This is a genomic window from Mariniflexile maritimum (genome assembly GCF_009746565.1).
GTDB lineage: Bacteria > Bacteroidota > Bacteroidia > Flavobacteriales > Flavobacteriaceae > Mariniflexile > Mariniflexile maritimum.
Window position 1 is genome coordinate 1 of sequence record NZ_WRPN01000010.1, and the last position, 57671, is coordinate 57671.

Annotated in this window: 63 protein-coding genes and 1 tRNA gene (1 of these 64 running past the window's edge); 27 read left to right on the forward strand and 37 right to left on the reverse strand. The window is 37.2% G+C overall.

Going from position 1 to position 57671, the window contains the following annotated elements:
- On the forward strand, positions 1-427 hold a 427-nt coding region (locus tag GQO80_RS12495), incomplete at its 5' end, for a transposase (protein WP_157208704.1).
- Positions 428-607: 180 nt separating this feature from the next.
- Here GQO80_RS12495 and GQO80_RS12500 read toward each other — a convergent pair.
- The 4 genes from GQO80_RS12500 to GQO80_RS12515 all read right to left on the reverse strand — a co-directional run bounded on the left by GQO80_RS12500 (position 608) and on the right by GQO80_RS12515 (position 2281).
- The gene (locus GQO80_RS12500; RefSeq protein WP_157208705.1) at positions 608-910 is read right to left on the reverse strand and encodes a type II toxin-antitoxin system RelE/ParE family toxin; all 303 of its coding nucleotides are present in this window, start codon (positions 908-910) and stop codon (positions 608-610) included.
- Position 911: 1 nt separating this feature from the next.
- Entirely contained in the window at positions 912-1133 is a 222-nt protein-coding gene (locus GQO80_RS12505; protein WP_157208706.1) for a hypothetical protein, read from the reverse strand.
- A 146-nt stretch (positions 1134-1279) separates the two neighbouring features.
- On the reverse strand, positions 1280-1750 hold the full coding sequence (locus tag GQO80_RS12510; RefSeq protein WP_157208707.1) for a DUF6495 family protein: 471 nt from the start codon (positions 1748-1750) through the stop codon (positions 1280-1282).
- Between the two features lie 57 nt (positions 1751-1807).
- Complete coding sequence (locus tag GQO80_RS12515) at positions 1808-2281, reverse strand: heme-binding domain-containing protein (RefSeq protein ID WP_157208708.1); 474 nt, start codon at positions 2279-2281, stop codon at positions 1808-1810.
- A 38-nt stretch (positions 2282-2319) separates the two neighbouring features.
- On the opposite strand from GQO80_RS12515, the gene GQO80_RS12520 reads away from it, so the two are divergent.
- The 3 genes from GQO80_RS12520 (at position 2320) to GQO80_RS12530 (ending at position 4532) form a co-directional block, all read left to right on the forward strand.
- Complete coding sequence (locus GQO80_RS12520) at positions 2320-2913, forward strand: adenylosuccinate lyase (protein WP_157208709.1); 594 nt, start codon at positions 2320-2322, stop codon at positions 2911-2913.
- 72 nt (positions 2914-2985) lie between these two features.
- Entirely contained in the window at positions 2986-4329 is a 1344-nt protein-coding gene (gene purB / locus GQO80_RS12525; RefSeq protein WP_157208710.1) for an adenylosuccinate lyase, read from the forward strand.
- A 5-nt stretch (positions 4330-4334) separates the two neighbouring features.
- Positions 4335-4532 carry a hypothetical protein gene (locus tag GQO80_RS12530; protein ID WP_157208711.1) on the forward strand — a complete coding sequence of 66 codons (198 nt, stop codon included), beginning with the start codon at positions 4335-4337 and terminating at the stop codon, positions 4530-4532.
- Positions 4533-4650: 118 nt separating this feature from the next.
- Here GQO80_RS12530 and GQO80_RS12535 read toward each other — a convergent pair whose 3' ends face one another.
- The 4 genes from GQO80_RS12535 to GQO80_RS12550 form a co-directional block, all read right to left on the reverse strand.
- Positions 4651-5193: a DUF4252 domain-containing protein gene (locus GQO80_RS12535; protein ID WP_157208712.1), complete on the reverse strand. Its 543-nt coding sequence runs from the start codon at positions 5191-5193 to the stop codon at positions 4651-4653.
- 91 nt (positions 5194-5284) lie between these two features.
- Positions 5285-5845 (reverse strand): DUF4252 domain-containing protein, encoded by a 561-nt coding sequence (locus GQO80_RS12540; protein WP_157208713.1) that lies wholly within the window; start codon positions 5843-5845, stop codon positions 5285-5287.
- Between the two features lie 42 nt (positions 5846-5887).
- Positions 5888-6379, reverse strand: coding sequence for a hypothetical protein (locus GQO80_RS12545; RefSeq protein WP_157208714.1), 492 nt, complete (start codon positions 6377-6379; stop codon positions 5888-5890).
- The gene (locus GQO80_RS12550) at positions 6366-6875 is read right to left on the reverse strand and encodes an RNA polymerase sigma factor (protein ID WP_157208715.1); all 510 of its coding nucleotides are present in this window, start codon (positions 6873-6875) and stop codon (positions 6366-6368) included. The genes GQO80_RS12545 and GQO80_RS12550 overlap by 14 nt, the downstream gene beginning before the upstream one ends.
- A gap of 121 nt (positions 6876-6996) precedes the next feature.
- Between GQO80_RS12550 and GQO80_RS12555 the strand changes: the two genes are divergently transcribed.
- Both GQO80_RS12555 and GQO80_RS12560 read left to right on the forward strand, forming a co-directional pair.
- On the forward strand, positions 6997-8463 hold the full coding sequence (locus GQO80_RS12555) for a S41 family peptidase (RefSeq protein WP_157208716.1): 1467 nt from the start codon (positions 6997-6999) through the stop codon (positions 8461-8463).
- A gap of 84 nt (positions 8464-8547) precedes the next feature.
- On the forward strand, positions 8548-9303 hold the full coding sequence (locus GQO80_RS12560; RefSeq protein WP_157208717.1) for an NERD domain-containing protein: 756 nt from the start codon (positions 8548-8550) through the stop codon (positions 9301-9303).
- A gap of 186 nt (positions 9304-9489) precedes the next feature.
- Here the strand turns inward: GQO80_RS12560 and GQO80_RS12565 are convergent.
- Together GQO80_RS12565 and bshB1 are read right to left on the reverse strand one after the other, a co-directional pair.
- Positions 9490-9565, reverse strand: a tRNA-His gene (locus tag GQO80_RS12565).
- A gap of 223 nt (positions 9566-9788) precedes the next feature.
- Positions 9789-10511, reverse strand: a complete 723-nt coding sequence (gene bshB1, locus GQO80_RS12570) for a bacillithiol biosynthesis deacetylase BshB1 (RefSeq protein ID WP_157208718.1) — start codon at positions 10509-10511, stop codon at positions 9789-9791.
- A gap of 411 nt (positions 10512-10922) precedes the next feature.
- On the opposite strand from bshB1, the gene GQO80_RS12575 reads away from it, so the two are divergent.
- Entirely contained in the window at positions 10923-11609 is a 687-nt protein-coding gene (locus GQO80_RS12575; RefSeq protein WP_157208719.1) for a DUF2490 domain-containing protein, read from the forward strand.
- On the opposite strand, the gene GQO80_RS12580 is transcribed toward GQO80_RS12575, so the two are convergent.
- Entirely contained in the window at positions 11599-12189 is a 591-nt protein-coding gene (locus tag GQO80_RS12580; protein WP_157208720.1) for a TMEM175 family protein, read from the reverse strand. The two genes, GQO80_RS12575 and GQO80_RS12580, sit on opposite strands and share 11 nt — an antisense overlap.
- Positions 12190-12265: 76 nt before the next feature.
- Here GQO80_RS12580 and GQO80_RS12585 point away from each other — a divergent pair, with 76 nt between their 5' ends.
- Positions 12266-12922, forward strand: a complete 657-nt coding sequence (locus tag GQO80_RS12585; protein WP_157208721.1) for an HAD family hydrolase — start codon at positions 12266-12268, stop codon at positions 12920-12922.
- On the opposite strand, the gene GQO80_RS12590 is transcribed toward GQO80_RS12585, so the two are convergent.
- Both GQO80_RS12590 and GQO80_RS12595 read right to left on the reverse strand, forming a co-directional pair.
- Positions 12919-13665 carry a LytR/AlgR family response regulator transcription factor gene (locus GQO80_RS12590; RefSeq protein WP_157208722.1) on the reverse strand — a complete coding sequence of 249 codons (747 nt, stop codon included), beginning with the start codon at positions 13663-13665 and terminating at the stop codon, positions 12919-12921. The genes GQO80_RS12585 and GQO80_RS12590 overlap by 4 nt on opposite strands.
- 1 nt (position 13666) lies before the next feature.
- Positions 13667-15448, reverse strand: a complete 1782-nt coding sequence (locus tag GQO80_RS12595; protein WP_157208723.1) for a tetratricopeptide repeat-containing sensor histidine kinase — start codon at positions 15446-15448, stop codon at positions 13667-13669.
- Positions 15449-15609: 161 nt separating this feature from the next.
- Here GQO80_RS12595 and GQO80_RS12600 point away from each other — a divergent pair, with 161 nt between their 5' ends.
- The 4 genes from GQO80_RS12600 (at position 15610) to GQO80_RS12615 (ending at position 19192) form a co-directional block, all read left to right on the forward strand.
- On the forward strand, positions 15610-16710 hold the full coding sequence (locus GQO80_RS12600) for a hypothetical protein (protein WP_157208724.1): 1101 nt from the start codon (positions 15610-15612) through the stop codon (positions 16708-16710).
- 5 nt (positions 16711-16715) lie between these two features.
- A complete protein-coding gene (locus tag GQO80_RS12605) occupies positions 16716-17705 on the forward strand; it encodes a T9SS type A sorting domain-containing protein (protein WP_157208725.1) in 990 nt (329 codons plus the stop codon).
- A 115-nt stretch (positions 17706-17820) separates the two neighbouring features.
- Positions 17821-18756 carry a CsgG/HfaB family protein gene (locus GQO80_RS12610; RefSeq protein ID WP_157208726.1) on the forward strand — a complete coding sequence of 312 codons (936 nt, stop codon included), beginning with the start codon at positions 17821-17823 and terminating at the stop codon, positions 18754-18756.
- Between the two features lie 37 nt (positions 18757-18793).
- Complete coding sequence (locus GQO80_RS12615; RefSeq protein ID WP_157208727.1) at positions 18794-19192, forward strand: hypothetical protein; 399 nt, start codon at positions 18794-18796, stop codon at positions 19190-19192.
- A gap of 3 nt (positions 19193-19195) precedes the next feature.
- Here GQO80_RS12615 and GQO80_RS12620 read toward each other — a convergent pair whose 3' ends face one another.
- The 4 genes from GQO80_RS12620 to GQO80_RS12630 form a co-directional block, all read right to left on the reverse strand.
- A complete protein-coding gene (locus GQO80_RS12620) occupies positions 19196-19603 on the reverse strand; it encodes a DM13 domain-containing protein (protein ID WP_157208728.1) in 408 nt (135 codons plus the stop codon).
- A gap of 74 nt (positions 19604-19677) precedes the next feature.
- A complete protein-coding gene (locus tag GQO80_RS15785; RefSeq protein WP_198037782.1) occupies positions 19678-19836 on the reverse strand; it encodes a hypothetical protein in 159 nt (52 codons plus the stop codon).
- Between the two features lie 6 nt (positions 19837-19842).
- Positions 19843-23025, reverse strand: a complete 3183-nt coding sequence (gene ccsA / locus GQO80_RS12625; protein ID WP_157208729.1) for a cytochrome c biogenesis protein CcsA — start codon at positions 23023-23025, stop codon at positions 19843-19845.
- Between the two features lie 155 nt (positions 23026-23180).
- Entirely contained in the window at positions 23181-23567 is a 387-nt protein-coding gene (locus GQO80_RS12630; RefSeq protein WP_157208730.1) for a group III truncated hemoglobin, read from the reverse strand.
- A 138-nt stretch (positions 23568-23705) separates the two neighbouring features.
- Between GQO80_RS12630 and GQO80_RS12635 the strand changes: the two genes are divergently transcribed.
- The 3 genes from GQO80_RS12635 to GQO80_RS12645 all read left to right on the forward strand — a co-directional run bounded on the left by GQO80_RS12635 (position 23706) and on the right by GQO80_RS12645 (position 26036).
- Positions 23706-24473 (forward strand): Rossmann-like and DUF2520 domain-containing protein, encoded by a 768-nt coding sequence (locus GQO80_RS12635; RefSeq protein ID WP_157208731.1) that lies wholly within the window; start codon positions 23706-23708, stop codon positions 24471-24473.
- The gene (locus GQO80_RS12640) at positions 24454-24963 is read left to right on the forward strand and encodes a KdsC family phosphatase (RefSeq protein ID WP_157208732.1); all 510 of its coding nucleotides are present in this window, start codon (positions 24454-24456) and stop codon (positions 24961-24963) included. Before GQO80_RS12635 ends, GQO80_RS12640 begins: the two co-directional genes overlap by 20 nt.
- A gap of 158 nt (positions 24964-25121) precedes the next feature.
- Positions 25122-26036: a geranylgeranylglycerol-phosphate geranylgeranyltransferase gene (locus GQO80_RS12645; RefSeq protein ID WP_157208733.1), complete on the forward strand. Its 915-nt coding sequence runs from the start codon at positions 25122-25124 to the stop codon at positions 26034-26036.
- A 144-nt stretch (positions 26037-26180) separates the two neighbouring features.
- Here the strand turns inward: GQO80_RS12645 and GQO80_RS12650 are convergent, their stop codons facing one another.
- Positions 26181-28073 (reverse strand): M61 family metallopeptidase, encoded by a 1893-nt coding sequence (locus GQO80_RS12650; RefSeq protein WP_157208734.1) that lies wholly within the window; start codon positions 28071-28073, stop codon positions 26181-26183.
- A gap of 85 nt (positions 28074-28158) precedes the next feature.
- On the opposite strand from GQO80_RS12650, the gene GQO80_RS12655 reads away from it, so the two are divergent.
- The 5 genes from GQO80_RS12655 to GQO80_RS12675 are packed head-to-tail and all read left to right on the forward strand — an operon-like array spanning position 28159 to position 33386.
- Complete coding sequence (locus GQO80_RS12655) at positions 28159-29181, forward strand: glycosyltransferase family 2 protein (RefSeq protein WP_317163238.1); 1023 nt, start codon at positions 28159-28161, stop codon at positions 29179-29181.
- A gap of 29 nt (positions 29182-29210) precedes the next feature.
- The gene (locus GQO80_RS12660) at positions 29211-31136 is read left to right on the forward strand and encodes a BatA domain-containing protein (RefSeq protein WP_157208735.1); all 1926 of its coding nucleotides are present in this window, start codon (positions 29211-29213) and stop codon (positions 31134-31136) included.
- Complete coding sequence (locus GQO80_RS12665) at positions 31133-32389, forward strand: dihydroorotase (RefSeq protein ID WP_157208736.1); 1257 nt, start codon at positions 31133-31135, stop codon at positions 32387-32389. The genes GQO80_RS12660 and GQO80_RS12665 overlap by 4 nt, the downstream gene beginning before the upstream one ends.
- Before the next feature lie 2 nt (positions 32390-32391).
- Positions 32392-32724 carry a hypothetical protein gene (locus GQO80_RS12670; RefSeq protein WP_157208737.1) on the forward strand — a complete coding sequence of 111 codons (333 nt, stop codon included), beginning with the start codon at positions 32392-32394 and terminating at the stop codon, positions 32722-32724.
- Between the two features lie 2 nt (positions 32725-32726).
- Entirely contained in the window at positions 32727-33386 is a 660-nt protein-coding gene (locus GQO80_RS12675; RefSeq protein WP_157208738.1) for an alpha/beta hydrolase, read from the forward strand.
- Positions 33387-33437: 51 nt separating this feature from the next.
- On the opposite strand, the gene GQO80_RS12680 is transcribed toward GQO80_RS12675, so the two are convergent.
- The 14 genes from GQO80_RS12680 to GQO80_RS12745 form a co-directional block, all read right to left on the reverse strand.
- Positions 33438-34139 carry a response regulator transcription factor gene (locus GQO80_RS12680; protein WP_157208739.1) on the reverse strand — a complete coding sequence of 234 codons (702 nt, stop codon included), beginning with the start codon at positions 34137-34139 and terminating at the stop codon, positions 33438-33440.
- A 4-nt stretch (positions 34140-34143) separates the two neighbouring features.
- A complete protein-coding gene (locus GQO80_RS12685) occupies positions 34144-35712 on the reverse strand; it encodes a sensor histidine kinase (protein ID WP_232333181.1) in 1569 nt (522 codons plus the stop codon).
- A gap of 77 nt (positions 35713-35789) precedes the next feature.
- The gene (gene coaE / locus GQO80_RS12690) at positions 35790-36377 is read right to left on the reverse strand and encodes a dephospho-CoA kinase (protein ID WP_157208740.1); all 588 of its coding nucleotides are present in this window, start codon (positions 36375-36377) and stop codon (positions 35790-35792) included.
- On the reverse strand, positions 36374-37333 hold the full coding sequence (locus GQO80_RS12695; RefSeq protein ID WP_157208741.1) for a CdaR family protein: 960 nt from the start codon (positions 37331-37333) through the stop codon (positions 36374-36376). Before GQO80_RS12695 ends, coaE begins: the two co-directional genes overlap by 4 nt.
- The gene (locus tag GQO80_RS12700; RefSeq protein WP_157208742.1) at positions 37333-38334 is read right to left on the reverse strand and encodes a glycosyltransferase; all 1002 of its coding nucleotides are present in this window, start codon (positions 38332-38334) and stop codon (positions 37333-37335) included. The genes GQO80_RS12695 and GQO80_RS12700 overlap by 1 nt, the downstream gene beginning before the upstream one ends.
- A 105-nt stretch (positions 38335-38439) precedes the next feature.
- Positions 38440-39258, reverse strand: coding sequence for an enoyl-ACP reductase FabI (locus GQO80_RS12705; RefSeq protein WP_157208743.1), 819 nt, complete (start codon positions 39256-39258; stop codon positions 38440-38442).
- A 150-nt stretch (positions 39259-39408) separates the two neighbouring features.
- Positions 39409-41061: a DNA repair protein RecN gene (gene recN, locus GQO80_RS12710; protein WP_157208744.1), complete on the reverse strand. Its 1653-nt coding sequence runs from the start codon at positions 41059-41061 to the stop codon at positions 39409-39411.
- A 183-nt stretch (positions 41062-41244) separates the two neighbouring features.
- Positions 41245-41658, reverse strand: coding sequence for a hypothetical protein (locus GQO80_RS12715; protein ID WP_157208745.1), 414 nt, complete (start codon positions 41656-41658; stop codon positions 41245-41247).
- Positions 41659-41735: 77 nt separating this feature from the next.
- A complete protein-coding gene (gene porD / locus GQO80_RS12720; RefSeq protein WP_157208746.1) occupies positions 41736-42623 on the reverse strand; it encodes a type IX secretion system protein PorD in 888 nt (295 codons plus the stop codon).
- A complete protein-coding gene (gene coaBC / locus GQO80_RS12725) occupies positions 42616-43827 on the reverse strand; it encodes a bifunctional phosphopantothenoylcysteine decarboxylase/phosphopantothenate--cysteine ligase CoaBC (RefSeq protein WP_157208747.1) in 1212 nt (403 codons plus the stop codon). Before coaBC ends, porD begins: the two co-directional genes overlap by 8 nt.
- Before the next feature lie 12 nt (positions 43828-43839).
- Entirely contained in the window at positions 43840-44166 is a 327-nt protein-coding gene (locus GQO80_RS12730) for a DNA-directed RNA polymerase subunit omega (protein ID WP_117179176.1), read from the reverse strand.
- A 12-nt stretch (positions 44167-44178) separates the two neighbouring features.
- On the reverse strand, positions 44179-45006 hold the full coding sequence (locus tag GQO80_RS12735) for an outer membrane protein assembly factor BamD (protein WP_157208748.1): 828 nt from the start codon (positions 45004-45006) through the stop codon (positions 44179-44181).
- A 117-nt stretch (positions 45007-45123) separates the two neighbouring features.
- The gene (gene dapA, locus GQO80_RS12740; RefSeq protein ID WP_157208749.1) at positions 45124-46002 is read right to left on the reverse strand and encodes a 4-hydroxy-tetrahydrodipicolinate synthase; all 879 of its coding nucleotides are present in this window, start codon (positions 46000-46002) and stop codon (positions 45124-45126) included.
- Complete coding sequence (locus GQO80_RS12745) at positions 45995-46522, reverse strand: DUF6913 domain-containing protein (protein ID WP_157208750.1); 528 nt, start codon at positions 46520-46522, stop codon at positions 45995-45997. Before GQO80_RS12745 ends, dapA begins: the two co-directional genes overlap by 8 nt.
- Before the next feature lie 58 nt (positions 46523-46580).
- Here GQO80_RS12745 and GQO80_RS12750 point away from each other — a divergent pair, with 58 nt between their 5' ends.
- Both GQO80_RS12750 and GQO80_RS12755 read left to right on the forward strand, forming a co-directional pair.
- Positions 46581-47339, forward strand: coding sequence for a 5'-nucleotidase C-terminal domain-containing protein (locus tag GQO80_RS12750; protein ID WP_157208751.1), 759 nt, complete (start codon positions 46581-46583; stop codon positions 47337-47339).
- A 115-nt stretch (positions 47340-47454) separates the two neighbouring features.
- The gene (locus tag GQO80_RS12755) at positions 47455-48372 is read left to right on the forward strand and encodes a bifunctional metallophosphatase/5'-nucleotidase (protein ID WP_157208752.1); all 918 of its coding nucleotides are present in this window, start codon (positions 47455-47457) and stop codon (positions 48370-48372) included.
- On the opposite strand, the gene GQO80_RS12760 is transcribed toward GQO80_RS12755, so the two are convergent.
- The 4 genes from GQO80_RS12760 to prmC all read right to left on the reverse strand — a co-directional run bounded on the left by GQO80_RS12760 (position 48369) and on the right by prmC (position 53043).
- Positions 48369-49124, reverse strand: coding sequence for a hypothetical protein (locus tag GQO80_RS12760; RefSeq protein WP_157208753.1), 756 nt, complete (start codon positions 49122-49124; stop codon positions 48369-48371). The two genes, GQO80_RS12755 and GQO80_RS12760, sit on opposite strands and share 4 nt — an antisense overlap.
- 165 nt (positions 49125-49289) lie before the next feature.
- Complete coding sequence (locus GQO80_RS12765; RefSeq protein ID WP_157208754.1) at positions 49290-50003, reverse strand: hypothetical protein; 714 nt, start codon at positions 50001-50003, stop codon at positions 49290-49292.
- A gap of 88 nt (positions 50004-50091) precedes the next feature.
- Positions 50092-52086, reverse strand: coding sequence for an NAD-dependent DNA ligase LigA (gene ligA / locus GQO80_RS12770; protein ID WP_157208755.1), 1995 nt, complete (start codon positions 52084-52086; stop codon positions 50092-50094).
- Between the two features lie 69 nt (positions 52087-52155).
- Complete coding sequence (gene prmC / locus GQO80_RS12775; protein ID WP_157208756.1) at positions 52156-53043, reverse strand: peptide chain release factor N(5)-glutamine methyltransferase; 888 nt, start codon at positions 53041-53043, stop codon at positions 52156-52158.
- A gap of 170 nt (positions 53044-53213) precedes the next feature.
- Between prmC and GQO80_RS12780 the strand changes: the two genes are divergently transcribed.
- Genes GQO80_RS12780 through GQO80_RS12795 form a run of 4 tightly spaced genes read left to right on the forward strand, consistent with a single transcriptional unit; the run spans position 53214 to position 55961 of the window.
- Positions 53214-53666, forward strand: coding sequence for a hypothetical protein (locus GQO80_RS12780; protein ID WP_157208757.1), 453 nt, complete (start codon positions 53214-53216; stop codon positions 53664-53666).
- Between the two features lie 7 nt (positions 53667-53673).
- Positions 53674-54747 (forward strand): bifunctional diaminohydroxyphosphoribosylaminopyrimidine deaminase/5-amino-6-(5-phosphoribosylamino)uracil reductase RibD, encoded by a 1074-nt coding sequence (gene ribD / locus GQO80_RS12785; protein ID WP_157208758.1) that lies wholly within the window; start codon positions 53674-53676, stop codon positions 54745-54747.
- Entirely contained in the window at positions 54740-55351 is a 612-nt protein-coding gene (locus GQO80_RS12790) for an HAD family hydrolase (protein ID WP_157208759.1), read from the forward strand. The genes ribD and GQO80_RS12790 overlap by 8 nt, the downstream gene beginning before the upstream one ends.
- Before the next feature lies 1 nt (position 55352).
- Positions 55353-55961 (forward strand): IMPACT family protein, encoded by a 609-nt coding sequence (locus GQO80_RS12795; protein WP_232333182.1) that lies wholly within the window; start codon positions 55353-55355, stop codon positions 55959-55961.
- A 1-nt stretch (position 55962) separates the two neighbouring features.
- On the opposite strand, the gene GQO80_RS12800 is transcribed toward GQO80_RS12795, so the two are convergent.
- Positions 55963-56361 (reverse strand): acyl-CoA thioesterase, encoded by a 399-nt coding sequence (locus tag GQO80_RS12800; protein ID WP_157208761.1) that lies wholly within the window; start codon positions 56359-56361, stop codon positions 55963-55965.
- Between the two features lie 186 nt (positions 56362-56547).
- Here GQO80_RS12800 and dnaA point away from each other — a divergent pair, with 186 nt between their 5' ends.
- Positions 56548-57671: the 5' portion of a chromosomal replication initiator protein DnaA gene (gene dnaA, locus GQO80_RS12805; RefSeq protein ID WP_157208762.1), read on the forward strand. 304 nt of this gene lie beyond the right edge of the window; 1124 of the gene's 1428 nt are visible here — the first part of the coding sequence; the start codon lies at positions 56548-56550; its stop codon lies off the right edge, out of view.

Below are 57671 nucleotides of genomic sequence, written 5' to 3' on the forward strand. Positions count from 1 at the left end.
TTTAGAAAGTATTCCTGGTGTATCATTTATTTCTGCAGCAACGGTTGTTGGTGAAACTTTAGGCTTTGAGTCTATATCAGGTGCAAAACAACTTACGAGTTATGCTGGCTATGATGTGGTTTTAAGAGAGTCTGGTAATTTTAAAGGTAAGACCAAAATAAGCAAAAAAGGAAATAGCCATATTAGAGCTGTTCTTCATATGCCTTCAATGACATGCGTTCGTTGCAATCCCACCTTAAAACAGTTTTATGAAAGGCTAAAACCCCAGAAAGCAAAACCTCTTGTGGCTTTAGTAGCTGTTCAAAGAAAATTATTGATTTTAATGTTTACACTCTGGAAAAATGAAACATATTATGACGCTGATTTTGAAAAGAAAAAACAGCAAGAACCAAAAGCTCTTGCTGCGCAGGATAGCATTATGATTTAGCATAAGTGCTTCCTATAATTTTTAGTTAATTTATTAGGTTTTTAACACAGTACCTATGAGTAGTTGCGTGGGTTAGACCTTAACTTTACAAGTACACACCAAAATGAAAATCCGCAAGGATTTTCAGAAGTAGGCGAGAACAAGCAATAATTACTCATAGCCATTGTTGGGCTTTCGTTTTTAAATTTCTTTATCTAATTTATTCGGATTCTGTTTTGTGTCAAATAACGTAACAATATTTATCTGTTTAGAATTATAGCGATAATATAAAGTCGTTTGTTTAGTGATTACACATTTTCTTAAACTTTTTCCTTTTTTAGATTCAGGAAATATTTCAGGCTGGTTTTTAATTATTTCAATCGATGAATCTAATTTTTCAACAAAATCTTTTTTAACCTTAACTGACCATTCTTTGATTAAGTACTCGAAAAGTTTTTCTAATTTCTTTTCGGCTGTTTTTGAAATAACAACTTTTCTGCTCAATTTATCTGTGTTTTTGCATAAAAGATTCGTAATCTGTTATTTCTCCATTTTCTATTTCATGCGAAGCTTTCTCAATTTCTTTGCGTTGTTCAATAGATAAGTCGTCCCAAAAGTCAGCTGTTTTTGCTTTTTTGAAGATTTTTTTAATTGAATCAATAATTTTCGGATTTTCAGTATCCAAAAGCATTTTAACCAATTCTATTTTTTCCGCCTGAATATTCATTACATTTTTTATTTATTATCAAAAATAATGATTTCAACCCTAAATTTTAATGTAAACTTGGATTTTTTTAAATGAAGCCCAACAAGTCGCTAAACCATGTTTTGGACTCCTAATTAAAAGATTGCTTCACTACGTTCGCAATTGCGTTAATTAATCAACCCATCAAAATACCTAAACAAATCGCCTTTGGTAATAAGGGCACCTTGTTCAATCATTTTAAATTTATCAAGGTTCTTTTCTTCGGTATAATTTTTATCGGCTTGTAAAAATTCAACACGCTCATCCATTAGGTTTTCGCGCAACCACTTATAGCCTTCGGGGGTAGTAATATCAACGGCGCTGTTTTTAACATTAATAACTATGGCCTTCATTTTATTTTTTCCTAAACGGAACAAATAAATGTGCTGCGCCGAAAAATGTTCTAAATATTCGGCCTTGTTCAACACGCCCTCCCAAATTAAATCGCTAAAAACGTCCAGTTCCATTTCAGCAAGTTCGGGCTTGTTTGCTTTTAGGTTGGCCCATTCATTGGCCGTAATGGATTGGGTTGCCAAAAAATTGATAAATTCTTGGTGCAATTCTTCAAATTGTTCTTTTGTTAATCGTGCGTATTTCATGCTACATTATAAACTGAGCACCAAAAAACGGGCAAGCTCTTTAAACAAGGTGCAAAATTACTCAGGTTTTGGTTCTAAACCATATTTTATGCGCACCATTTTCGCCCAATCTACCACCGCTTTTATTTGGGCATCGGTTAAGTTGGCCTCAGCATGGGTTAAAGTATAGGATTTTAAAGGCATATCCTTATTTTCAACCATTTCAATAAGTTCTTCAAATTTATGGTCTTTTCGTTTTACCGTATTGCCTTCCCAATTAGACATGTTGAAATGCTTTTTACCGTCCTTTACATGGGCCGCCAACCAATAATTCACAGGGGTTATGGTATTGTACCAAGGGTATCGGGTAACATCGCTATGGCAGTCGTAGCACGTTTCCTTTAAAATTGCCCTAACATTTTCTGGCGGATTGGTCTCTGCCAAAAAAGGCTCAATGGAAGCCAAACTGCCCTGGTTTTTTTCAGGCCCAAAAAATTGGGCAACTATAAATACAACTAATAAGATTAGGAATGATTTTTTTACTATTTTCATGGTTAAAAATTTAGATGATTAAAAATAGTAAATTATAGATGACTTTTGAAGAATTCCATAAAGAATTAACCAACGTGGATGCATCGCGTGAAAAACGCTTGGCATGCGCCCATTTGGTCTTAAACGATATACACTTATTTCCCGAACTTTTAAGCATGGTATTTAAGGTAAATGATAAACTTTCGTATCGTGCCGCGTGGGTTTTTGAGTTTGTTTGTGAAGCGAATGTGTATGCGCTTATACCATATTTGGATGCGTTTTGTGCCAACCTTAAAACCATTCGTTTTGATTCTGCCGTGAGACCCATGGCAAAAGTGTGTGTGTTTATTGCAAAGGAATACTATTCAAAACAGCCCAACACCTTAAAGAAAACCTTAAAACCAAAACATAAGGAATTGATTGTTGAAGCCTGTTTTGATTGGTTGATACAAGACGAAAAAACATCGTCAAAAGCTTACGCCATGGAAGTACTATACCTTTTTGGCAAGGATTATCCATGGGTGTACCCCGAACTTGTAAAAATTTTAGAACAGGATTTCCAAGCCGAAAGCCCGGGTTACAAGGCGCGCGCAAAACGCATCCTTCAAGGCATAAAGAAAAAACAAAAACCCTTAAATTCCTTGTTGGGATAAAATCGTAAATCAAAACTTCGCAATTCGTCAATCAAAAACGTATCTTTGCAGCTTCAAAAAAAACAAACAACCATGCCATTATCACCACTTAACGCCATTTCACCTATTGATGGACGCTACAGAAGTAAAGTAAGCGAATTAGCACCCTTTTTTTCCGAAGAAGCCTTAATAAAATACCGTGTTCTTGTTGAAATAGAATATTTTATGGCGCTTTGCAACATCCCGTTGCCACAACTTGAAGGTATTGACAGAAGTGTTTTTAACGATTTAAAAGCGATTTACACACATTTTTCTTCGGAAGATGCCTTGGCCATAAAAAAGATTGAAAACGTTACCAACCACGATGTTAAAGCGGTTGAATATTTTATAAAAGAAAAATTTGATGCTTTAGGTTTATCGCAATATAAAGAATTTATCCACTTCGGGTTAACCTCGCAAGATATTAACAACACGGCCATTCCGTTAAGTATCAAAGACGCTATTGAAGCCGTTTATATACCGGAATTTACCTTGCTTTTAAACAAGCTAAAAGATCTATCGAACGCGTGGGCCAACATTCCAATGCTTGCCAGAACACATGGGCAACCCGCATCGCCTACCCGACTTGGTAAAGAAATAAGCGTGTTCGTAGCCCGATTGGAAGCCCAATTTGAGGTATTGAAAACCATACCGAACGCTGCTAAATTTGGCGGCGCAACCGGCAATTTTAACGCGCACCATGTGGCGTATCCCAACATCGATTGGAAAATTTTCGGCAGTAACTTTGTAAAGCAAAAACTGGGTTTGCACCATTCATTCCCTACAACCCAAATTGAACATTACGACCACATGGCGGGTTTGTTTGATGCCTTAAAACGCATAAACACCATCCTTATTGATTTGGACAGGGATATTTGGACCTATGTTTCGATGGACTATTTCAAACAAAAAATAAAAGCGGGCGAAGTGGGCAGTTCGGCCATGCCACACAAAGTAAACCCCATCGATTTTGAAAATAGCGAGGGCAATTTAGGTATTGCCAATGCCATTTTTGAGCATCTTTCGGCAAAACTCCCGGTATCCCGAATGCAACGCGATTTAACCGACAGCACCGTTTTAAGAAATGTGGGCGTTCCATTTGGGCATACCCTTATTGGCTTTAAAGCCACCGTAAAAGGCTTGGATAAATTAGTGCTGAACGAAAGTAAATTCACTGAAGATCTGGAAAACAATTGGGCCGTGGTTGCCGAAGCCATTCAAACCATTTTACGTCGCGAAGGCTACCCAAACCCGTATGAAGCGTTAAAAGGACTCACCAGAACCAATACCAAGATAAACAGCACATCAATCGCTAACTTTATTGATACTTTAGAGGTTTCAAATACAATAAAAGAAGAATTAAAACGTATTACACCTAGTAACTATACTGGAATTTAGACTTTATGATTAACGATAAACTATCGCTCATTCTTTGTGGCGTTTTGGCAGGCAGTATTTTTGTGTTCGGCATTTTGGATGTCTTGGACAATTATATTGTTAAAACCTTTTTGACCATCATTTTTTTAGTGATTGTATCTAACTTTTTTGTAGTGTATTCCAAAAAACCTAAAGAAGAAAAAGAACAAAAAGATTTGAGTTGAAAGAGGTTTGCCCTTAAACGCATTGCTAAGTGTAACAACTTATAGATAGCCTCGTACCTGCAACGGCTTATAAAAATCCTATTAAACAGCCTGTTTTTAAGTATCGTGTTACCGAAAACTATTTAAAAAACCCCATCATTTCTTGAAGCTTGCCTTGGTCCATTTGGGCATATTGCAGGGCACTTACCAAGTTTGCCATTTTATCGGGGCTCATATTATCGCCCAAAATGCGCACTATGCCAAAACCCAAGGTTTTTGAGCTTCCTAAAACCACCAGTTCATCGGCCTTGACATCGTTTCCTATATATTTTACAACAATTCTATTGCCTTTATCGCTAAATTCCATAAGCTCGTTGTACTTTTTATCACTTAAAATGGTTTTTACTTTTGTCAATTCCGTATTATAGGCTTCGGCGTTATTTGCATCTACCTTGAACCCTAAAAAATTCAACCGGTTAACCGATTTGTAAGCATCTCGTTGTTCGCTGGTAAGTTTCGATTCATCCAGTTTCAACATCGCTATTGGAAGATCCTGCGATATGAAGTTTTTAGCTTCCTGATTATCAACAAAATAGCCCTGTAAAGTTGATTTGTTTTCGCAGCTTGTACTAAAGAATGCAGTAATTATTAAAACTGGGAGGTATTTTAGGAATGAATTCATGGTATTGGTTTTGGAAATGTTTAAAATGAAAGGGCATTGTAAGCTATTGTTTAAAATGGCTTTCAATGCCCATTGGTTTTTGATTGATGATTTACTTTTTCTTTTTCTCTAGATTTTTACCGCCGGGGATGTTCATTTTTTCGGTTAATTTTGAAATTTCATTTAAGTTAATATCACCCGTAAGCGATACCACCACGGTTTCAATACGGCGTTGTTCCCCATTAATTTCAACGCTTTCCTTCATAACTTTATTGATGCCGTTTACAAAAATTAAAAGCTCTTTTACGTGGTTGCTGTCTTTACCTTCCTTAACATAAAATTTCACTTCCGAGCCTTCATCTTTCACTTCCATCAATTCTTCCAAAGCACTTGAGCGCGATTTCACCCATTTTGTTATATCTGCTGAAATGTTTTTGTTATCGGTTACCAAGGTTTTAAAACTGGTAATGCTTTTTACCATATCCATATAGGCTTTTGCTTCTGGATCGTCCACATTAATGCCCATATTGGCTATCATTTGGAACATTTTGGGTTTAATGGACACGTAGGTTACTTCGGAATTGTCGTTATATTTTTCAAAAATATCCTGTGCCATTCCGGTTATGGGTAATAATAGAATTGCCAATGCGATTAGTCTTAGTTTCTTTTTCATGTTGCTTGTTTTTAAGGAGTTAATTGTTGTTTGTATTTGTTTTTATTGATGGTTTTTAAAGATGATGCCGGTGGTATTCTCAATTTCGTTAAGATAGCCAAGGGTTGCGGTGCCTTTGTTGACTTCGTTCAGGTAACCAACCGTTGAAACGCCTTTGTTGAAGTGGTTTGATATCATGTTTAACGATTTTGTAACTTCATTTAGGGCATCTTCAGGATTGTCATAGGTACCATAGGCATATTCGTTATAGGATGCCACAACCGGTGTTTTCATATAATACCCTAGGGTTAAAACAACCACCGCTGCTACGGCCAGCCATTTGTAATTAAATGCCGTTTTGGTTTTAATGGGAAGCTGTTTTGTAAAATGCTCCTGTTGGTTGGCCAAAAAGTAGGCAAACATGGGCTTGTACATTTCCAAATGGGGCGCCACGGTTTCCTGTGAAAAATACTTTTTCAGCTGCTGTTCTTCCTTTAGGCTTGTTTCGCCGTTTTCGTACCTTTTAAGCAAGGCTTCTATGTTATTTGATACCATAATTGTTTGTAATGGTTAATTTTTCCCTTATTGTTTTTCGGGCCCTAGACAAGGCAACGCGCACAGCGGTATTGTTCATTTCCAGCATGTTTGCAATTTCATCTAAATCATATTCTTCAATATCGCGCAATTGCACGACCATTTTTTGCTGTTCGGGTAAACTTTCAATAATTTTTGCTACCCATTGTAGGCTATCGTGTGCTTCAACCTGTTTTTGTAACGAGGTGCTAGCATCCTCATAATTAGTGTGCACTATTTTTAAATTTTGTGCTTGTTTCGATTTTAGCTTATCAAAACAATAATTCTTTGTCATGGTCATGGAAAATGCTTCCACATTTTTGTATTCCTCAATTTTTGCCTGGTTGCTCCACAACTTCATCAAAACCTCTTGTGTGGCATCTTCAGCTTCCTCGGTAGATACAAGCAATCGTTTTGCTAAACGAAACACTTTATCCTTAAACGGCATCACAATATTTAAAAACTCGGTTTGAGTCATTATTGGTTTGGTTATTTGATATTACGACGAACGATGCTTTAATTTGTTACAATTTATTTTTAATTAAATAATAATGTAATAAATTTAGAGTTTTATTGACTACCTACAACAAAGATACACCATGAAAAACCTAAAGGCCCTACTCCTACTATGTTCCATTTCGCTTATAACTACCAGTTGTTTTAAGGATGAGGACGACGACCAAATAGCATCCAGTGAAATCAATGATTTTGTTTGGAAAGGCATGAACTCGTGGTACAATTGGCAAGAAAATGTGCCCAATCTGGCCGATACCAAGGATGACAACCAAGGAACTTATTATTCATTTTTATCGCAAACGGGCAATCCCGAAACTTTTTTTAATGCATTAAGATACCAATATGGAACCACCGATAGGTTTTCGTGGTTTATTACCGACTATATTGAGCAATTGCAGGGATTTCAAGGTATTTCAAAATCGATAGGGCTGAAATTGCAGGCGGTTCAAATAAATGCTGGTGGCGACATCATTTTGTATGTACGCTATGTTGCCGATAACTCGCCCGCTGCCAATGCCAATGTGAAACGCGGCGACATTATCAATGCCGTAAATGGCAAGGTATTAAAAACCTCAAATTTTCAAACCATTGCCGGCGATTTGGACCAAGAAAGCGTAAAACTATCCTTTGTTACCGAAAATGCAGGTGTTTTAACCCCTAAAGAAGACAAAACCCTAACGGCCGCCGTTTTATTTGAAAACCCTGTTTATTTGAAAAAAGTATTTAACGATATTGCCGGTAGAAAAGTGGGCTACTTAGTATATAATGGCTTTAGAAGTTCGTATAACGATGAACTAAATGATGCTTTTGCCTATTTTAAAAGCGAGAACATAAATGAACTTATTCTTGACCTAAGATTGAATGGCGGGGGTTCGGTAGGCACATCGGCCTATTTAGCAAGCATGATCTATGCCGATGCCGGAACTGGCATATTTGCCAACCTTACATTTAACTCAAAACACCGTGAAGAGGATGGTGCCTATAAATTTGAAAACACCCTAAACATTTTTAATGAAAATGACGTGAAAACAGGGCAAGAGCCCATTAATAGACTAAACAGCATCAATAGGCTATATGTTTTAACGTCCAGCAGTACCGCCTCGGCAAGTGAAATGATTATTAACGGCCTAAAAGCCTACATGCCAGTTAGGGTTGTTGGCACCACTACCTATGGCAAAAATGTGGGCTCCATAACGCTATTTGATTCGCCCAAAACCGATTATACCGATAGAACCTCGGCAAACCCCAGTCATTTATTTGCTATGCAACCTATTGTTTTTCAGATATTCAACAAAAATGGTGAAAGCGATTACACCCAAGGGTTCACTCCAAATATATTAGTAAAGGAATACGATTATTGGAATGTCATTTTACCCTTTGGGGATGAAAATGAAGTGGTTTTAAAAGCTGCACTTGACGATATAAAAGGACTTACCCCAAAAGCATCGGGCACCAAAAAAACAAGCAATTACAAACGTTTGGAATTGCCAACTTCTAAAAATAAGTTTGAGCATGAGATGTATTTGGATGGTAGTTTTTTTGAAAGATAAACGCAAAAAAAATTGCCTGTTATTAAAATATTGGCATGGTGTTTTTTAGCAGCAAATTAAAATCCAAGAACATTCTTTTAAAAAATGGAATTCTTAATTATTATTTTAATTTTAGTTGCTTATGGAATTACATATTATTTCAAAAAAAGAATTGTTCCAAAAATCAAAGGTTCGATTGGAGAGTACAAAGTAGCTACTAAACTAAAGCGTCTCGACAAAAAAGAATATTTAATATTAAATGATTTATTATTAAAAAATGGCAACTTTACTACTCAAATTGACCATGTAGTTATATGCAGAGGTGGAATTATTGTTATCGAAACAAAAAACTATAAAGGTTGGATTCATGGACATGAAAACTCTGAATATTGGACTCAATCTATATATAAACATAAGAGTAAATTAAGGAATCCGATTAAACAAAATTGGATTCATGTCTTTGCAATAAAAAAAATACTTTCAGAATATAATTACATCAAATATTTTCCAATTGTTGTTTTTGCAGGAGATGGCAAACTAAAAAATGTGACTACGTCTCTACCAGTTATATATACAAACAAACTTATTAGAACAATTAAAAACTTAAATGAACAGGAAAATTTATCATATAATCAAATGGAACTGATTTCAGATAAATTACTGAAGAACAATATAACTGACCAAAAAGCATCCAAGAACCATTCATATCAAATAAAAAAGCAAATACGAGAACAAAATAAAAAAGTCAAACAAAAAATATGTCCCAAATGTGGAAATAAACTGATTAAAAAAAGCGGAAAATATGGAAAGTTTTATGGTTGTGATAATTTTCCAAAATGCAGATACACCTTAAACATATAAAACAAAGCTAATAACACCATATAAAAATAATTGGTTGGTTCTTGCTTACTCGGAAAGTCCTACGGATTTTACTTTGGTTAGTTCCTTTTTTAATAAGAAAGTTGCTTGCACATTCCTCTTCTATTTTCCACACAATTATTAACACCCTAAAACAAAAAAGCTCCCTATTTCTAGGAAGCTTTTTTTGGGTGGAAGACCGGGCTCGAACCGGCGACCCTTGGTACCACAAACCAATGCTCTAACCAACTGAGCTACAACCACCGTGTATGTTTTGAGAAGTATAACTTCTTTGGTTCTGCTCTTAACGCCCAATCGCTATTGGAACGTGCACTGTGTAACATGTACATGAAATGCGAGTGCAAATGTAATGGATTTGAATCTTTTCTACAAAGACTTTTTTTAATATTTTCACATGAATTTAAAATAGCCTCTCAACCATATTGTTATGTACTGTGCAATGGTACGGATTGGCGTTTAAAAACACCTTATTTTAAATGGAACAGGCTGTTTACGGCTACGCACCGTTCAACTGTAAAACCTTCGGCGTATTCAACCCCTACCAAACGCCCCAAATCCCTAGCCCTGTAAAGTATGCTATCGGTAAAGTTCTTGCTTGATATAGGGGTTTCCGGCTCTTTGCTTGTTGCATCAAAAAACTGGGTTTTATAGGCCATGACCGCCTGCATCTTAACATCCATAAATTGAGATACATCCACTACAACATCGGGCGACAAATTATTCCATTGGATATAATGATACACGTGTTTGGGTCGCCATGGGTCTTGCCAAACATCGGTATTGCTGTCTTTGGTGTCTATTTTTAACAATCCGCTTAAAAAACAAGCATCACTTACTAATTTACTGGCCTTACCGTGGTCGATGTGCCTGTCTTGTATAGCATTACAAAAAACGATTTCCGGTTTATATTTGCGAATCATTTTAATGAGTTCCATCTGGTGGAATTTATCGTTTACAAAAAAACCATCGGCAAATTCCATGTTTTCCCTAACCGAAACACCCAAAATGGTGGCGGCGTTTGCCGATTCCACATCTCTGGTTTCGGCAGTACCGCGGGTTCCCAGTTCACCACGGGTTAAATCTATAATGCCTATTTTTTTGCCGTTTGCAACTTCCAGGGCCAAAGTGGCGCCACAACCCAATTCCACATCATCTGGATGTGCGCCTATGGCCAAAATATCTAACTTCATCTAAATAAATATTCGGTTTATTAATAACTATTGTTCATTATTTTGAATTCCCTGTGGTACTCTCACGTTTTCGTAAGCACATTCACTAATAAAAAAACTGAAATTATGAATTATTTACAAAAATGCAAAACGCTTGTAAAGCATGACATTAATCATAATCCATAGGGGTTTTACCTACTAATTTTGCTCCCAAACAAAAAACAATGCACCTCCTTTAAAAGAGGTTCTGTAAAGGTAAAGTTAATAAATAAAACAGGTATTAATTAACCCATTTTTTAGAAAAAAATTAATTAAAAAGAATTATAAATTGATTGCAAAAACATTGACACCTTTAAAAAACACCTCTTTTGAAGTCGGCCATTTTCGTTCACCCCAACCTTACCCCTTTTGTAATTTCAATTCCTTTTTTCAATGAAGTCCCTTTTAGCCCTTTTAGTTGTTACCGTTTCGTTACAACAAAGTTACGCCCAAACCAATATAGAAGACAAATTAGGTGCTTGGTACACCTTGGATGCGACCCATATCGTATCGGAAAAAACAAGTTTTACAACCGGCATCCAATTACGTGCCTATGAAGCTACCGATAACATAAACCTGATATTTTATTACGCCGGCATCAACTATAAAATTACACCGAAAATCGCTGTTTCTGTGGGCGGTTATTACATTGACGTTGATAAAAGCATCGACGTTTGTGGTACGCCACACCTGTACGAGAAAACAATTTTTGAACAAATTAGCTACAACCATACGCTTGGAAAATTTCCTATTTACCATAAGTTGCGCATGGAAAACAGGTTTTTAATTTTTATGGGAGAAACCACTCCATCCAACAGACTCCGCTATTGCGTAGGAACAAAAATAGCGCTTAACAAGCTCCTTTATTTAAACGCCAATAACGAGTTTTTTGCCAATTTAAAAGGAGATGTTTGTACAGAAAACAGATTATTTGGCGCACTGGGCATAAACATTACCAAAGCCAACAGTGTTCAAATAGGCTATATGAACCATAAAATAAATGGCTTGAACTTGCACCGGCTCCAGTTGATGCTTCTTATTAAAACCGATTTAAGAAAAAAAACACCTATTAGCTCTTAACCATTTCTTCTTTAAGCGCTTTTTCAATGCGGCTATCTGGAATAAGCCACATTATGGCTACCAATACAAACATAATTCCAGAAACCCAAACGCTAAAAAAAGCACCAACAATACCAATTAAGTACAGTAAGGGCGATGCTTTTCCTTTTAAATCCTTTCCTAAAGCCCGCGCCAAAACAGATGCTTTTCCGTGACTTTTTATAATTAAGTTTTGAAGGATAAAATAAGCGATGGCTGCCGCCAACAAAACCAAACCGTACAAAAACACCGTAGCCTCTGTAAAATGGTTTTCGCCCATCCAACCAGTAACAAACGGAATTAAGGACAACCAAAACAACAAATGCATATTTGCCCATAAAATGCTGCCCGAAACGTGCTTAACGGTTTGCATCATGTGGTGGTGGTTGTTCCAATAAATGGCTACATAAACAAAACTTAACACATAACTGCCAAATACGGGCAAAAGTGCAGATAAATCTTTAAATGTGCCACCTTGTGGTACTTTTAATTCCAGTACCATAATGGTGATAATGATGGCCAATACACCATCGGTAAACGCTTCCAGTCTTCCTTTTGTCATCCTAACAATTAATTTTTCAAATATTAAAATTGTTAAATTACTGATTAATCTTATAACTTCGCAAAAAAAAAACATCATGCTAAAAGCGGTCATTTTTGATATGGACGGGGTAATTATTGAAAGCGAACCCTTGCACCATATTGCCTATCATAATATGTTTAAGGATGTGAACATTCAAGTATCGGATACACTTTATGAGTCGTTTACCGGAAAATCGACCATTAACGTTTGCAAACAGCTTTGTACGCTTTTTAATTTGAAGGAACCGCCCGAACATTTGGTTTCATTAAAACGCAAGCATTTTGATTTTGTTTTTGAAAACGACACCAGTTTCAGCCTTATTGAAGGCGTTTTCGATTTGATAAAAGATTACCACAACAACCATTTAACCTTAGTTTTGGCATCATCTGCCACCATGCCAAGTATCGATAGGATTTTCAATAAGTTTGATTTAAACCCGTATTTTAAGGCGAAATTGAGCGGTGCCGATTTAAAGCAATCAAAACCACACCCTGAAATTTTTATGAACGCTGTTAAAGCATCTGGATTTAACACCCATGAATGTATCGTTATCGAAGATTCCACCAACGGTATTGAAGCGGCCAAAGGTGCCGGTGTTTTTTGTGTTGGTTATGATAGTTTTCACTCAAAAAACCAAGATTATAGCAAAGCGGATTTGGTAATAAAAACTTTTGAGGAGGTAAATTACCACAAAATAAAACATTTACTTTAATGGCAACGTATAGCTTTTAAAAAATCGTCTTTTCTTCGCGTAGAAACTTCAATAACCGAGTCGTCGGTTAACGTTACATACCCACCTTTGCCCTTGGAATATTTTTTAATATAGTCCAGATTGATCAAGTGCGAATTGTGCACCCTAAAAAAATTGCAATTAACAAGCAAGGCCTCAAAATATTTTAGGGTTTTTGAAACCATCAACTTATGCCTATCCTTGGTGAAAATGGTTGTATAATTTATATCGGCTTCACAGCGAACAATAACTGAAACCTCTAAAAACTCTAAGCCATCAACGGTAGGAATGGTTATTTTTTTTTGAATATCCGTTTTTGAGATGTTATTCAATAAGGCGGTAATTTTTTTTGAGAAATCCTTAGCTTCCAGTTTTGTGCTTACTTTATCGATGGCCAACCTAAAATCGTCTTCATCAATGGGCTTTAACAAATAATCGATAGCACTAAACTTAAAGGCCTGTACTGCATAAAATTCAAAAGCCGTTGTAAAAATAACTTCAAAAGCTGGGTGTTTTATGGCCTTCAATACGTCGAAACCTGTTTTATCGTGAATTTGCACATCTAAAAACACCACATCGGGCTGCAAACTCTCAATAGCCTCAATACCAGCACTTACCGTGGTACAGCTTTCAATAATTTCTACGGTGTTCTTAAAAGGTTTTAACAGGGCAACTATCCTATCGATGCAATGTTGCTCATCATCAATTATTATGGCTTTTATCATATTAATAGGCTAATTGAAATGGCAGTTTAACTTCAACACGCACACCTTCATCTTTATCTGTCATCAAAATGGCGCCTTTGGTGTTCTTCTTTTTGTTTATAATATCTATTCGGCTTTTGGTAATACTTATTCCCATCGATTTGTTTTCGGTTGAATGGATGTTGGCTTTCAACGTTCTTCCCACACCATTATCATCAACGGTACAAATAAGCATGTTTTCCTCTTTCTTGATGGATATGTCGATATGCCCTTTCGATTCTTTTTTAGAGATACCGTGCCAAATACTATTTTCTATAAAAGGTTGCAAAATGAGGGGCGGCACGAGCGTGTTTTCGGCATCAATAGCGGCATCAACGGTAATTTTGTAGGTAAATTTGTGCTTTAAACGCATGCTTTCCACTTGCAGATATAAATCCAAAACCTTTAAATCGTCTTCCAAAGAAATTTCACTTCTATTGGAATTTTCTAAAGTTTGGCGCATAATTTTAGCGAATTTTGTTAAATAAGTACTGGCAGCTTCCACATCGTTTTTTGAAATATAATCGTTAACCGAATTTAAGGAATTAAATATAAAATGTGGGTTCATTTGTGCCCGCAACGCTTTAAGTTCGGTGTTTGCCACTTTGGTATTAAATTCGGCTTCTTGCTTTTGGGTTACGGCGTCGCGTTTTCTTTTGTACAAAAACAATCCGAAAATTGACAGGGCAAACAATACGCTTCCGCCAACTATTGAACTGTTTTTTATTAATTTCTGACGTTCAATTTCAGCTTGGGCCAGTGCTTGGTTTTTATCTGCTTCATATTGAATTTCCCTTCGGCTAACCTCCAGCACCCTGTCTTTGCTTGCTAAGCTATCGTTTAAAATGGTGTATTTTTTATAGGATTCAAAGGCGTTTTTATAATCGCCTTGGTATTCATATACATCTGCCAAAGTTCCCCAAATGGCCTTTTGGGTTACCAAGTTGTCCAAAGATTCCTTTAAAGCCAAGGCTTTGTGGGCATAAAGTGAGGCTTTTTCCATGTCTTTATTTCCAAGGTAAACCACCCCAGCATTAGCGTAAGCGGTAGATCGAACAAACTCCAACCCATGGGCATCAATAAGTTCCAGGGCCTGCTCAATGTTTTGCAATGCCTCTTTATGCTTATTTATCCTACTTAAAATAAGCGACATATTGGTTCTTGTATAGGCCTCGAACAATGGATTTTTCTCTTCAACCGACCATTTTATGGCTCTTTTATAATAGAAAATTGCAGAATCCTGCACGCCCAAATCACTGTAAACATTTCCAATTTCGGCAGAAGCCAGTACACGATGTTCCGAATTTATTGAAATCTTTTTATAATATTTAAGCGCCTTTTTTAGCTCACCTTGTTCCCTGTAAATATTGGCAATGTTTCCAAGTGTGGAAGCTTCAAGAAATTTGAAATGATTGTATTTTTCAATTAACGTTAAACTTTTCTGGAAATTATCGATGGCTTTGTATGGATTAGACAATAAATGCTGATAAACAATACCAATACGTTCGTAGGCCATGGCCTCTCCCCTTGGATAGTTTAAATCTTGGGCCATTTTTAAAGTCTGTTTTCCGTAGGTTAACCACGAAGTATCGTTAGGGGTTAAAAACAGTTTGTTTTTCATGTAATCCAATCGCATATCAACAAAAGCGGTATCAATTTTTCCATGATTTTCCATGAGTTTGACTATGGAATCTAAAGGAACTTGTTGTGCCGAAATCGCCAAATGAATGTATCCGATAAGTAAAATTGAAAGAACTTGCTTCATAATGATATACTTTTTTCAAATGAAGTAGGTTGCTTGGGTTAAATCTAAGATAGCATTTTTATACAAAAAATAAGTAAAGTGTAGCAAAAAATAAGTGTAGATAGCAATTGGCAGTATGTAAATGTAGCTTTATACCATATTAATCCATAAAACACAACATTATGAAACCAACATTATTTTATTTATCGGCTGTTTTGGCAGTGTTCCTTTTATTGCCAAAAAATGTGTACGCTAAGATTTGGCGCGTTAACAATCAATCCAACTATAACAACACGACCAATTGGGGTGAAAATTATGGCGGTACGCCTTCGTACCCAGTTTTTAAAAACATTAATGAAGCCGTTGCAAGTGCCAGTGTTATTGCGGGTGATACGTTACATATTGAAGGATCGGCCATTACATACACTGATGCTATAATTACAAAAAGATTGGTGATTATTGGCCCTGGTTATTTTTTGACCGAAAACACCAATGTGTCCAATACAACTTATGATGCCAAAATTGGATGGATTCAATTTAATGCCGGTTCTGAGTCTTCTCAACTTATCGGTATGAATATTGTTTATGATGGCAATTCATCTGATGGTAAAGTTTATGTGAATGTGAACGATGTAACAGTGAAACGTTGCAGAATGGAACGTGGCGTGCAGTTTGGCACCCTATTAACCGATGTTTATATCCTTCAAAATTACTTTGCAGCGGGCACAAACGCCATACATACTAACGGAAATTCTAGTTTTATTGAACCAAACAATATTGTTTTCAATAATAATATTTGCTTAACAAAGCTAATTTGGACAAACAAAAACATTTTACAGTGCAACAACAATGTTTTTGAGGGGCCTGCAAATGTTTTAAACCTCGATTTTAACACGGGCTCTTTTAAAAACAACATTTTAAAATCGGCAGGCATTACGGCAAATATTAACGGAGGCACTAACAATAACGTGCAGTATAATACGGTTTCCAATTCAGGTGTTTTTGTTGGAACCACGGGCCATGTTTGGGAACCCAATATGAACAATCTTTTTGTAACAAGTGGCACCAGCGACGGTAAATACAAACTACAAAGTGCCGCTACAAACAATGCGCTTGGTAGCGATGGCACAGAACGTGGTGCTTTTGGCGGTGCCACCATAACCAATAGATATACCCTATCGGGATTAGCAGCTATCCCTGTGGTTTACGATGTTACAACTACGGGCGTATCGCAACCTGGAACCGGTTTGTTAGTAAGCGTAAAAGCCAGAACTATAAATTAAAAGCCATGAAAAAATCAGTTTTAATATGGTTTTTATGTTTTGCTATGGCGGTTTGTTATGCTCAGGCACCAATTACGAAAGTGGAATATTTTTTGGACACCGATAATGGCATTGGACTTAATACCGTTATTGATATTGCACCAAATACCACTATCGCAGAAAGTATTTTGGCCACCATACCTCCCACTACATCAGTTGGTTATCATAAACTATACTTTCGGACTAGAGATGCCAACGGACATTGGAGCCAGACCACACGAAGCCATCTGGAGATTATAAAACCTCAAACCCAAAACAACACGGTTATTGGGGAATATTATCTGGATAACGACCCCACGTTTTCGCAAGGAACAAGCTTTGTAATTAACCCGCAAAGCACAGACATTACTCAAGATTTTATAGCACAAATGCCTGTGAATGCATCAATTGGTTACCATAAATTGTATGGAAGAATAAAAGATGTTTACGGAAATTGGAGCCATACTTTTAGAAAAAACATTGAAGTAATTGAAAACAACGGGAATTTGGATATTGTTGAGATTGAATACTTTTTTGGAAGCGATTTAACTTTTGGAAACTCAAACGTAATAGCGGTTTCAAACCCTCAACCAAATCATACCGAGTTATTTAACGTGCCATATCCAGCGGGTTCATATAATTTCAATGATGTGCTGTATGTTAGGGCGAAAGATAGTTCAGGCAAATGGTCGCACACCACCATCTTGGATACGATAGATACCAGTTTAAGCAACACTGAATTTGAAGTTAATATGTTTTCATTGCATCCAAATCCTGTAAAAGACATACTTCATATCACATCAAACAACAAATTTTCAATTGAAACCATTTCAATATATGACATTACGGGCAAAAATGTATTCAAAACCACTAAAAACGTTCAGGAAATAAATATTGGAAACCTAAGCCACGGAATCTACATTTTAAAGTTGGATACGTCTATTGGAAATGCGAGTTATAAAATTTTAAAACAGTAAAATACTGATTATAAAACCATTTTAAACCCCATAACATCCTTTTTGTTTTTCGGGTGTTTTAAAAAATAGCTGTTTAGATAACGGACCAAGAACCACTAACCTTAAACTTAGAAATATGAAAACAACAAAAACAATTACAACTATTATTCTGTCTCTATGCTGTGCTTTATTAAGTGCACAAAAAGACCCAAAAACAACCGTAGAAGAAATTGAAAGTCAGTGCCAAGGCACTCCCACAGCGCAACGTGTAACCGTAAGTGTTTCCAGTTTTAATGTTGCTACACCTACGGCTTATGCCAAATTTGGAGACGAACTTTCGCAAATGCTTACCAATGCGCTTCAAAATGTAAACTGCTTCAATGTATTGCTTAGTTTAAAAGACAGCAATGAAATTATGCAAGAAATAAACTTTGGGGAATCTGGAAACACAAAAGCTGGTACTTCACCAAAAAGAGGCAATATGAAAGGCGCTCAAGTAATTGTTATGGGAAAGGTTACGGAGTTTGCAGCAGGCGAAAGTAGCGCTGGGGCCATAGGCATAAAATTTGGAGGCAACAAAGCGCATATTGGTTTTATCATCCAATTAATAAATGCGGAAACAAGAGAGTTGATTGACTCAAAATCTTTTAATGTTGATGGTAGAGCCAACGGATTTAAAGGGCTTAAAATTGGAGGCTTAAACGTTGCTGGTTCTACGCAAAACAATAAAGCATTGGCAGATGCCACCGAAAAGGGCATCATAGAAGCCATTGAATATATTGTGGCCTCTAAAGATAAAATGCCGCTTCCTAAGGTTAAAGACATTAATTCAAAAAGCGGGTCGTTTATCACGGTTTCAAATGCAGATTATGCCAAAGTAAAAATATTAACCGATTTGCTTGCTTCAAAAGGAAAGATATCCGATAAATCAATTTCCAATGGCATAGGTTCATTTTGGTTAGAACATTCGGTGGCGAGTGATGCCATTGCAGATTTTATCAACTCGAAATTAGGCAGCAAATTCAGTATCCAATCCTTAGATGCCGGTGAGATAAGTTTGGTTGCGAAATAAATTAATCCAAAAAAAAAAATAGATAACAATTGCCACTATGGACTTAAAACAAATCGATTTCGGCACATCCCTATTAAAAGTTTTAGAGCTTATTATTGTAAAACCGTTTACATTGCCTTGGCATGTTTATAAAAGCGCCTTGTTAAATTTATCCAATGCAAATTCTGAAGATTCTGAAGAAAAGGTGTTATCGGCCGATTTTCCGTTGTTCACATGGTTTATCCGCATGTTCGATGCTTTAATTGCCATAACCTATCCTATTGGCATTATGATAGCGCTTATTGCAGGCCTTAACAAATATACCGGTGGTTTTGGCAGTTTTTTAATAACGCTCCTAATCACCTATTTTGCTCCATTAGGGCTGGGTCTTGTAAGGGAGCTTTATCAAATCTCATTGAAAATGCTGTTGTATCTGAAAATTATTTCTTTAAACTAATTTTTATTTTAATACCGCATACCCAAAATTTACAGAAAAGGTAACGCACCAAACAATAACATGATTGTATTTGGTAAAATCCACATTGGCAGGTAAGGCATATTCGTAGTTGCCATCAACACCTTTTAAAGCACCTAATGTGATGTATGATGAAGCTGAACTATCGGTAGCCAAATACACTTCCAACAACGGGCCATTATCTGTTTTAAAATTGGTAAAGGACAAGATGGTTTTGGCGGTGTTTATGGTAGCTTTTCCTGAAGTAGTGTGTGCACCTGAAACAAAATCGCCTTTAAATACGGTCGGATTCATCATCGTGTCATTATCCATGTCCTCCATCATTGGAGAATCGGAACTAGAACATGATTGAAAAGAAATTAAAGCCAAGAGTAAAACAAATAAGATTTTCATAACGCAACTTTTAGATAGTTCCCAAATTGGTCGAACAAAAGTATTAAAAATTACAAATGCGCTTACATGTAACCTTACTTTTTGTTTTTATCCTCGTTTGCTTTGGTTATAATAGCCTTTAAACGCTCTTTTCTAAGTTGTTCAACTTCTTTTTTCTTGTTTTTCTTTTGATCCATCAATCTGGAATGTTTTGCCTTATTTTTGGTGTTTTTATCGCGCCCTGTTTTCGCCATAAACAGTTATTTTTTATAATGCCTTGCATAACCCCTGTAAGACAAAACCCCTAATAAAGCTACCATACCAACCGCAATTGCAATTACATTAGCACTCGCAATTTGTTGTCCCGATTGGTACGAGTGTAGTCCCGACAGGTAAAAATTAACCCCAAAATAGGTAAAAATAATACTTGAAAGCGCCACAATAGATACTAAGTTGAAAAGCCAGCGCCCACGAAGTCCGGGAATTAAGCGCATGTGTATAACGAACCCATACACCATAATACTAATAAGCGCCCAGGTTTCTTTAGGGTCCCAGCCCCAATAGCGCCCCCAACTTTCGTTGGCCCACATGCCCCCTAAAAAGTTACCTATAGTTAGCATAACCAAACCTACGGTAAGTGCCATTTCGTTAATAACGGTAAGCTCTTTTATGCTTAAATCCAATTTTGCCTTATTATTTTTAGTGGTGAAAATCATTAACACCAACGAAACCACTCCCAATATCATTCCTAAGGTAAACGGGCCGTAACTGGCCACAATAACCGCCACATGAATCATAAGCCAGTAACTGTTCAATACAGGCTGCAGGTTTGCTATGGCTGGATCCATCCAGTTCCAATGGGCTATCATAAGCAACATGGCGGTTACAAATGCCGTGGAAGCTAGGGTTAAATCGCTTTTTCTACCAAAAGCCAAACCAAAGAACATGGTAGCCCAAGCAACGTATATCATCGATTCGTAGGCATCGCTCCATGGGGCATGGCCCGAAATGTACCAACGGGCAATCAATCCTAGGGTATGTAAAATGAACAAGCCCAAAATAATGAACTTAAAAACGGTGGCAGCAATAGTTAGGGCCTTGTTTTTTTCCTTAAAAATTTGAACGATCAATAGCACAAACAACAACGTGCCGGCATACAGGTACCAACTGAACAAATTCTTAAAAATATCGTATTTATTGTATAAAATTTCGGCCTTAATCTTTTTATCCGATAACATCACTGAGGCTCCAAATTGATTTTGCGTTTTTTTGAACGCTGCCAAAAGCTTTTCGGCTTCAGAGAAATTACCTGTTTGTTTTGCGGTATTAAGTGTATATAAATACATTTTAAACCCGTTTTTTATGAAATTTCCATAAAGCGAATCTTCAACTTTATAAGTGCCATGTTGGTAATCATACGATGAAATCCATTTGTTGTTTTCATCATTTGGTATGGGAAATATTTTTAACGACATCCCTTCAACGGTATTGTAAAGCAAATTAACCCGTTGGTCGGCTTCCTTAAATTCTTTTTGGTACCCATTGGGTGCGTTGGTTTTATAGGCTTCATCTAAATAAGGCGCTAATTTATAATCGCCCTTTTCAGTAAAAAAATCGGCCAAGGACACATACTTTTCGTTCGCATCCACACCTATGATATGCCTAATGGTATCGGCTTTTTTCAATGCTAGATAAATGATGGGGACGTTGTACCAAAGCATGGGGCTTTCTTGCGTTGAAAGGAATATTTGGTTGGCATCAAAATTGGCATAAGTATCGTCTTTGCTTAACTTTCGAAGCATCTCTGATGCATAGGTGTTTACGGGCATCATGCGGCCACTTAAATCCTGGATTACCAAATGCCCAAAGGCATCGGCATGTTTTTTAGGCGTGATGTTGGCCGCTAAAACCGAATCTATTTGCACCTTGGTGGGCTTATGGTTGTGCCCATCGGTAGCTGAATGGGTTTGCGAAAAACCATGCAACCCAACACCTAAAAACAACAGTAACAGCAGTTTTTCCTTTTTTGCCTTTATTTTTTCCAATTGCTTTTCCAGATCCTTAAAACGGGACCCTTTGATAAATAAAATGGCCATTAAGCCGAAGTACAACATAAAATAACCGATATAGGTAAAGAATGTGCCCCAATAATCGTGGTTAACCGATAGGATGGTACCTTTTTCATCGGGATCAAAACTAGATTGAAAAAAACGGTAGCCTCCATGGTTTAAAATGTTGTTCATAAAAATTTTGTAATCAAAATTACCTTCTTTTTCATCAACTACCGTTACTTGGCTAGAATATGATGAATACCCTTTTTCGGTTCCCGGATAACGTTCGGCCTCAAAATCGTTCAACTTGATGGCAAAAGGCAGTTCCATAACTTTCGAACCATATTTAAAGGCAAAATCCAATCCGCCTACTTTTAGTTGCTTGAAGGGGTTGTTCATGCCTTTACCGCCCAATAGCCCAATGGTTTTGGTTTCGCCATTAGTGCTTACCTTTAACACCAATCCCGACTCATCATTCTTCAATATTTGAGATTTTTGTACAATATCAAACCTGCCTTTCACCACGGGTTTTGGGAATACCATTTGCAAATCGCCTATTACATAACGCGAGCGCAAAATCAAGGGCTGCAAACTGTCTTTTACCAATGTGCCCTGTGCCATGGTTGCCATGGTTAAATATTCCCCTTCAAAAGGCGACTGGATGGACAACGAACCGTTGGCATAGGTAATATTTACGGCACCACTGGTGGGTTTATTAAGGGCAAACAGCATATTGTGAATACTTTGCACTTCGCCAACCTTTAAAAAATGATTGTGTGGCCTCCCGCCACCTGCTTCAACCATTTTTAGATATTCTTCACCTTGATCATTAGGAACAATGTCTTCTTCAGCACCTTCGATAAATTTTTCTAGGGTAATGGTAATGGGTTGTTCGTGGTATTTGGTTTCAATTTCAAAATGGTTTTTTAAACGTCCGGAAAAATCGACTTCACGCTCAATGGGCAATCGTTGGGGTACCCCATCAATTTTATAATCGCCATCAACATAAGTTGTTATATAGGTTTTTTCAGAAAGAAAAGTATTTTCGGTAGCACCTTCCCGAATGGACATCATGCCCTCAAAACTGATATAACGGGTTATGAATGCACCCAACAGAATGAAAATAAAAGCCAAATGCAGTATTAAGGTGGGCCATTTTTCTATTTTATGCAATTGGAACCTATATATGTTTCCAATAAAATTTATCATAAAAAACACCATAATGGCTTCAAACCACCATGCATTGTATATCAAGTTTCGGGTGTAGGGCGTTGGCGAGGTATTTTGGCCCGCATCTAAAAACGTGCCTATGGCCATGGCCGCTGCAAAAGCTAAAAACAATATACCGGTAAGCCGCGTGGAGAAAAGAATTTTGGCGAGTTTATTTTGCATAATAAAAACCTTTTTTTGAGGTCGTGCAAATTTAAGTATTTAAGTTGAGTTGTTTTTGTTAAAATTTTTATAAGTGTTGAAACCATTACGCCAAGGGTGAACGACCGACGACTGAAAACAGAAGTGAAACTGAAAACTGCAACTGTAACTGAAAACTAATGCTGTCGTGCTTGAAAAATATTCAAGTACATAAAGGTTCCCATTTTTCGGGCGCGCTGTTTGGCATTTTGGGCATAATCGCCTTCAAAAAGCTCGTCGATGGTTTCAAACCAAAGGTTTAGCCATAAGCCAAAATGGCGTTCGGATATGGCATGGTTGTTTGCTTTATCAACCCGAATATGGGCTTCCAGTGGATTGCCCAGGTATTTTGTTTTTAAAAACAAACTGGCTTCCCAAAAAGCTGTTAGTTTTTCTAAGTGTTCGTCCCAATCTTTAATCACGTCATTAAAAAAGGGTCCTAAAACAGTATCTTTCCTAATCTTTTTATAGAACGAGGATACCAACAAATAAACATCGTCGTGGGTTTTAATATCGTGTTTCATATTAACAAATTTAAACTATTTTATTCTCTTGCTTAATCATAAAAACACAAAGTTTCAAAATTTGGGAATTTCAATTTTTTCTTTCAACTTTTAACCTTTAGCTTTTAACTTTCAACTTAACTTGCGTATTTTCGCAACATGATTTCAATTGTAGTTCTTGGTGCCGGCAATGTAGCGACACACTTGTACAAAGTGTTTTGTAAAACCCCTAATGTTTCTGTAATTCAATGGTACAACAGGAATTTAAGCGCGCTTAAGCCTTATAAAAACGAGGTTGCCATTACAGATGATTTAAACCAACTAAAAGAAGCCGATTTATACATTCTGGCCGTGAGCGATGATGCCATAAAACCATTAACGTCGCAATTGCCCTTTGAAAACCGCTTGGTGGTGCATACTTCTGGCTGTATGGGTTTATATGATATTGACCAAAAACACAAACGCGGGGTTTTTTACCCGCTTCAAACCTTTAGTAAAACTGCCGAATTGGATTTTGCCAATATACCCATTTGCATTGAAGCTCTTAAAAGTGAGGATTACCATGTACTGAAAAATTTGGCCATTGCCATAGGAAGCCCTACCAAAAAAGTAAACACCGACCAACGTAAGGTATTGCATCTGGCAGCTGTTTTTGTTAATAATTTCACGAATCAACTTTACAGGATAGCCCACGAAATAACCGAAAGTGAAGGGGCCGAATTTGACACGTTGAAACCGCTTATTTTAGAAACCGCCAAAAAAGTGCAGCACCTATCACCTTATATGGCCCAAACCGGACCAGCTAAGCGCAACGATAAAAAAACCTTAAAAAAACATTTAAAACTTTTAAAGGATCAGCACCATAAAGATATTTATAACCTATTAACAACCTCAATACAACGCACTCATGGAAGAAAAAAGCTATAAAGAATATTTAAACCACATTACCACCTTTATTTTTGATGTGGATGGCGTGTTAACCAATGCCAATGTTTTGGTAACAACTTCTGGCGAATTGCTAAGAACCATGAGCGTTAAAGACGGTTTCGCCCTAAAGTTTGCGGTAAATGCGGGTTATAATATTGCTATCATTTCTGCTGGCACAAACGATGGCGTTAAATTAAGATTGGAAGGTTTGGGCATACACGATGTATATTTGGGCGCTCACGATAAGCTAACCACATTTAAAGCCTATTTAAAAGCAAAAAACATAAAACAGGAAAACATCCTTTACATGGGCGATGATATTGCCGATTACCCAGTTATGAAGGTTGTAGGTTTACCTAGTTGCCCGCAAGATGCCGTACCTGAAATAAAAAGCATTTCCAAATACATTTCGCACAAAAAAGGAGGCAAGGGCGCCGTAAGGGATGTTATTGAACAGGTGCTAAAAGTACAGGGAAAATGGGCGTTGTAAGTCTTCAGTCACGGTGCTTGGTTATTAGAGTTTCATGTTTGTTGTTTTAAAACCTGAAACCTAAAACTTTTAATATTTAATATTCAACTTCTTAATAAACTTCTAATATTTAACCTTTAACTTCTAATATTTAACCTTTAACTTCTAATATTTAACCTTTGAATTTCCTAAACCTCATCCGTTGGAAAAATTTGTTGTTGATTGCAACCGTTCAATTGCTCATCAAGTATGCCCTTTTAAAACCCTTTGGTGTTCAAACCGCTTTAAGCAGTCTGGGGATTTCACTCCTTATGCTCGCTACCCTCTGCATTGCCGCGGCAGGCTATATTATTAACGATATTTTTGATGTGGAAACCGATTCCATAAACAAACCCGAAAAACTTATTGTTGGTAAATCCATTTCAGAGAAAACCGCTTATAATCTCTTTTTTATTTTCAATATGGTAGGTGTGGGCGTTGGGTATTATGTATCGCATTTGGTTAATAAAGATGCGTTTTTTTCGTTGTTTGTTATCATTTCGGTATTGCTGTATGTTTATGCAAGTTATTTAAAACAAATGCTTTTAGTTGGCAATATAATTGTTGCTATTTTGGTGGCGCTATCGTTGGTTATTGTGGGGGTTTTTGAATTGTTGCCTACCCTAACGCCCTTAAACCGGCAAACACAACTGTTTTTCTTTAAGATACTGTTGAATTATGCACTGTTTGCTTTTTTTATAAACCTTCTCCGTGAAATAATAAAAGATATGGAAGATATTAATGGCGATTATAAAGCGGGCATGAACACCTTGCCCATTGCCATTGGTATTGAACGCAGTGCTAAAGTGGTGTTTGTGTTAACCATTGTATTGCTTTTTGCCGTTGGATATTATGTGGTAAACGTGCTCTATAAAAACCAAATCATGGTTCTTTACTTTTTGGTGTTTATTATGGGGCCACTGCTCTACCTTGCTATCAAAATGTTCAGTGCCAACACAAAAAAAGAGTTTCACCAGATGAGCCAAGTGCTTAAATTAGTGATGCTTTTTGGAATGGGCTCGTTGTTGTTTTATCTGTTTCTTTTGAAATTATAACGAATTCGAAGTACAATTCACGAAGTACAAGGCATTAGGCACTAGGCACTAAGCACTAGGCACAAGTTACAAAGTTTAAGGTCCATGGTGTTAGCATTGGTTTTTGAAACTTTGTAATTTGTGTTTCTTAAATCACTTTTCAACCTATCCTTTCAACCAAGCTTCTCGTATATTTTTTTGTGCTTCGGTCGCATTTGGTTGCTCCAAGATACCTTCGCCCATAGTATAAGATGGGGTCGTTTTTGTTTTAATGATAACTTCTTTGCCATTTCTGTCCAATAGCACCTCAATATCTTTTCCGGGTTTCCACATATAAACTTCCTGTAGCACTTGGTTTGCATTTTGAATGGAAACAGTGGTGCCATTAATGGTTTTTATAACATCGCCCGGTTGTACACCCTGATCGTTCCAAAAACTGTTGTCCTTTACCAACTCGGTAAAAAAGATGGTGCCTTTTTGGCCGTCGCCCCCAATAATCAACTCGCCGGCGTTTTGTATGTAATTGGTTTCCACCTTTCCCTTGCCTATTTCCAAGCCCACTTTATTTAAAAACTCGTTGTAATTTATTGGAATATCGCCAACAACATGGGTCGTTAAAAAATCATGAACCGACGGATAGGTCATGCTTGCAATATCATCAATAAGTTTGTCGTCATCAAAAGGCTTGTTTTTTCCGTATTTATTTGAAAGCTCTTTCATTAACGATAAAATACCGCGTTGCCCGTTGCTTTCCTCGCGCATTATAATATCTATGCACATGCCTATTAAAGCGCCTTTTTGGTACACATTCAAGTACTGACTTTTATAAGGTTCCTTAATAACATTTTCACTCATAATGGTAAAACTCATGGCATCGTCCATGGTTTTTGAGCGTTGGATTTTTTCCATCATGTTATTATAAAACTCGCTTTCATCAATCAACCCTTGATCGACCTGAAACAGGTTTGCGAAATATTCGGTTACACCTTCATACATCCACAAATGTTTTGAAAACGTGGGGTTGTTATAATCAAAATAATGTACATCTTCAGAATGAACGCTTAATGGCGTAACTATATGAAAAAACTCGTGCGACACTACATCAACCATACTTTCTGCCAATGCGTCATCATCCATCGATTCTGGTAACACCACAACGGTTGATGTGTTATGTTCTAAAGCGCCCATCCCTTTTGGCGAGCCTTCCTTTTCATCAGACAGGTATAAAAATATATCGTATCGTGGAGTTGTGTTGATGTCGCCCAAAAAGTTTTTCTGGGCTTGCATCATTTTAAAAACCGTTTCCTTTAACGATGCAGCAGAATGCAGTTTATTGGGCGAATACACACTAAGAACAATTTTAATATCGCCCACCTGAAACTCCTCAACATCCAAATCGCCATACATCATGGGGTTATCGGTAATATCAAAATAGCGCGGTGCAAAATAACTGGTGGTTATGGCAGTACCATCGTCGCTGGTTTTTGTCCCCAAGTTTTGCAATGCCGAACTGCGCACAAAATCAACAGGGGCGGTTACATCCAATTTATACTGGTTGTTTTTTAAGGAATCGAAATAACCAATAAAACCATGCAAATTCAGCACGTAATTACTAGGCTCGATGTTTGTGCCTGCTGGCGAAAATGGTTCTTCCTTGCCTATACCGCCTTCCTTTTCCTGATCGAAAGTATCGTTAACCCAATAAGTAATCTTGTCTAGCTGTTTCGCATTTTTAATAACCCAGGTATTCAAATCGGTTTTGGTAGTGGGCATCTCATTTCCTTTGTAATCATAAGCCTTAAAATCGGCTATATACTTTCCAAAATTACTTACAGAATAAGTACCTTGAACCACTTTTGGCAAATAATAGGTAACGGTTTCGGTAGTAAAACGTCCCGGGTTTATCGTTACTGGGGCTTTATCATTGGTTACCTTGGTTAAATTAATTGCAGTTTCAATGGGCAAATTGGTAGCCAAATCATTCACCGATGTTTTTGTTGCACTACAACCCGCTAATAAAAGACCTACAAATAAAGCGGCTAAAGGTTTTGTGTTCATTATGATTTTTTATTTTGATTATTGACGCGCAAATTACTATTATGTTACATATCGGGCTCATAAGGTTTTGTTAAAAAGCGTAATTATGTATCTTCGTACCATGCAAAACAACCTTGTAAGCATTTTAACCCCCTTTAAAAACACGGAGGCCTATTTGGCAGACTGCATCACCTCTATTTTACAACAAACATACAGCCATTGGGAGCTTATCATTATTGATGATGCCTCAACCGATGCGAGTTATGAATTGGTTAACGCTTTCGCGGAAAAGGACCCAAGGATAAAACTTTTTAAGAATACGGGAAACGGTATTATTGATGCTTTGCGGCTCGCTTTGAAACACAGCAAAGGCCAATTTATTACCCGAATGGATAGCGATGATGTAATGCTACCAAACAAATTAGCGGTTTTGGTTCACAATTTAAAAACCTTTGGCGAAAAACACGTTGCTATTGGCTTGGTTTCTTATTTTAGCGCCGATGGTGTGGGCGAAGGCTATAAAAGCTACGAAACCTGGTTAAACAACTTAACCAAATCAGGAAGAAATTACGATGAAATTTACAAAGAATGTGTTATTCCCTCGCCATGCTGGATGGTTTACAAAAACGACTTGATGGCCTGTGATGCCTTTAATCCAAATTTATATCCAGAGGACTACGACTTAACCTTCCGCTTCTACAAACACCGCTACACCTGCATTCCTTGTGATAAGGTGTTGCACAAATGGCGCGATTACAGCACGCGCACCTCACGAACGCATGTTCATTACGCCCAAAACCATTTTACGGCACTAAAACTACACCATTTTTTAGCAATAGATTATAAGCCCGAAAAAACACTTACCATTTGGGGCGCCGGCACAAAAGGGAAAATAATGGCAAACATATTAATAGAAAAAAACATCCCATTTGAATGGATATGCGATAACCCAAAAAAAATAGGCAAAGCCATTTACGGAAAAACGCTCATGGAGTTTCAAGCACTTTCAAAACTTAAAAACACACAAAGCATCATAACGGTTGCCAATAAAACGGCCCAAAAAGAAATACGGCAGTATTTGGAATCATTAAACCTAGAACCCATAAAAGATTATGTTTTCTTTTGCTAAATTTGTACAGATGAAAAATCAAGACAGACATGCAGTTTAAGCACCCCGAACTTCTTTACGCGTTATTTTTACTGCTCATTCCCATCATTGTCCATTTGTTCCAATTACGGAAATTCCAAAAAATAGCCTTTACAAACGTGGCGTTTTTAAAAGAAGCGACACAACAAACCCGAAAAAGTTCCCAAATAAAAAAATGGCTCATCCTTTGCACGCGGCTTTTATTGCTTGCCGCCATTGTATTGGCATTTGCGCAACCTTTTACGTCCAATTCAAAAACCTTCAATATTAAAAATGAAACGGTTATTTATTTAGATAATTCGTTTAGCATGCAAGCAAAGGGCAACCAAGGGGAATTATTAAAACGTGCCGTACAGGATCTTATAAACAAGGTGCCGGAAAACGACAGGATTTCTTTAATAACCAACAACAACATCTACAGAAATTCCTCCATAAAATCGTTAAAAAACGATTTGCTCCAATTGGATTATTCATCCAGCAGGCTAACCGCCGAAGCTGCTTTGTTAAAAAGCCAAACGCTTTTCAGTAAACAAAAAAACACCTTGAAAAATTTGGTTTTCATTTCCGATTTTCAAGAGGATACCAGTAATTTTCAACCTAAAACCGATTCGTTAACCAACATCTACCTCATCCAACTAAAACCTATCAACACCAATAATGTGGCCATTGATAGTGCTTATATTTCGGAAAAAAACGCTACAACCCTAAGCCTTAAAGTGCTTTTAAAAAACAGTGGCAAGCCTATTGAAAACCTGCCTATTTCACTGTATAATAACGATACATTGATTGCCAAAACATCGGTGGCCCTAAGCGATAAGGCCGAAACAACCTTCTCGATGCCAATTAACCAAGAAATAAATGGCAAAATAAGTATTGATGATTCATATTTGCAATGCGACAACAGTTTGTATTTCAACATCAACAAACCAAAAAAAATAAATGTTTTGGCTGTAAATGCTGAAGACGATTCCTTTTTAAAACGGATTTTTACCGACGATGAATTCAACCTAAGCTCTTCTAGCCTAAAACTACTGGATTACAATTTGTTGGCCCAACAACAACTCATCATATTAAATGAACTGGAATTGGTACCGAATGCACTATCGGTTGCCCTGAAATCGTTTACCGAACAAGGTGGATCACTGCTTATTGTTCCATCCCATAAAATCGACAAAGCCTCCTATAACCAACTGCTGGCAAATTTCGGCACAACCTATGATGCCTTTTTAGAAACCGAAAAACGCATCACTACCATAAATTATGCACACCCACTTTATAATTCGGGCGTTTTCGAGAAAAAGGTAACAAACTTTCAATATCCAACCGTAAACAGTTTTTTTACGGTGAGTTCAGGTAATGCATCGCCTATTTTACAGTTTGAAGATGGCAAACCATTTTTATTCCAATCGCAAAACGTTTATGTGTTTACTTCGGCCTTAAACAACGAAAATTCCAACTTTAAAAATGCCCAGCTCATTGTGCCCACTTTGTATAATATTGGTAAATTCAGCTTTAAAAATGCGTCGTTGTATTACACCATAGGCAACAAAAACACCTTTGATGTTGAAACGCAAATACAGCAGGACGCGGTTTTAACCTTGGAAAAAGACGATATTAAAACCATTCCAAAACAGCAATATTTCAACAATAAAGTCATAATAAGTACTTTGGAAACCCCTTCCTTTGCTGGAACTTACACCATTAAAGATAAAAATGAAGCCATAAAACGGGTGAGCTTTAATTATGATAGGGCCGAAAGCAATTTGGTTTATAAAAACCTTTCGGAATCAAAAAACACCATGGTTGCACAATCTGTTTCCGATAGTTTTGACACGATAAAAAGTGATGCAAAAGTTAATGCCTTATGGAAATGGTTTGTTATTTTTGCACTTGTACTATTAGTTATCGAAATGGGCATCTTAAAATATTTTAAATGAACATACTTATAAAATCGGCTACCATTTTAGATTCAAAAAGCGAGTTTCACAACACCACTCAGGATCTATTGGTTGAAAACGGTGTGATTACCCAAATTGCAAGCAACATTAAAAACCCAAAGAACTATCGTGAAATCGCTTTTGAAAACCTTCATATCTCACAAGGTTGGTTTGATAGCAGCGTGTGTTTTGGCGAACCTGGTTTTGAAGAGCGCGACACCATAAAAAACGGATTGAAAACTGCAGCAGCTTCCGGTTTTACGGCGGTTGCCATGAATGCCAATTCCAATCCCGTAATCGATTCAAATTCAGATATTACGTTTGTAAACTCCAAAGGCGCCCATCATCCCGTAACCTTGTTGCCCATTGGGGCGCTAACCGAATGTAGCAAAGGCGAGCATTTAGCTGAACTTTTTGATATGAATACTGCGGGTGCCGTGGCTTTTTACGACTATAAAAAACCTATTAACAACCCCAACCTTTTAAAGATAGCATTACAATACGCCAGTAATTTTGGTGGTTTGGTATGCTCGTTTCCGCAGGAAAACAATATTGCGGGCCATGGTGTGATGAACGAACACATTACAAGCACTACCCTTGGGCTTAAAGGTATTCCTGCCTTGGCGGAAGAGTTGCAAGTGGCACGCGATTTATTTTTATTGGAATACGCGGGCGGAAAATTGCATATTCCAACTATTTCAACAGCCAAATCGGTGGCATTGATCCGGGAAGCCAAAAAGAAAAAACTAGACGTAACGTGCAGTGTTGCCATCCATAATTTATATTTTACCGATGCTGTTTTAACCGATTTCAACACCCATTTTAAAGTGTTGCCACCGTTGCGCATTCAAAGCGATGTGGATGTCCTTATTGAAGCCGTAAAAGATGGCACGATTGATATGGTTACCAGCGACCACAACCCCATGGACATAGAGCATAAAAAAATAGAATTTGATCATGCCGCATTTGGCACCATTGGGTTAGAAAGTGCCTTTGCTGCCTTACAAACCATTTTTACAACCAAAAAAACCATCGATGTTTTAACCCGAGGAAAATCGCGCTTTGGTTTGGAACAAACACCCATAAATATTGGTAACAAATTGAATATCACACTATTCAACCCCGATTTAAGATACACCTTTTCAGCAAAGCATATCCTTTCAAAATCTAAAAATGCCATTTTTGAGAATACATCCCTAAAAGGAAGCGTGTATGGCATTATTTCAAATAACCAAATGGCTTTAAACAATTAACCATGACAGAATATTATACCGAGGAAGGTCGCAAACACGCGATTATAAGTTATATTACCATTTTCGGAACCATTATTGCTTTTTACCTAAATAACGATTCTAAAAACGTTTTCGCAAGTTTCCATATCAGGCAAGCCTTGGGGCTTTGGTTAACGTTTTTTGCGCTGGGATACATGGTGGGCATCTTTGATAGCTGGTTTATTTCCTCAGGATTTTACTTGTTTTTTGCGGTTCTTTTTATTTTTGGCTTTGTAAGTGCCTTAAATAAAAAAATGCAAGCGGTTCCATTGGTTGGGGCGTTTTACCAAAAAATATTCGCTAATCTAGGAAACTAATTATGACAGATTCTTCACTTTCATTGTACCATATTGTTAGAGAATCGGCCCTAACGGAAAACGCGCCATTAATAATCATGCTACATGGTTATGGCAGCGATGAAAACGATTTGTTCTCGTTTGCTTCAGAATTGCCGGATGACTTTTTCATCATTTCGGTTCGGGCCCCCTACCCCATGCAACCCTACGGAAATGCTTGGTATGCCATAAATTTTGATGCCGACCAAGGCAAGTGGAACGACAACGAACAGGCCATTCAATCGTGCCACCTCATTGCTAAATTTATTGATGAAGCTGTGGCAACTTATCCTGTAAACAAACATAACGTAACCTTACTAGGTTTTAGCCAAGGCAGTATTTTAAGTTATGCAGTGGCATTGACCTACCCTGAAAAAGTTAAAAATATTATTGCACTAAGTGGCTATGTAAATAAAGATATTCTGCCTGCAGATATCCAACAGAAAGATTATTCCAATTTGGATTTTTATTGTTCCCACGGCAGTTTGGACCAAGTAATTCCTGTGGCTTGGGCACGACAAACCTCACCGTTTTTAAACAGTTTAAGCATAAAACACCACTATTCCGAATTTCCTGTTGGGCATGGTGTGGCGCCCCAAAATTTTTATGAATTTAAAAAGTGGTTGGTTGCGCATATTGAGTAACAAAAAAATCCAGCAGGTTGCTGGATTTTTTATACCTAAAATCTTTTTCAATTAGTTTACCACCAACCTAAAACCTTCGCCGTGAATGTTGAGGATTTCAACTTTATCGTCCAATTTTAAGTACTTGCGCAGTTTTGCTATGTAAACGTCCATACTACGCGAGGTAAAATAATTATCGTCGCGCCAAATTTTGGTAAGTGCCAATTCGCGTGGCATCAAATCGTTTTCGTGCAGTGCCAATAAGCGTAATAATTCATTTTCTTTGGGTGATAGTTTAATGGGTTCGCCACCGTTAAAACGTAAAAACCGCAGTTTTGAATTCAGTTCAAAACGCCCAATTTTAAATTCAAATTGTTTGCTGTCCGAAATGGTTTCAGTGGCTTTTCGTTGCATGATGGCTTTAATTTTCATTAATAGCACTTCACTATCAAAGGGTTTGTTCAAATAATCGTCGGCACCCACTTTATAGCCTTTTAGCACATCTTCCTTCATGGTTTTTGCCGTTAGGAACACAATGGGTACGTCGGTATTTTTTTCGCGTATTTCCTTGGCTAGGGTAAAGCCATCTTTGTAGGGCATCATAACGTCGAGGATGCATAGATCAAAGTCGTCCTTTTTGAACTTCTCAAATCCTTCCATGCCGTTTTTAGCATGAACAACGTCGTAATCGTTCATCATTAAATAATCTTTTAGAACGATTCCAAAATTTGGGTCGTCTTCTACTAACAGTATTTTTTTCTTAATTTCTTCCATTTTTTTATGATATTATTGGAAGCTTTATGGTAAATATGCTTCCTTTTTCTTTTTCACTTTCTACTGATACATGACCTTGGTGGTCTTCTACGATCCGTTTTACATAGGCCAAACCTAAGCCGTGGCCCTTTACGTTATGGATGTTTCCTGTGTGTTCTCTATAAAATTTCTCGAACACGCGTTTGGCAGCTGCTTTGCTCATACCACTGCCATGGTCTCTTATTTTTAGCAAAATATTGTTTCCAATATTTTCGGTATAGACTTCTATTTTTGGTGCTTCTGGCGAATATTTTATGGCATTGTCCAGAATGTTTACTATAACGTTTGTAAAGTGGGTTTCGTTGGCTAAAACCGACGATTTTGGGGCGTCCAAATAGGTTTTAATATAGCCTTCACGATCTTCAACTATCAGTTCAACGTGGGTGATAGCGTCTTCAATTAAGTCGTGCAGATCCAGCCTGTCTTTACTAATGTTTAATTCGTTTTTTTCAAGTTTAGATATTCGCAATACGTTTTCAACCTGGGCATGCATGCGTTTGTTTTCTTCCTTAATCATGCCTAGGTAGCGCATTACCTTTTCCCTATCATCAATAACCTTGGGGTTTTTTATGGCATCGAGCGCTAAGTTTATGGTAGCAATGGGTGTTTTAAACTCGTGCGTCATATTGTTGATGAAATCGGTTTTTATTTCTGAAATTTTACGCTGTTTTATAAGTTGGTGTATGGCGCTGGAATAGGCAATAATGATGATGGATGTGAAAATTATGGACAACACGATCATGCCCAAATTTGAAGCCATGATAAATTTTCGGTCGTCCGGAAAATTAACCAACAATTTATAGGTGCTTTGGTTGTTTTCGTTGTAAAACATAAACACGCTGTACGCTTCCTTGTCGTTTTCAAAATTATCGCTTTTTACCCGTGTTGCTAAATCGTTGCTGTAAATGGCGAATTCAAAATCGATGTCGATGCCGTCTTCTTTAAGTTTATCGGACAATAATTTGTGGATTTCTTCCTTTGTAACCCGTTTATGTATGGGCAATCTGGAAGCCAGATCTTTATAAACATCTTCAAAAACAATTTCATCGGTACTCGACATTTTATCTAAGAGCAAGAGTTTGTCTTTAGGGCTTAAATCGGCATCGGTAGTGCCCGTATTGTTTCTGTACACACGGGTTTCACGGTCGTTTAAAATACGTTTTACGTTAATGGTATCTAAACCTATGTCAAAGATCGAGGAATTAAATTTATAGTTTTCTTCTAAGGTGCCGCTTCTGTAAATAACGGTTTCCTTTGAGTCAAAATCTTCGTTTATTATGTACAAATTCCGTATGGCAGCGGTATCAACTTTAACACCTTTTGCGATTAAATCTTGTAGTTTATATACATATTCGGAATATTCCCTTTTCTCTAAGGTGTTTGAAACGTAATTAAGTGCCTTGTTGACATTAAACTTAAAGCGTTCGCGTTCGTTTTTTACTGAACCGTTTATGTAATAAGCCTGAACAAAAATAATACCTATTAGAGACAAGCTCATTAATAGGGTCAATAGGATGAATACTCGTTTGCTCATCGTTCAAATTTAACATTTTAACATTTAGTGCTCGTGGCTTTTAACCTTACATTAACAAAAATGTTAAAATTTAAGAGTTATGCTAGCGATTTCAAAATTTGGTTATGAATTTTAACAACTTGGTTTTTAGTGCTTTCAAGGTCTGTATTTGTAATCACAAAGTGCGAGCGTTTTACTTTTTCGGCATCGGTCCATTGGTTTTTAACAATGGCTTCCACGTTTTCTTTGGTTGTATTGTCCCGTTTTAAAACGCGTTCCATACGCAGTTTTAAGGGTGCTGTAACCGTAATAACATAATCGCATTGTTGGTGCCCACCGTTTTCAAATAAAATGGCAACTTCTTTAATAATGTATGGCGACGTTTGCTTTAACACCCATTTTTTAAAATGTTGCGCCACTTTTGGATGTACGATGGCGTTCATTTTTTGCAGATAGGTTTTATCGTTAAAAATGATGTTTGCAATGTAAGGCTTATTTAATTGATTATTCATATAAGCTTCATTTCCAAATAATTGAATAAGTTTTCGTTGTATAATCTTTGAAGTGGCCATTAATTTTTTGGCTTCTTCATCGGCTATATAAACCGGAATGCCCAACCCCATGAACTGTTTTGCAACGGTTGTTTTACCGCTTCCTATACCTCCTGTTAACCCTACTATTTTCATTCTATAATTATAAACTCGATGCGTTTTTGACTTATGGTAGCATTTTTAACATTTTTTGGAACCTTCACCAGTTCGGGCACCAGTACCGATTGGTTGCCAATAACCTTTCCGAAATCGCACACCACCTTAAAATCGGTAGGGGAAATGGTTTTATAATCGTCCAAACTCACATAATACGATACATTTACCTCTTTAGGAAAATATTTTAGGGTAATCGTTTCTGGAACATTGATGATGCTTACCGGTATTTTTAAGGTCCCTTCGGTAAATTTTTCAACAACTGCCTTCAATACCACCTCGGTATTTGAAAAGGTGAGGTCCTTATTTTTTTTTGGAAGCTTGAGCTTAACGGTTTCTGATATATTGGTTCGTATGTTCGACAAGGCCAAGTATTGGGTAACGACGCTGTTTATGCTGGACACCCTGTTTTTTGGCCCCACCACCACCACCGAATCGGGTTGAAGCACAAAGGGTTTCGACACATCGTAGCCGGCACTGAATTTAATATCGGAATGTAGTACAACGGGCACTTTTTTTACCATATTGATACCATACCTAAAAACCAAGGTTTCCGGCGTTATATTGAGTAATTGCACTTGGCTGCCAAATTGGGTGTTCTCTAGAAAGGCCATAGATTTGTTCCAAATAAAAACCGAGTCTTGGTTATGAACGTCCTTACTGAAATCAATTTTTATTTTTGGTTTTGAAAAATAATAGGTAAGCCATTTAAACCCACTTGTTTTTAAGGTAATATATAATGCTGTGGAATCGTTTAAAATAACATCTTCTTGGGGCACATTTACTTTTTCAATGTTAAAAGCGATGGTTTTGGTATAACTTTTTGAAAGTTTGGTAAATAATAAGATGATAAACGACAGCAGCAAAAATAAAATAAACACATTTATCTTTTTATTTTTAATGGAAGCGAGTATGTCTAATCTTAATTTTTTGAACATTATTTGAAAAATAACCTTGGAAAATACGTTTCAGGATTCTTTTTTAATAGGCCAATGGCGAATGATGATTTTAAAAACCCGTAGCCATAGCCAAAAAACTGTATCATTATTGCCACCAATGCAAACAACGAAACGGCAATGCTTTTAGTTGAAAATAGAGCCACTAAAAACGCTACACCAAAATAAAGGACATAAAGTAAAAATAATAGCTTTATATTAAAAAAAAGCAACCCCATTGCCAGTAAAAACCCTAAACTAAACAAAGTAGGAAACCAATAGGTTATTTTTTTAGTTTCGGGATGCCACTGGTTTAAAATAGGGCGCACCAAACCAAACTTATACACTTGCTTATAAAAATTGTTCCAAGAAACCCGCCGTTTATGGTACACAAAAGCTTCAGGAATCAAGGCTGTTTTATAGCCTAAATTCCAAAGGCGGATGGATAAATCGGGGTCTTCACCGGGGTGAATGGTGCCAAAACCACCCGATGCCAAAAACGCAGCCTTGGAAATACCCATATTAAAACTTCGGGGTTGAAACCTATCAACGCTATTTTTATTGCCCCGGATGCCACCCGTGGTTATAAGCGACGTCATCGAGAAATTGATGGCTTTTTGTAATTTGCTAAACGATGGATGTGCCGCATCTGGCCCTCCAAAACAATCCACAAAATTCTTGGTTAGGCTTTTTTCAACTTCCAACAAATAATTTTCGGGAAGCAAACAATCCGAATCCAAAATAAGGAAGTAATTCCCTTTGGCCTGTTTCATCCCAAAATTTCTGGAATCGCCGGGTCCTGAATTTTCCTTAAAATAATAAGCAATATCAAGTTTGCCCAAAAACGGTTCGATTGCCTGTTTTGAAACCTTGGTCGAGCCATCTTCAACAATAACAATTTCATATTTGGTTGCTGTTTTCAAGTCTTCAAAACTTTGCAAAAGCTCCTGGATCTCGTCTGGACGATTAAAAACGGGGATGATGAATGAAAATTGAAGTTGCATAACACAAATGTAACCAATCCAAACAAAAAAGCCACCTGATACAAGTGGCTATGTTTCTAAATTTTTAATCTGGTCGGTTTTTTGAACCCGGTGATATTGCCTTAGTTATTGTTTTTCCATAAATGCTTCCATAACCTCGTTGCTAACGCCCATGTTGCTAAAACCGCCATCGTTATATAGGTTTTGCAAGGTAACACGTTTGGTTAAATCGCTGAACAGGGTTACGGTGTAGTTTGCGCAATCCAAAGCTGTTGCATTGCCAAGTGGCGACATTTTATCGGCATAGGCAATAAAGCCATCAAAACCTTTTACGCCACTGCCCGCCGTTGTTGGTGTAGGCGATTGTGAAATGGTATTGACACGCACTTTTTTATCGCGGCCAAAAAAGTAGCCAAAACTGCGCGCCACACTTTCTAAATACGCTTTATTGTCGGCCATATCGTTGTAATCTGGAAACACGCGTTGTGCTGCCATATAACTTAACGCCACAATGCTGCCCCACTCGTTCATGGCATCGGCTTTATACAAGGTTTGCATCACTTTGTGAAAAGACATGGCCGAAACATCGGTGCCTTTCTGGGTCCATTCATAGTTTTGGTCGGTATAATGTTGTCCTTTTCTAACGTTAATGGACATGCCTATGGAATGAAGCACAAAATCGATTTTACCACCTAGAATTTCCATGGATTGTTTTACCAAATTTTCCAAATCTTCAATAGAAGTTGCATCGGCAGGAATGATTTTTGAACCTGTTTTTTGGGCCAATTCATTTATTTGTCCCATTCGCATCGCTACGGGTGCGTTGGTTAAAACAAACTGTCCGCCTTCTTCATGAACACGCTCTGCGGTTTTCCAAGCAATTGAGTTTGAGTCCAACGCTCCGAAAATGATTCCTTTTTTTCCTTTTAGTAAATTATATGACATATTTATTTTTGTTAGTTGTTTGTTGTTTGTTGTTTAGTTTTTTGGTTTCATTAAAATTTCGACTTAAAAACTCCACGACAACCTACTTAACTTATTAATGGACAAAAGTAATAAACTTTACACTTTTAAACTTGAAACTTTAAAAACTTTTCAGTTCAATAATTCCTTAGCATGAGCAATGGCAGAAGCCGACATTTCCAATCCGCCCAACATTTGCGCAATTTCCACGATGCGCTCGTCGTGGTTTAATTTTATCAAATTGGTTTGTGTTACGTTATTTACATCTTCCTTGAACACCTTAAAATGGGTATGGCCTTTTGCTGCGATTTGCGGTAGATGTGTGATAGAGAATACCTGCATGGTCTTACTCATTTGCAACATGATGTCGCCCATTTTATTCGATATTTCGCCCGAAACACCCGTGTCAATTTCATCAAACATGATGGTTGGCAACTGGATGTATTTGGCTAAAACCGATTTTATGGCCAGCATGATACGCGATAATTCGCCCCCTGAAGCCGCTTTTTTAAGGTCGTTAAAATGGCCTCCTTTATTGGCTGAAAACAAAAACGTTAAATCGTCTTTTCCGTTAGGCAAAAAAGCATCGCCATAAACAAGCTCTATTTTAAATTGCGCGTTGGGCATGCCTAAACTTGCCAGAATTGTTTCCAATTGCGCCTTTAATTCGGGAATGATTTTGGTTCTTTTGCTATGGATTTCTTTTGAAATGCTGTTTAAAATGCCCGTTTTGGCTTCAATTTCCAAACGTTTGGCATCAATGGAGGCATCCAAATTCTCGGTAAGCAACACTTTTTCCTGTAATTTATTTTTAATATCTATCAGTTCTGTAACTGTGCTGGCAGCGTGCTTGTGCATTAAATTGTGGAGCAAACGCAACTTTGCGTCCACCGTTGCCAATCGGTTTGGATCGGCTTCTAGGGTATCCTGCAAAACATCAACTTCGGCATAAACATCATCCATTTCAATCAAACTGCTGTTAACGCGATTAAATAAATCTTCGTATTTTGAAGATAAGGTTGCAAGCTTTTGAAGGGTGCTTTTTAGTAATGTTAGAGTTGCTAATATTCCGATGCTTTCTTCATTCAACAATTGGTAAGCTTCGGAAAGTTTTTCTTTGATACCTTCAATATTGTTTAGGGTTCCATATTCTTCTTCAAGCAATTCCAGTTCGCCCTCAACCAAATTGGCTTCGGTGAGTTCATTCAACAAAAAAGTATTGTAATCGTGTTCCTTAATGGCTTCCGATTGAAAATTCAATAACTCTTGCAGTTCCTTATTTAAGGATTTGTATGCTTTTAATTCGGTTTTATACGTTTGAAGTACTGCCTCGTTATCGGCCAAAGCATCAATAATTTGGAACTGAAATTCGTTGCTGGTTAACTGCAAGGTTTCGTGTTGGGAGTGGATGTCGATTAACCGCTCGCCCAATAATTGCAAACTGTTTAAATTTACCGGGGAATCGTTTACAAAGGCGCGCGATTTTCCGGAAGGCAAGATTTCGCGACGGATGATGGTTTGATGTTCATAATCAAAATCCTCGGCCTTAAAAAGTGCTTCCAATTTGTAGTTCTTTATATCAAAAACCGCTTCGATAACACACTTTTGTTCGGTATCCTTTAAACTGCTTAAATCGGCACGTTTCCCCAGAATCAATGATAAACCACCCAGTAGAATGGACTTTCCAGCGCCCGTTTCACCGGTAATAATTGAAAAACCGTCGTTAAAATCGACTTGAAGGTTATCAATTAAAGCATAGTTTTTTATGGAAAGGGATGTTAGCATGTTTTTGGGGATGGTTGTTGAGCGTTCGTTTTTGGGTGTTGGGTTATCGTTTATGTATAAGGAAAGTTGCGTGTTTGTGTGCGAGGATTTTCCGAAGGAAAATCAGAAGCTAGCAAACGAGCAACTAACTTTGGTTTAGCTAAAACTAGCAATTTTTTTTATACGGTGTTGTAAGTAGTTTTTTTATTTCTTTTTATAAATTCTAATAAAGGGTTCTCCTTTTCTGTAGAATTTCATCTTCATATTTTTAATCAATTCGATTTGAACGGTATCTTTTCCAAAATCTTGGTCTTTTGGGTTAATTACAATTTTTGTGTCAGATATCCATTTCCAGTTTCCATCAAGTGGGCTTTTATGGTCAGGGTGTATTATTATTTCCCCATTTTCTTTATATATCACGTCGGGAAACTTAATTTTAAATTTTGGGCTATTTTTAGTTAAACTGATATCTGGATTTAATTTTTTTCCATTTTCATCAATCATTTTGATAAATTTCCATCTTCCAATTAAGTTTTCTTTGGGTTGATTTATATTCTGAGCGCTGTGGTTCAAAAAAGTTAAAAAGAATACAACACTAACAATTATTTTTAATTTCATTAACGAGTTTTTAAATTACTTACAACTAAAAACTATATTCTATAAAACTATTTTTATTAGAAACTTTAAAGAATAAACTAAAACTTGATATTTTGCCATTTGCTGCTGTGCATGGGGGCCACTTTTTGAAGTGTTTCCTTTACGCTGGCAATGTTCACATTGGGGCCGTCGCTAAAAATCTGTTCAATTTCATCGGCTTTGGCATCAAAAAAAGTACGGATTAAAAAGGAATTTGGCCTACGACTGTTCATGGCCTGAAACTGTTTTAGGGCTGTGGCAATTTGTTCTTTTCCTTCTTTTACGTTGTTGCTCATGGCATCCAAACCTTGTCGGTGGTAGCTGTACATAACTTGCCTAAATTCCTTAAAGGTAGGCGACAACAAATTGTCTATAAGTGCAAACCTGCTTTGTAACCCATCGGCAAGTTTCCAACCCTTATAATTTTCCTGTTGTGAATAATTTGCAATGGTTTGTGCCTGTTTAAAATAGGCTTCACCGCCGTTTTCTGAAAACGTATCGGCATCCAAACCTAAAACCATATAAACGTGAAATGCCAAAACAGAGACTAAATTTGATTCGTACTGCGTTGGGTTGAAGGTTAAATTTTGAAATTCCAGATATTTAAAATTAAAATCCTTATCGTTGAAATTATATATAGGCGTTGTGAACGAAGACCCATAAACAGGACGTGAAGATTGTACTTGCAACGATGCCTGGAATGATTCGCCGCTATAACCCACCACATTGATTACCATGCTGCAGTCGATACGTTCTTGCGAAGAAAACGTTTTATTGGTCCATTTGGTATTATTAACAAACTCGTTTAATTGCTTTTGAAGGGTTTTAAAGATAGGCAGGTTTTCATCGCCTGTTTGTTGGGCATTTACCAGCACATTGCAGTTAAGTTCTTGGGAAAATCCTAGGATCCCAAAGCAAAAAAATAAAAGTATGAAGCTATTACGCATGAATGTTTTCTATAATTTTATTTAACAAATCGGAAGCAACGGCTGCCTTCGATTTTAGTTGGTATTCGGTTACGGTATCCTCATCATCAATAAAAGTAACTTTATTGGTGTCGCCCTTAAATCCTGCACCTTCATCATTTAACGAATTTAAGACAATTAAATTTAAATTCTTTCTTTTTAGTTTTTCTTTTGCATTCTTAAGTTCGTTTGTGGTTTCCAAAGCAAAGCCAACCAGGTACTGTTTGGTTTTGATGGCGCCCAACGACGCTAAAATATCCTTGGTTTTAACCAGCTCTAAAGTAAACGTTTCTGTGTTCTTTTTTATTTTTTGGGAAGCGATTTCTTTTGGCTTAAAATCGGCCACTGCGGCGGAAAGTATGGCAATATCAACGTTTTTAAAGTAGTTGTGAACTTCGTTGAACATAGCCTCTGCACTAACAACAGAAATAACGTTTATAAGACTGTGCGTTATTTTTTCATGTGTTGGTCCGGTAATCAAAATAACCTCGGCCCCTAAATTTGCCGAAGCCTTGGCAATTTCAAAACCCATTTTTCCGCTGGAATGATTGCCAATAAAGCGCACAGGATCGATAGCTTCATAAGTTGGGCCTGCGGTGATGAGTACTTTTTTTCCTTTTAAGGGTAATTTATCTAAAATATCGTTTTCAATAAAAGTTAGGATATCTTCAGGTTCAGCCATTCTACCCTCGCCTACCAAACCGCTTGCCAGTTCGCCACTGGTTGCGGGAATCATGATATTTCCGTAGCTTTTTAAAACTTGAAAAGAATGCAATGTACTTTCGTGCAAGTACATATCCAAATCCATGGCAGGTGCAAAATAAACAGGACACTTAGCCGATAAATACGTGGCCAACAATAAGTTATCGCAAACGCCATTTGCCATTTTAGCTAACGTATTTGCGGTTGCCGGAGCGATGATGAACAAATCTGCCCAAAGGCCCAAATCGACATGATTGTTCCAAACGGCATTATCTTCATCTTCATTTACAAAAGACGAATAAACAGGATTTTTTGAAAGGGTTGATAAGGTTAGCGGTGTTACAAATTCCTTAGAAGAGGGCGTCATTACCACTTTAATGTGCGCGCCCGCCTTAACAAATAACCTTACAAGGGAAGCCGTTTTATAAGCGGCAATACCACCAGTGATGCCCAATAGTATGTTTTTGCCGCTTAGTATTGACATTTTGAGAAATTTTTACTGATTATCTTCCTCAGTATTTCTAAAATAAATTTTATCGGTAAGCCATTCTTGTACCGCTAATGCATGCGGTTTTGGTAATTTTTCGTAAAATTTAGAAACCTCAATTTGCTCTTTGTTTTCAAAGATTTCCTCTAAACTATCGTTATAGGTTGCAAATTCTTCCAACTTATCAATCAGTTCTTTTTTAATCTCAGTGTTAATTTGTTCCGCACGTCTTGCAATGATTGAAATTGACTCGTAGATATTATCTGTTGGTTCGTCAATTTGGTTTCTGTCGTACGTGATGGTATTAACAGGGGCATTGGTTTTTTTTAAATCCATTGTGATTATTATTTAACTTTTAGTGCTGTATTTTTGTAATTCTTCGTTCAAGACAACCGCCATTTTATCAACTTCTTCAATATGTTTTGAATTGGCATAGGCTTTTTTAAAGGCATCGTAAAATTCTTTGGCCTCTTTTAAACGGTCTTTTTTTATGTGGATGACACCTGTGGGCGTATTTTTATATTCTACACTATTGATTGCCAATTTGTAAGCAGAATCAAAGCGGTAATATAAGGCTTCCTCACGAAGGGTTGAACCCGGGAAATCGAACATGAAATTATCAAAGGATTTCACAGACGCCGGAAAATCGGAAATGGTGTTGTACTGTTTGGCTATTTCAAAAGCCTTTTTTTCCAATTTATAATCCAGCTCCTTTACCAATTTGTTCGCTTCTGGTAAATATTCAGATTCTGGAAATTGGTTGATGAAATTTTGAAGTTTTTCAATGGCCTCCTTGGTTTCCTTTTGGTCCTTGCTATAAGTGGGCGACAGCATGTAGTAGCTTTTGGCACTTAAAAAAGAGGCTTCTTCCAATTTTTCGCTTTTTGGGTAACTGGATGCAAAACGCTCAAACTGGTAGCCTGCCGTATAATATTCCTTCATTTTAAAAAATGAATTTGAATAGAGGTACATTAACTTTTCGGCCTGTGGCTTGCCCCGGTAATTGGGCACTATTTGTGCAAAAAGCTTATTGGCCTTTGCAAATTTGCCCTCATTATAAAGGTCTTCACCCATTTTGAATTTTGCGGCAATATCTTCGTTTTTCAAGACTTTTTGATATTGGCTACAAGAGGCTAAAAGTGTGCAGGTTAATAATATGTAAAGAAATCTTTTCATAGTTTTAAAACAGGATGCAAAATTAAGTTAATAATATGGATTTTAAAAATATTATTTTACCGCTAAAATAAAGGCTTAAATACAGCCATCATCAGGATTAAGTAATATTTAACAGTACTAAAACTTATTTACAAATGTTTTAATTTTTTCTTTAAGTTGGTTGGAAGCCGGCACTAAAGGCAACCGCACGCTATCGCGACAGAAGCCCAACGCCTCAAAAACCCCTTTGATGCCTGCTGGATTATTTTCCTCAAAAATGTAACCAATAACGTCCATGAGCCTGAAATGCAATTTGTAGGCCGCTTTGGCATCGCCTTTCAAGCCTAAACGAATCATTTCTGAAAATTCTTTGGGAAACGCTTGCCCAATTACCGAAATAACGCCCGCACCCCCTGCAAGTACGATGCCCAAGGCCAAATCGTCATCGCCCGAAATAATTAAAAAATCGGTTGGTTTGTTCTTAATCAATTGTAAATACTGCGCTACATTATTGCCCGCTTCCTTGACACCAATTATGTTGTTAAAGTCGTTTGCCAATCGCAAGGTGGTTTGTGGCTCGATGTTTCGTGAGGTACGCCCAGGGACGTTGTATAAAATCAGGTCAATTGGCGACGCTTCGGCTATGGCCTTAAAGTGCTGATAAATACCTTCTTGCGTTGGTTTACTATAATATGGCGACACCGATAAAATGGCATCGATGTTGCTTAAATCGGTTGATTTTATCTCTTCTATAACCAGGGCCGTATTGTTGCCACCAATACCCAAAACCATGGGCACCCGCCCCTTGTTTGCTTTGGCAATGGTTTCAATAACCGCTTTCTTTTCTTGTTTTGTTATGGTTACACTTTCAGCGGTAGTGCCACATATTACAAGATATTCCACACCATTTTCAATATTGAAATTAACAATATTTGCCAAAGCATCGTGGTCCACGCTTAAATCTGCGTTAAATGGTGTAACCAGTGCTACCCCGGTTCCTAGAAACTTACTATTCATTTTTAATTTTGTTTAATATAGTTAGGTATTTAAAAATTTCGGTTTTAAATACGTTAAATTCATGTATGCTGGTTTTTATTATCAAATCGTTCAAGCGCTCATCGGTTTGCAAGATACCAATCTTGAACCTTGCTTTTGAAAGGGCGGTGATCAACTTCATTTCGGCTACTTCTTTTTCATAATAACTTATTAAAGCATCAAACTCGGTGTTCAAAAATGTTTGAAGCTCGCTATTGTGAATGGTACCGTTCCAGCCAATATCTTTCGGATTATAACAAATTTCCCAAGATTTAAGTATTTCTTCTTTTTTTGATGAAAAGGCGATAATGTTGAGTTTATTTGGATGCACTTTCAACCCGTTTGATAATTCCTTGAACCTTTCAAAATCGTCAATTTCATCTAAATTGAAGACAATCCCCAAACGCTCGATCTTGCCGTCTGCAACCCTTAATTGATCTTCAGACAACAATTTATTGATGTATTTTTTAATTGATTTTTGCTTAAAACCCTTTAAAATCATTTACCTTTATACTTTCCGCAAAGGTAACAAAAGTACATTCAAAAAATCTATTAAAAATATGAGGTTTACATATTTAATTTATTTGTTATTTATATCACTGTTTTTTAACTGCAAGCAACCTAAAGAATACATTGCCAAAATTGAGGGCAAACAAATTCCTGTTACCGATTCATTATCTGAAAACGCTGAAATAGAAGCTTTTATAGCCCCCTACCGCGCTCATATAGAAAAAGATTTGGGCAGTATTTTGGCCTATGCCCCTAAAACCTACTCAAAATCTGATGGGAAGTTTAATTCGGCTTTAGGCAATTTTATGGCCGATGCGGTTTTTGATGAAGCCAACCCCATTTTTAAAAGTAGAACGGGCCATAACATTGATATGGTTGTTTTAAACCATGGCGGTATCCGCTCCATAATTTCAAAAGGCAACATTACCACACGAACCGCCTTTGAATTGATGCCTTTTGAGAATAGCATTGTTGTAGTGGCACTTAAAGGAGCGCAAGTTGATAGTTTGACCCATTATTTAAGCAAGGCAAAAACGGCGCATCCCATTTCAAAATTAAAACTTTCAATCGATAAAAATTTTAATGTTGTTGATGCTACCATCAACGGTGAAAAAATTGATGCCAATAAAACCTACTTCGTTGCAACCAACGATTATTTATATAACGGTGGTGATGATATGACGTTTTTCAAGCCCAATGAAGGTTTGTTTGTTTTAAACTACAAAATACGAAATGCCTTAATTGATAACTTTAAAAAAGTTGATACGATAAATCCTGTAATTGACGATCGTTTTATTCAGTTACAGTAAACTTGTGAGAAAGGGTTATTGGGTTACTAAGTTATTTAGGCATAACCGAATAAAGAATAACCCAATAACTCAATAACCTAATAACTTAACAACCAAACAACCCAAAACCCACAACATGAAACGCAGAGATTTTATCCAACAAGCATCGGCCACTGCTGCATTGGTAAGCATGGGCAGTCTTGGGCTGCAATCGTTTACATCCATTCCCAAAACTACCAAAATAACCATTCTCCACACAAATGATGTGCACAGCCATATTGACCCATTTGGGGCCGAAGACGGGAGAAATGCCAATATGGGCGGAGTTGCAAGACGTGCGCGTTTAATTGAAACTATTAGAAACGAAAACCCAAACACCCTGCTGTTGGATGCTGGCGATATTTTTCAAGGCACACCCTATTTTAATTATTATGGTGGCGAACTGGAATTTAAACTGATGAGCATGCTAAAATATGATGCAGCAACCATAGGAAACCATGATTTTGATAATGCTATCGATGGTTTATATGCCCAACTGCCACATGCTAAATTTGATTTTATTATTTCTAATTACGATTTCTCGAATACCATTTTGGATACGCATACCAAACCGTACAAACTGTTTAAAATGGATGGAATTAAAATTGGCGTTTTTGGATTGGGCATTGAGCTTAACGGGTTGGTGGACCCTGCCATGTACAAAGAAACCAAATATTTAGATCCGGTTGAAATGGCCCAAGAAATGACGCGTATCTTGAAAATACAGGAAAAATGCGATTTGGTTATTTGCCTCTCGCACATGGGCTATACCTATAAAAATAATCCTGAAAAAATAAGCGATTTAAAACTGGCTGCCTTAACCAAAGATATCGATTTGATTATTGGGGGCCATACCCATACCTTTTTGCCAAAACCCACCCTAGTTAAAAATAGTATCGATAAAACCATGCTGGTGAATCAGGTTGGTTGCTATGGTATTAATTTGGGAAGAATCGATTTTTATTTTGACACGCTCAAAAACAAATCCTCTAACGGAACAGCCATCGTTGTTTAAGACAAAACCGTATCGGAAGGGTAGCGTTCGTTCAATTGGATGGCCTTTGGTTTTTTCTTGATCGGGCGTCTAACCATTACATACTTAAACATAACGAAAAGCGCTATGGCATACATAACACGTTGCAGCAACTCAAAGCGCCAGTCGAATAAATAGTATAAGTTTATATACCTTATTACTACCGCAAGCCCAAAAAATATAACCGCCGTTAAAAACAGTGCAGATTGTTTAGATTGGGTATTTAAAAACACCCCAAACGATATAAAGGCCAACACAATAAGCATCAGGTTTCTAACACCAAACAAGAGTACTTCTGCGGGATTTAATGACATTGCTTGTAAAATTCCATAAAAAACGTATAAAAAGTACAAGGCTATAAAAAAAACGACCAACAAATAGGTACCCACCCATTTATCGACCTCAAAAAGTTTAAAATGGGGCAATACCATAATTAACAAAAACAAATAGCTCAATAAATACAATACACTCGATGCCTGAACAAGGGTATCATCTGAAAAGAACAAAAAAGAAACATCGCCAAAAAAAGTAAATACCAAAAAGGAAATAAACGCAAATCCCAAGGCTTTATATTTCACAAAATAGAAAATTAAAAATACAGGAACGCAAAGAGGGCCAATAGTTTGCACCATGAGCGCATCTTGCATAAAATATCCTAGGGCATTTAAACCAATAAGCAGTATCAACGCCCCTAAAAATACTTTCTTAAAAGTAAGTTTAAACCAGGTTTTCACAATATTAACATAAGTAGGTTGAATCAAATATAAAAATATTTTTTAATTTCAACGTTAAATTTTACTTTTTATCGATAAAATAATACGGTTTAGTAAATTATATGAAGGAATTATAGGATGCAACCCTTTTGGAGTTGATTATTTCAATAAAAACAATCTGAAAAATTAACTTAGAAGCATGTCTGATTCATGGGTATTCTCATTCTCAAGTTTTGATTGCTTGTAATAAAAATAATAAGCAGCCAGGTATAAGGAAGTTGATAAGACACTAAGCAAACTTCTTTCGGAAATATAGGTGTATGCCACCCAAATAACTTCGGCAAACACGATGCATATAGAGCCAAAAAACAAATAAAGTGCCTTGACATTATCTCTGTAAAAATAATTAAGTAGCGAAACCGACAATAAGGCCAACATCACTACATTATAAACAATCTCAATATAGTATTCATTGGTTTTTTCAACATACGGATTCACAACCGCCTGCAAAACATACCCTATATAAACATTTAAGAAAATAAGAACCATCAAATGGATCTTATAGTTTTTTATCACGGCCAAGAAAGAAATGGATTTACTTATTTCCAAGAAAAGGAACAAATAACCAAGAATATACAGCAAGTTTCCAAAATAATAACTAACGTAATAAGATATAAAAGGTTCTATGAAAACCATTAAATCGGATAGGGAATATAAAATAAGGAACAGCGAAAAAAACAAGGTGCGCTTTTTTACGTTTAAAAAATAAATAAAAGCAATAACAGGTAAAATTATGGATTTAAGGGCATCGGCAATATCTGCATAACCATTGCATTGAAACAAAATAGTTAACACATATACGACCAATAAAAAACCAATCCAAAATTTACACTTAAACATAACAATTAGTTATAGTTACTCCGCAAATATAATAAAATAAATTACAATTAAACGATAAAAAAATGCTTTTTATCGATTTTTTTAAAATTTATTTAATTTTTTGTAAGAATTGATATTCATTTATAATGTTTATGCCCAAATCTTCGGCCTTCTTCTTTTTACTGGGCCCCATGGCATCGCCCGCTACAATAAAACTTGTTTTTGATGAAATGGAACTACTTACCTTACCGCCGTTATCTTCTATTAGCTTTTTAAGTTCATCGCGGGTAAGGCTTTCAAAAACACCCGAGACCACGATACTTTGCCCATTAAGTTTATCGGTTTGACCCATGCGCTGTTCTTCGGAAATCTCCAATTGCAATCCAAAATCCCTCAACCTGTTAATAATGAGCATATTTTCTTCCGAAGAAAAAAAGTCTAAAACACTTTCGGCAATTTTAATACCAATTTCATCAACGTTTACCAAATCACTTACGGAAGCCTCTGCAATGGCAGCGATACTTTTATAATGTTTCGCCAATTTTTTAGCTACTGTTTCGCCCACGTAACGAATGCCCAAGGCGTATAGAACACGTTCAAAGGGAATGTTTTTTGATTGTTGGATTCCTTGGATAAGATTATCGGCACTTTTCTCTGCCATGCGTTCCAAAGGAACCACTTGCTCCTTGGTAAGTTCGTACAAATCGGAGTAATTATCTATAAGTCCTACATTCACCAACAAAGCAACCGTTTCACCGCCCAACCCTTCAATATCCATGGCCTTTCTGGAAATAAAATGCTGGATGCGCCCTATTATTTGCGGTTTGCACCCATTATAATTTGGGCAATAATGCTGTGCCTCGCCTGCTACCCTAACAAGTTGGGTGGCACATTCAGGACAATGGGTGATGTACTGGGTGGGTTGGGAATTTGAAGGGCGCCGACTTAAATCAACTCCCAAAATTTTTGGAATGATTTCACCCCCTTTTTCAACATACACCGCATCACCAACCCGAATGTCGAGTTTTTCTATTTGGTCGGCATTATGCAAAGAAGCACGTTTTACGGTGGTTCCGGCCAATTCAACCGGCTCTAAATTGGCCACAGGGGTTATCGCGCCGGTTCTTCCCACCTGGTAGGAAATGCTATTTAATAGTGTTGAAACCTGTTCTGCTTTAAACTTGTAGGCAATGGCCCAACGGGGTGCTTTGGCGGTATGGCCCAACTCTTCCTGTTGCCGTAAACTGTTTACCTTAATTACAACCCCATCGGTTTCGTAAGGTAAGCTGTGGCGATGGCTGTTCCAATAATCAATAAATTCAAAAACCTCTGCAATGGAATGAACCAATTTAGCGGCCCGGGGCACTTTAAAACCCCATGTTCTGGCTTTTTCCAAGCTTTCAAATTGGGTATTTATTCCTAAATTAGAACCCGTAATACTGTAAAGCAGGCACTCTAAGGGGCGTTTTGCAACTTCGGCACTGTCTTGTAATTTTAAACTGCCCGAAGCCGTGTTCCGTGGGTTTCTATATGGTTCTTCGCCAATTTCAATGCGCTCTTCGTTCATTTTGTTGAAACCTTCAAATGGCAAAACAATTTCTCCCCGTATATCAAATTTCTCAGGGAAATCGCCTTTCAACTGTAATGGTACCGATTTGATGGTTTTCACATTGGCCGTTACGTTATCGCCCTGAAAGCCATCACCCCGTGTAATTGCTTTTACCAACACGCCCTTTTCATAGGTTAAACTGATGGATGCACCATCGTATTTTAGCTCGCAGGTATAGTGTACAGGGCCATCAACTATTTTTTTTAGGCGCGCTTCCCAATCCAATACATCTTCTTTGGAATAGGAATTATCCAAGGAATACATGCGGTGGTTGTGCGGAACGGTTTCAAAGTTTTTGGTTACTTCCCCGCCTACCCGCTGTGTTGGGGAATTGGCGTCAAAAAACTCGGGGTGAAGCCTTTCCAGTTCCTGGAGCTCCTGAAGTTTTTTATCGAATTCAAAATCGGAAATGGTGGCATTATCCAGCACGTAATAGTTGTAGTTGTGCTGGTTTAACTCGTCGCGTAATTTTTTTATGTGCTGTTCTGTACTCATATTTTTAGGTCACTAATGCAATAAACAATGTGCTGAAAATTGTTTTAAATATAAAAAATCCGCAAAACATCAATCGCCTGTTTTAACGCCTTTTATCATTCTATCTTTCTTAAAAATGTCTTGTTTCAGTTCGATACTACTAAAATGGTTTGCCACCAGTAACTGAATGGTATCCTTTGCCAAAAACTCATTGATCTCAAAAAAAAGCAAACCGTTTTTTGATAGATTCCTAACCGCAAATTCCGTGATGGTTTTATAGAACACCAACGGATTTTCATCCTTAACAAACAGCGCCAAATGGGGTTCGTTGTTTAAAACGTTAGGTTTCATGTATTGTTTTTCAAGCTCGCGCACATACGGCGGATTTGAAACTATAATATCAAACTTTAGTTCGTTCAATTTCAACCTGGGTTCATCCGCACTTGGTATTTTGCCTTGCATCCCCAAAATGTCTGCCTCTACAAATACGACTTCTACCTTATTTAATGCGGCATTTTGTTTGGCCATTTTTAGGGCATCGGCACTCACATCCAAAGCATAAACGCTTGCTTTGGGCCATTTTTTTGCCAAGGCAATGGCAATACAGCCACTACCCGTTCCTATATCTAAAATTTTTATTTCTGAATTTTGAATGTTGAATTCGGAAAGTATCCATTCCACCAATTCTTCGGTTTCGGGCCTAGGTATCAAAGTATGTCCGTTCACCTTGAAAGGCAAGCCACAAAACTCGGTTTCGCCCAAAATATATTGTATGGGTTTTTCCTGTTTTAATAATTCCAAGACATTTAAAATGGGATTAAAGTCATCAACCGTATAGTTTGGTTTTAAGGCCAGTGCCATTCTGGAAACATGGTAAAGCGCATCGATTGCCATGAAAAAGAAACTATCAACTTCTTCTTTTCCATACAAAACATCCAGTTCTTGGTGAAACGTATGTTGCATGTCCTTTAATGTCATTTTATTGATGCCAATTCAGCCTTTTCAAAGCGTTAAATTCATTTTAATTGTTCACAAATTCAAAAATCGCTATTTGTTATTCGCCATTCGCCTAGCGTTGCTTCATTAAAAATGTTAATTTTATGGCGAAAATTTTGGGATGAAGATACATCAAATAAAAAAAAACAAACATGAAACGGCTAATAATATTATCAACAATCCTACTTGCTTTTTTCAACTGTTCCGTGAACGAAAAACCGGAATTTGTTGGGGTTGAAAACATTAAAATTAAGGAATCGACTCCCGAATTCATCATTTTTACAGCCGATGCCTTGTTTTCAAACCCCAATATTGTGGGCGGCGAACTAGAAACCCAGGATATAAAGGTGTTTGTAAACGACCATGAAACAGCAACCCTAGCAAACGTAAAATTTCAAGTGCCCGCAAACAAAGCGTTTTCAATGCCTTTAACAGCGCATGTTCCTATTGAAAGTGTTTTTGGCGATGCCAATTTAAGTGGGCTTATTGGCAGCTTGCTTAGCAAAAAAATAAAAGTGCAGTACAAGGGTGCCATAAATTACAAAGTGTTGGGTTATACCGCAACTTATGCCCTAGACAAAACCGAGGAAATAGACATTCAATAATATTTTTTTGAAACCACACGAAACCTTTATAAAGCGTTGCCTACAAATTGCCGAAAATGGCCTGGGCACTACCCGACCCAACCCCATGGTTGGTAGCGTTATCGTTTACAACAACCAAATTATTGGTGAGGGTTTTACAAGTGCTTACGGTGGCAACCACGCAGAAGTGAATGCCATAAATTCGGTGAAAGATAAATCGCTTTTAAAAAAAGCGACACTGTACGTGAGCCTAGAACCCTGTTCGCATTTTGGCAAAACACCGCCTTGTAGCGACCTGATTATAAAACACCAAATTCCAAATGTGGTAATTGGCTGTAAGGACGATAATAGTTTGGTAGCGGGCAAAGGCATTGAAAAGCTAAAAAATGCAGGATGCAACGTTATTCTTGGTGTTTTGGAAAGCGAATGTAAGGCGCATCACAAACGTTTTTTTACCTTTCATAACAAAAAACGCCCCTATATAATATTAAAATGGGCCGAAACCTTAGATGGTTTTATAGCTCCAGAAACAAAACAAGAACAAAAACCCGTATGGATTACCAATGCGTTTTCCAGACAATTGGTACACAAATGGCGCGCAGAAGAACAGGCCATTTTAGTGGGCGCAAATGCCGTTTTGCAAGACAACCCACATTTAACGGTAAGGGATTGGACTGGGCAAAACCCCATTAGGATTGTGCTAGATAAAGAAAGAATGCTTTCAAAGGAATTGCGTGTTTTTAATAATGAAGCTGAAACCCTAGTGATTTGTAATGAAACAGAAAACCGAAAAAAGATATTGGAAGGCGATGTACAGAAGATTAATAATTGGCATTTAGAATTTATTAATTTCAACTTAAAAACCGCCGTAGCACAGCAAATTTGCGAGGTGCTTTTTAACCATGGCATCCAGTCCGTTATCATAGAAGGTGGCTCCCAAACGCTTCAAACCTTTATTGATGAGGCCCTTTGGGACGAAGCACGCGTATTTACCGGCAACGTCCTGTTTCAAAGTGGTGTGAAAGCTCCCCGATTTTCCGGACCACTCATTTCCGAAGAAAAAATTAGCACCGATATTCTTAAAATTTACAGCAATGATTAAAACCATCATTTTCGACTTTGGCAACGTTTTTATCAATTTAGACATTGAAGGCGCCATAAAACACACGTTTGAAACGTTTAAAATCGATGCCTTTTCAGAAGAAATGCTAGCTTTTAATTCCCTTTATGAACAAGGCCTGATTTCAACGGAAGAATTCATCGCGTTTTACACTGAAAATTTTCCGGACATTTCAACGGAAGACCTAACATTTACCTGGAACTTTATGCTGAAGGATTTCCCAAAACACCGCTTGGAATTTCTTCAACAGCTAAAAAACGATTCCAAATACAAACTCATTTTATTGAGCAATACCAACCAGCTTCATATCGACTGGGTGAAAGAAAACATCGCTTTCTACGAAACCTTTAAAAACTGCTTTGATGCTTTTTACCTGTCGCATGAAATTTATTTAAGAAAGCCAGACAGGGCTATTTTTGAATTTGTTTTAAAGGAAAATAACCTGAGCGCCAAAAACTGTTTGTTTATTGACGATAATGAAGCCAACTGCAAAACCGCCAAATTGTTGGGCATAGAAACTTGGCATATCGACCCAGAAACACAGGATGTTTCAAATTTATTTAAAATCAAGAGCACACTTTTTTAATTTGATTGAAAAGGACACATACAAAACCATTGAAACCGCTACTGAACCCGTTCTTTTCAAAGAAAAAAACAGCAAGTTTTACGGCTATGCGTTCCCAGTTTTAACCGAAGAGGCCGTAAAACAACATATTGAAGCTTTAAAAAAAGAGCACCATGCGGCACGCCATTGGTGCTATGCCTACCAATTGGGAACTGAAATTATTTCCTTTCGCGCTAATGATGATGGCGAACCGAGCAATTCTGCGGGCATGCCTATTTATGGGCAAATACAAGCGTTTGGGCTTACCAACATTTTAATTGTTGTGGTTCGGTATTTTGGCGGGGTTAAATTGGGGGTAGGCGGTTTAATGAGTGCTTATAAAACCACCGCGCAGTTCACTTTGGAAGCGTCAAATATCGTAGAGAAAACAATTAATGTGAACTACGGTATCACGTTCGATTATAAAAACATGAATACCGTGATGCGCATCATCAAAGAAAAAAACGTAGAGATTACCCACCAAAAACTAGAACTTCGTTGCAACCTTTTTATATCGGTTAGGAAAACAGAAGCCGCAGCCGTTTTTAAAACCTTCGATAATCTTTTTGAAATCGATATCCAAGCAATTTAGACTAATTATTAATAGCGTCCAAAATGTATTGGGGAGCGCGCATGGGCCGGTTGGTTTTCATGTCTATAAAAACCAAAGTGGTATTAGCCAACGTTAAAATTTCACCCTGTTCATTGGTTATTTCATACTCAAATTCTATGCGTGCGGAAGGGGTGTTTTTTAGTTGTGTTTTTACATTAATTACATCGTCATAAACTGCTGATTTTTTATAATTTATGTTTAAGGAAACTACGGGAAGCATCACACCATTTTCTTCCATATTTTTATACGAAATGCCTAATTTTCGCAACCACTCGATGCGGCCCATCTCCAGATATAATGCGTAATTCCCATGATAAACGACACCCATTTGGTCGGTTTCACCATATCTCACTCTTATTTGTATTTCGTCGAATTTCATAAGGTTTATTTAATATTTTTTTGTAGTTTCGGCAAGAGGTTAAACATGGGGAAATTTTTTTAAAAATTCAACAGTAATTCGTTTTTTTTTTAAGAATTTTGTTCACATATTTGCCAAACTAAAAAGGGGGATAAGAGAATTCAATTTTCTTACATTACAATAACCAACAAAACCATAAAATCAATAATGAGTGTAACTGCGCAATCGGTATGGAATAACTGTCTTGAATTCATAAAAGATAATATTCAGCCGCAAGCATATAAAACTTGGTTCGAACCAATTGTAGCGGTTAAGCTTACCGATAACGCTTTGAGCATTCAAGTACCCAGTAAATTTTTCTACGAATGGCTTGAAGAGCACTACGTTAAAATATTAAAAGTATCGCTTACCAAAGAATTGGGCGAAAAGGCCAAACTTGTTTACATTATAAAAATGGAAAACACCTATGGCAATAAACAACCATTTACCGAAAAAATACCCAGTTCAAACCGAAGCGCCGTAAAATCGCAGGAAGTTGACATTCCTTTAAACAACAAAAACCCGGAGCTACGAAACCCGTTTGTTATTCCGGGCATCCGCAATGTAAAAATTGAATCGCAACTTAACCCAAATTACAGTTTTGAAAACTTTTTGGAAGGCGACTCCAACCGTTTGGCACGCAGCGCAGGTTTAGCGGTGGCATCAAAACCAGGAGGCACTTCCTTTAATCCGCTGCTTATTTTTGGCGGTGTTGGTTTAGGCAAAACACATTTGGCGCACGCCATTGGTGTTGACATTAAGGACAAATACCCTGAAAAAACGGTTTTATATATTTCCGCAGAAAAATTTACGCAACAATACATCGATTCTGTTAAGAAAAACAACAGAAATGATTTTATACATTTTTATCAAATCATCGATGTGTTAATTATTGACGACGTACAATTTCTTTCGGGCAAAACAGGCACACAAGATGTGTTTTTCCATATTTTCAACCATTTGCACCAAAACGGCAAGCAGGTTATTTTAACAAGCGACAAGGCACCTGTTGACATGCAGGATATTGAACAACGCTTACTTTCCCGCTTTAAATGGGGATTATCAGCAGAATTGCAAACGCCCGATTTTGAAACCCGCGTGTCTATTTTGAAAAATAAATTATACCGCGATGGTGTTGAAATGCCCAATGATATTATTGAATACATTGCCAAAAACATCAAGACCAACGTAAGGGAACTCGAAGGTGCCATTATATCGCTAATTGCACAGTCCTCTTTCAACAAAAAAGAAATCAATATCGATTTAGCGCGCATCATTGTTGAGAAATTTGT

Coding starts and splice junctions, on each gene's coding strand:
- GQO80_RS12505 (WP_157208706.1), bottom strand. CDS start 1,133: ATGAATATTCAGGCGGAAAAAATAGAATTGGTTAAAATGCTTTTGGAT.
- GQO80_RS12510 (WP_157208707.1), bottom strand. CDS start 1,750: ATGAAATACGCACGATTAACAAAAGAACAATTTGAAGAATTGCACCAA.
- GQO80_RS12515 (WP_157208708.1), bottom strand. CDS start 2,281: ATGAAAATAGTAAAAAAATCATTCCTAATCTTATTAGTTGTATTTATA.
- GQO80_RS12520 (WP_157208709.1), top strand. CDS start 2,320: ATGACTTTTGAAGAATTCCATAAAGAATTAACCAACGTGGATGCATCG.
- purB (WP_157208710.1), top strand. CDS start 2,986: ATGCCATTATCACCACTTAACGCCATTTCACCTATTGATGGACGCTAC.
- GQO80_RS12530 (WP_157208711.1), top strand. CDS start 4,335: ATGATTAACGATAAACTATCGCTCATTCTTTGTGGCGTTTTGGCAGGC.
- GQO80_RS12535 (WP_157208712.1), bottom strand. CDS start 5,193: ATGAATTCATTCCTAAAATACCTCCCAGTTTTAATAATTACTGCATTC.
- GQO80_RS12540 (WP_157208713.1), bottom strand. CDS start 5,845: ATGAAAAAGAAACTAAGACTAATCGCATTGGCAATTCTATTATTACCC.
- GQO80_RS12545 (WP_157208714.1), bottom strand. CDS start 6,379: ATGGTATCAAATAACATAGAAGCCTTGCTTAAAAGGTACGAAAACGGC.
- GQO80_RS12550 (WP_157208715.1), bottom strand. CDS start 6,875: ATGACTCAAACCGAGTTTTTAAATATTGTGATGCCGTTTAAGGATAAA.
- GQO80_RS12555 (WP_157208716.1), top strand. CDS start 6,997: ATGAAAAACCTAAAGGCCCTACTCCTACTATGTTCCATTTCGCTTATA.
- GQO80_RS12560 (WP_157208717.1), top strand. CDS start 8,548: ATGGAATTCTTAATTATTATTTTAATTTTAGTTGCTTATGGAATTACA.
- bshB1 (WP_157208718.1), bottom strand. CDS start 10,511: ATGAAGTTAGATATTTTGGCCATAGGCGCACATCCAGATGATGTGGAA.
- GQO80_RS12575 (WP_157208719.1), top strand. CDS start 10,923: ATGAAGTCCCTTTTAGCCCTTTTAGTTGTTACCGTTTCGTTACAACAA.
- GQO80_RS12580 (WP_157208720.1), bottom strand. CDS start 12,189: ATGACAAAAGGAAGACTGGAAGCGTTTACCGATGGTGTATTGGCCATC.
- GQO80_RS12585 (WP_157208721.1), top strand. CDS start 12,266: ATGCTAAAAGCGGTCATTTTTGATATGGACGGGGTAATTATTGAAAGC.
- GQO80_RS12590 (WP_157208722.1), bottom strand. CDS start 13,665: ATGATAAAAGCCATAATAATTGATGATGAGCAACATTGCATCGATAGG.
- GQO80_RS12595 (WP_157208723.1), bottom strand. CDS start 15,448: ATGAAGCAAGTTCTTTCAATTTTACTTATCGGATACATTCATTTGGCG.
- GQO80_RS12600 (WP_157208724.1), top strand. CDS start 15,610: ATGAAACCAACATTATTTTATTTATCGGCTGTTTTGGCAGTGTTCCTT.
- GQO80_RS12605 (WP_157208725.1), top strand. CDS start 16,716: ATGAAAAAATCAGTTTTAATATGGTTTTTATGTTTTGCTATGGCGGTT.
- GQO80_RS12610 (WP_157208726.1), top strand. CDS start 17,821: ATGAAAACAACAAAAACAATTACAACTATTATTCTGTCTCTATGCTGT.
- GQO80_RS12615 (WP_157208727.1), top strand. CDS start 18,794: ATGGACTTAAAACAAATCGATTTCGGCACATCCCTATTAAAAGTTTTA.
- GQO80_RS12620 (WP_157208728.1), bottom strand. CDS start 19,603: ATGAAAATCTTATTTGTTTTACTCTTGGCTTTAATTTCTTTTCAATCA.
- GQO80_RS15785 (WP_198037782.1), bottom strand. CDS start 19,836: ATGGCGAAAACAGGGCGCGATAAAAACACCAAAAATAAGGCAAAACAT.
- ccsA (WP_157208729.1), bottom strand. CDS start 23,025: ATGCAAAATAAACTCGCCAAAATTCTTTTCTCCACGCGGCTTACCGGT.
- GQO80_RS12630 (WP_157208730.1), bottom strand. CDS start 23,567: ATGAAACACGATATTAAAACCCACGACGATGTTTATTTGTTGGTATCC.
- GQO80_RS12635 (WP_157208731.1), top strand. CDS start 23,706: ATGATTTCAATTGTAGTTCTTGGTGCCGGCAATGTAGCGACACACTTG.
- GQO80_RS12640 (WP_157208732.1), top strand. CDS start 24,454: ATGGAAGAAAAAAGCTATAAAGAATATTTAAACCACATTACCACCTTT.
- GQO80_RS12650 (WP_157208734.1), bottom strand. CDS start 28,073: ATGAACACAAAACCTTTAGCCGCTTTATTTGTAGGTCTTTTATTAGCG.
- GQO80_RS12655 (WP_317163238.1), top strand. CDS start 28,159: ATGTATCTTCGTACCATGCAAAACAACCTTGTAAGCATTTTAACCCCC.
- GQO80_RS12660 (WP_157208735.1), top strand. CDS start 29,211: ATGCAGTTTAAGCACCCCGAACTTCTTTACGCGTTATTTTTACTGCTC.
- GQO80_RS12665 (WP_157208736.1), top strand. CDS start 31,133: ATGAACATACTTATAAAATCGGCTACCATTTTAGATTCAAAAAGCGAG.
- GQO80_RS12670 (WP_157208737.1), top strand. CDS start 32,392: ATGACAGAATATTATACCGAGGAAGGTCGCAAACACGCGATTATAAGT.
- GQO80_RS12675 (WP_157208738.1), top strand. CDS start 32,727: ATGACAGATTCTTCACTTTCATTGTACCATATTGTTAGAGAATCGGCC.
- GQO80_RS12680 (WP_157208739.1), bottom strand. CDS start 34,139: ATGGAAGAAATTAAGAAAAAAATACTGTTAGTAGAAGACGACCCAAAT.
- GQO80_RS12685 (WP_232333181.1), bottom strand. CDS start 35,712: ATGAGCAAACGAGTATTCATCCTATTGACCCTATTAATGAGCTTGTCT.
- coaE (WP_157208740.1), bottom strand. CDS start 36,377: ATGAAAATAGTAGGGTTAACAGGAGGTATAGGAAGCGGTAAAACAACC.
- GQO80_RS12695 (WP_157208741.1), bottom strand. CDS start 37,333: ATGTTCAAAAAATTAAGATTAGACATACTCGCTTCCATTAAAAATAAA.
- GQO80_RS12700 (WP_157208742.1), bottom strand. CDS start 38,334: ATGCAACTTCAATTTTCATTCATCATCCCCGTTTTTAATCGTCCAGAC.
- GQO80_RS12705 (WP_157208743.1), bottom strand. CDS start 39,258: ATGTCATATAATTTACTAAAAGGAAAAAAAGGAATCATTTTCGGAGCG.
- recN (WP_157208744.1), bottom strand. CDS start 41,061: ATGCTAACATCCCTTTCCATAAAAAACTATGCTTTAATTGATAACCTT.
- GQO80_RS12715 (WP_157208745.1), bottom strand. CDS start 41,658: ATGAAATTAAAAATAATTGTTAGTGTTGTATTCTTTTTAACTTTTTTG.
- porD (WP_157208746.1), bottom strand. CDS start 42,623: ATGCGTAATAGCTTCATACTTTTATTTTTTTGCTTTGGGATCCTAGGA.
- coaBC (WP_157208747.1), bottom strand. CDS start 43,827: ATGTCAATACTAAGCGGCAAAAACATACTATTGGGCATCACTGGTGGT.
- GQO80_RS12730 (WP_117179176.1), bottom strand. CDS start 44,166: ATGGATTTAAAAAAAACCAATGCCCCTGTTAATACCATCACGTACGAC.
- GQO80_RS12735 (WP_157208748.1), bottom strand. CDS start 45,006: ATGAAAAGATTTCTTTACATATTATTAACCTGCACACTTTTAGCCTCT.
- dapA (WP_157208749.1), bottom strand. CDS start 46,002: ATGAATAGTAAGTTTCTAGGAACCGGGGTAGCACTGGTTACACCATTT.
- GQO80_RS12745 (WP_157208750.1), bottom strand. CDS start 46,522: ATGATTTTAAAGGGTTTTAAGCAAAAATCAATTAAAAAATACATCAAT.
- GQO80_RS12750 (WP_157208751.1), top strand. CDS start 46,581: ATGAGGTTTACATATTTAATTTATTTGTTATTTATATCACTGTTTTTT.
- GQO80_RS12755 (WP_157208752.1), top strand. CDS start 47,455: ATGAAACGCAGAGATTTTATCCAACAAGCATCGGCCACTGCTGCATTG.
- GQO80_RS12765 (WP_157208754.1), bottom strand. CDS start 50,003: ATGTTTAAGTGTAAATTTTGGATTGGTTTTTTATTGGTCGTATATGTG.
- ligA (WP_157208755.1), bottom strand. CDS start 52,086: ATGAGTACAGAACAGCACATAAAAAAATTACGCGACGAGTTAAACCAG.
- prmC (WP_157208756.1), bottom strand. CDS start 53,043: ATGACATTAAAGGACATGCAACATACGTTTCACCAAGAACTGGATGTT.
- GQO80_RS12780 (WP_157208757.1), top strand. CDS start 53,214: ATGAAACGGCTAATAATATTATCAACAATCCTACTTGCTTTTTTCAAC.
- GQO80_RS12790 (WP_157208759.1), top strand. CDS start 54,740: ATGATTAAAACCATCATTTTCGACTTTGGCAACGTTTTTATCAATTTA.
- GQO80_RS12800 (WP_157208761.1), bottom strand. CDS start 56,361: ATGAAATTCGACGAAATACAAATAAGAGTGAGATATGGTGAAACCGAC.